We start from the raw sequence: 56,494 nt of genomic DNA on the forward strand, positions 1-56,494 counted from the left end.
GCGGTTGCCAGGTCGCGAACGGCCGCAGCGCCGTCAGCACGCCCTCGGCCCCGCCGCGCAGGAACTCCCGCGCGAGCCGGGCCTGCTCCGCCCGCACCGCCGCGTCGATCGAACTCTGGTACGGCGCGACGGTGCGGCGGTGATAGCTCCTCAGCGCCGTGCCGAGCCGCCGCAGCGCGGGTGGCCGCCCGCGACGGAGGTCGGCCAGGTCGGGTGTGGGACGGCCGGTCAGCTGCTCGATGTCGTCGCGCAGCAGCCGTGGCGGGGTGGCGAGCACCATCTCGACGGCGGCGTCGAAGTCGCCGGGCGCGCCGGGTGGTGTCAGGAAGTCCGCTGAATACCCCCATGGCGGAGCGAGCGCGAACAACAACCGCATCTCCGGAGAGAGCGCCTGCCGCGCCCGCCGGCGCCATCCGCCGAATATCGCGGCGCCTTCGCTTTTGCCCAGAAGGTGAACGCTGAGCAGCACCTCCCACAAAGGATCGGGCTCCGGAGCCACCCGGACTCGGGCCAGATCTTCCCCCGAAAGAACAATGCGTAAGGTCATCGACGCGCTACCCCCCGCGACACTGACGCCCCCTGCGCCGACCTCGGTGTTTCGGCGCCCCCCGAAACACGATGCCCTGCCGCCGCGGTCCCGTCCAGTCTGTTGACAGGCCCTCAACCAGAAATGGCCGATCGGCCTAGTGCGGAGTTTTTCCCGACGCGGTTGTTTCTGTCCCGGCCTTCGGCCGACCAACAAATCAGAAAGGATGAACATGCACCTGCGTAGATTATTGTTCGTCATTCTCGCGGCGATAAGCTGCCTGCTGGCCTCTGCCGCGAGCCCCGCCCTCGCCTCCGCCCTCGCCGAGCCGACCGGCCCCACTCAGTCGGACGAACGCGGCCCGGACCCGGAGGGTCGCACGCCTGTGACCCAGCCCCCGAAATCCAATCTGACCGAATCGGGCCTCGTACCGGCGGATATCGCACTGGCGGCACCGGCCCCCCTTCCGGGGGCGACCGCGGTCTCCGGCCCCTACTACTGGTACAGCGGCTGGGCTACGGCCGCGTACCAGATGTGCCTCGACGCGGACAAGTGGGTCACGGGCAACGGGGCCAAGGTCCAGGTGTGGGCATGCAACGGCTCTCCGCAGCAGACCTGGTGGATGCACTCGCTTGGCAACAGCGGCAAGTACCTCATCCAGAACGCATGGACCGGCATGATCCTCGACGGCCATCAGCCATGTGTCTTCAACGACGGCTGCCAGGTTCAGATGTGGCAGCACGTACCGGGGAATCTCAACCAAGTATGGTTCTGGTGGCACAACTCGAGCACTGGTCGTTTCTTCTTCCAGCTGGAAGCCGGTGGGAAATACCTGGACGCGGACAGCTGGACTCCCCGTGGTGTCAACGGAGCCAAGGTCCAGCTGTGGCGGGACATGCCGGGCGGCCCTGACAACCAGGAATGGTATTAGGGACAACGCCGGACCCTCCGTACCTTTGAATGTTTGAGATCACGACGGCGACGGCCGCCGCACATTCCCATCGTGCGGCGGCCGTTGCCGGCACCACTGGCCTTTGTCCCGGCTTCTGGCGACGATGCCGCGGTCCTGCGGCCGGGCGTGGATCTCCTCTTCGGCCCAGGGGCCGGTCAGTGGGCCGGCGGCAGCGTCGTGGGCAGGGCGAACACGGGGAACAGGTGAAGCTCGTGGAAGGCGGTGGCCTCCGTGATCCGGCCGTTCTCGATCCGCAGCAAGGAGATGGCGAAGGCGCGGTACGGCTCGCCGTCGGCAGTCTGTACGTAGGTGGCGACGGCCGGCTGCCGGTTGGCGGCGGTGGGGAGCATCCGGAACCGGCCCACGGCGTCGGGCGACGTGGTGTCCCAGCTCGCCGCCAGCGCCGCCACGACCGAGTCGCGTCCGCGGAACCACATCGGCCAGGGCGGCATCATGGTCCGCACGTCCTCGGCCAGCAGGTCGGCGACGGCGGCGAGGTCGGCGCGTCCCATCGCGTCCATGTACCGGCGCAGCACGGCCCGCTCCTGTTCGGTGGCCTCCGTCGTCGCCGCCCAGGCGAGGCGGCGGGCGGGCAGGTGTTTCCGCATCGTCGCCCTGGCCCGCTGGGAGGCGCTGTTGACCGACGCCACGCTGCACTCCAGCAGGTCCGCGGTGTCCTTGGCCGGCCAGTCGAGCACGTCGCGCAGGATCAGCACCGCGCGCTGGCGCGGCGGCAGGTGCTGGATGGCGGCCAGGAACGCCAGCTCGATGCTCTCCCTGGCGACGGCCGCCGCGCCGGGTTCGGTGTCGCCGGGCGCGACCGGCTCCAGCAGCCGGTCCGGGAACGGCTGCAGCCAGGGGATGTCGTCGCGGGGCGGCAACTCCACGTCCGGGTCGGACGGCTCGGCCAGGTGGCACGGCAGGATCCGGCGCTTGCGGCGGCGCAGGAAGTCCAGGCAGGCGTTGGTCGCGATCCGGTACAACCAGGCGCGCGCCGTGGAGCGTCCCTCGAAGCCGGCCAGGCCGTTCCAGGCGCGCAGGAACGTCTCCTGGACCAGGTCCTCCGCCTCGTCGAGCGAGCCCAGCATCCGGTAGCAGTGCACCCGCAACTCGGCCCGGTGCTCCGTGACGAGCGCGGCGAACGCGGCCTCGTCCCCGGTCGGCGTGCCGGCGATGACCCGCGCGTCGTCATCCGCGCCGAGGCGGCTCAAGCGCCGACCGGCTTCTGGACGTCGTAGGTGACCTGCACCATGCCGTTGCCGAACCGGCGCTCGCCCTTGAGGGACAGAGCGGTACGCAGCCCGTCCGGCAGGACCTTGGTGCCCGCGCCGACGATGACGGGACAGATCAGCAGTTCGATCACGTCGATGAGGCCGAGCCGGAGTGCGCCGCCGGCCAGGGTCGGGCCTTCGATCGTCAGGTCGCCGGTCGCCTCGGCCCGTGCCCGCTCGATCGCCTCGGCGGTCAGTTCCCGCTCAAGGCGGGTGTGCCGCGTCCACACCTCGGGCAGGCCGGCCGAGAAGACGACCTTCCGCGCGGCCTGCCAGGTGGTCGCGAACGCCGCGGACTCCGGCGACTGGGCGGCCACGGCCGGATCACTCTCCCATACGGCCATCGCCTCGTACATCCGCCGCCCGTAGAGGTAGGTGCTCACCGCGCCGGCGTCGGCGTTGAGCGCCGCGATGACCTCCTCGTCGGGGACGGCCCAGGAGTAGTCGCCCCGGTCGTCGGTGTGGTAGCCGTCCAGGGACGACGCGACCGAGTAGATCACACGTTGCACGAACTCTTCCTTTCCATCGTCTTCCTGGTTGAGACGACGACGGCACGGAAAACTCATCGCCTTGCGCCCGGGTCGCCGGACAACAGCGCGAATTCCCGGGTAGTGCCATCACTGGCTCTGGAGGTGGCCGAAACCCATGCGAGTACTGTCCGCGCCGCTGGCGCACCGCACGATCGACATCGACGGAATCGAGACGTTCTACCGGGAGGCCGGGCCGCCGGACGCGCCGGTGTTCCTGCTGCCGCACGGTTATCCCTGCTCCTCATATGAGTTCCGCAACCTGATGCCCGCCCTCGGTGACCGCTGGCGTCTGCTCGCCCCCGACCTGCCGGGCTTCGGCTACAGCGCCACCCCCGACGACTTCTCCTACACCTTCGACGGCTACGCCGCCTTCCTCGAACGCTTCACCCAGGTGATGGGCCTGTCGCGTTATGCCATCTACCTGCATGACTACGGCTCCCAGTTCGGCTTCCGCCTGGCCCTGCGCGCCCCCGGGAGAGTCGCCGCGCTCGTCATCCAGAACGGCGACATCTACGAGGACGAACTGGGCCCGAAGTACGACTGGCTCAAGGAGTTCTGGGCCAACCCGACGGACGAGGGCCGCGCCAAGATGGCGCAGAACGTCTCCGAGGACGGTTTCCGCGGCGAGTTCGTCGGCGAACTGCCCGCGCACCTCGCCGAACGGGTGAGCCCGGACCTGTGGACGCTGCACTGGGCCCTGATGAACACCCCTCAGCGCCGCCGGAACGTCGTGGGCCTGTTTGAAGACCAGGCGACGACCCTGGGCCGGTTCCCCGAGGAGCAGGCGTACCTGCGTGATCACCGGCCGCCGACCCTGATCGTCTGGGGGCCGCACGACGGCTACATGCCGGAAGGGTCGGCGCGGGCTTACCTGCGTGACCTGCCGGACGCCGAGTTGCACCTGCTCGACGCCGGCCACTGGGCGCTGGAGACCAGCCTGGAGGAGATCGTCCCCCTGGTCCGCGACTTCCTCGGCCGTACCCTGTCCTAGCCTCGTCCTTGCCGCGTCCTGACCTCGTCCTTGCCGCGGCTCGGCCGTCAGGGCTGGAGCCGGGCGGCCCGCCAGCCGTTCCCGGTCAGGTCGTAGCGGAGCCTGCGGTGCAGCCGGGACGAGGCCGCGGCCCAGAACTCCACCGAGGTGGGTTCGAGGCGGTAACCGGCGAACCGGTCCGGCCTCGGCAGTGTCCGCCGGAGTGCGGCCAGGCGTTCGGCCTCCTTCAGCAGGGCCTCCGGATCGTCCAGGCGGTCGCTCTGCCAGGAGGCGGTGGACATGGGGAGCAGCGGCTCGGGCCTGGCCGCCCAGAGCCGGTCGGCCTCGGCCGCGCCGACCCGTACGACCGGGCCCGAGAAGATCAGTTGCTGGGCCGTCTCCCGCCAGTAGAGCAGTCCGGAGGCCCAGCCGTTCTCGGCGATCTCCCGGCCCTTCCGGCTGGTGGCGTGGGTGATGAAGAGCAGGCCGCGCCGGTCGATCTCCAGCACGGTCACCGTACGGAGGGAAGGGCGGGCGCGGCTGTCGGCGGTGGCCAGGGCCAGCGCCCTGGGCTCGCGCACGCCGGCGTCCACGGCGGTCGCCAGCCATCGGGCCGCCGGCTCCAGCGGCTCGGGCGGCGGGCGGTCGTACTCCGGGAAGTCCAGGTCCACGGCGCCCGTGAGGCTTTCGAATCGGCTAGACAAGGATCACTCCTCTCGCCACGGGCACGGCCGCGCCGGAGACCAGGATCCGGCCGCCCTCTTCCACACAGGCCCGCATCAGGGAGGGGCGGCCCATCTCGACGCCCTGGTGGATCTCGATCCAGGTGCCGAACCCGGCGCGGCCGTGCCGTCCCAGGTGCAGGGCGAGCGGCCCGGCGGCGGATCCGGTGGCCGCGTCCTCGCGCACCCCGTACGCCGGCGAGAACATGCGGCTGCGCCAGCACGTGCCCGATCCGGCGAAACAGTTGGCCGCCAGGTCCTCGAAGGCCGCCAGCGCCCGGTGGTCGGGCCGGAGCCCGGCCAGCGCCTCGACGCTCGGCAGGCCGACGAAGACGTGGCGCGGCCCGTTGACGTACATCTCGACCGGCAGGGTGGAGCCCGCCAGCCCCAGCGCCGCCAGCAGTTCCTCCTCCCTCTCGAACCTGGAGAAGGAAGGGGCCGGCTGCTCCATGGTGGCCGCGACCACCGCGCCGCCCTCGCGTACCAGGTCGAAGGGGATGACGCCCATCTTGGTCTCCAGCCGCAGCCGGTCGCCGCCGAAGGACGGGCCGAGCGCGACCGCGGTGCCCAGCAGCGGGTGGCCCGCGAAGGGCAACTCGTTGACCGGGGTGAAGACGCGGACGCGGTGGTCGCCGTCCTCGCGGGCGGGCAGGACGAAGGTCGTCTCGGAGAGGTTCAGCTCCTTGGCGATGGCCTGCATGCGTTCGGCGCTCAGGTCGGCGGCGTCGAGGAGGACGGCGACCGGATTGCCGGACAGCGGAGTGTCGGTGAAGGCGTCAACCACCACATAGGAATGCGTCATTCTGTCATGGCCCTTCCGATCAGGGAGGCGAGGATGCGCGGGCCGTTGCGGGTGAGCACCGACTCGGCGTGGAACTGGATCGAGGCGAAGCGCGCGCCGCGCAGGGCGTGAATCTCGCCGTTGTCCCGATCGAGGCTGAACTCCACCTCTCCCCCGGCCGCGTCGCCGGGGTGGGCGGCGAAGGTGTTGTAGAAGCCGACGCGCTCGGTGGCTCCGAACAGGTCGATCGTGCGTGGCGCTCCCTGGTTCGGTACGGTACGGCGGCGCAGCGGGAAGCCGAGCACCCGGCAGAGCACCTGGTGGCTGAGGCACACGGCGAGGAAGGGGGTCCGGCCGCACAGCAGTTCGCGGACCACCCGGTCCAGGTAGGCGATCTTGGGATGGGTGAGGTCGCGGGGATCGCCCGGTCCCGGGCCGAGCACGATGAAGTCATGACCGCTCAGGCCGGGGTCGTCGTCGTAGCGGCGGACGGTGACCGCCATGCCCAGGGAACGGAGCTGGTGGTCGAGCATGGAGGTGAAGGTGTCCTCCGCGTCGATGATCAGCGTGCGTACCCCGGTGAGGTGCCGGGCCTCCGCGTTGCCGTACCCGAGCCAGAAGCCGGAGATGTCGTCGTTGCGGCGGGTCAGGGCCGCGCGGACGTCGGGGTGGTGGCCCAGCCGGGTGCCGGTGCCGGGGGCGAGGGCGGCCAGCAGCCCGGCCACCTTGGCGCGGGTCTCGGCGACCTCCGACACCGGGTCGGAGTGGCGGACGAGGGTGGCGCCCACGCCGATCCGCGTCTCCCCGCTTGCGTCGATCTCCGCGGTACGGATGAGGATCGCCGAGTCGAGCGTGCGTTCACCGGCGGCGTCGCGGCCGATCAGGGCCATGGCGCCGCTGTAGTAGCCCCGGCTGTGCGGCTCGTGACGCTCGATGACGCGGCAGGCGTTCTCCAGGGGGCTGCCGGTGACGGTCGGGGCGAACATGGATTCGCGCAGGATGTCGCGGACGTCCCAGTCGCTGGTGCCCTCGATGTAGTACTCGGTGTGCGCCAGGCGCGACATCTCCTTCAGCCGCGGGCCCGCCACCCGCACGCCGGGCGCGCAGAAGCGGGTCATCATCTTCAGCTCCTCGTCCAGCACCATGTAGAGCTCCTCCGACTCCTTGCGGTCGGCCAGGAAGCCCATGAGGTCGCCGAGCGCGGGGCCGGTGGGCGGGTAGCGGTAGGTGCCGCTGATCGGGTTCATCGTCGCCACGCCGTCGTTCAGCGTGAGGTGCCGCTCGGGGGTGGCGCCGACGAAGGTGCGTTCTCCGGCGCGGACGAGGAAGGTCCAGTACGCGCCCGACTCCATCGCCAGCAGCCTGCGGAAGAAGGCCAGGGCGTGGGCGGGCGTGTAGTCGTCGATGGTGGTGACGAACGAGCGCTTGATGACGAAGTTGGCCCCCTCGCCCTCGCCTATCGCCTCCTTGAGCACCCGGCGGACGATCTCGGCGTACCTCTCGTCCGAGATGTCGAAAGCGCCGCCCGAGGTGGAGATGGGCAGGTCGGGCAGGCGGGTGAGCGCCTCGGCGACCGGGACGGCCTCCTGGCCGGTCACCTTCATCGCCAGCAGGGGCGCGCCGTCGTCGGCGCAGGCGAAACCGCGCTCACGGATCTGCCGGAACGGGATGATCGCCAGCACCTCGTGCCGCGCCCGCTCACGGTCTGCCGCCCGGTCCTCCAGGGGCAGGTCGGCCAGGCGCGCCACCTCCGTCACCTCGCCCAGCAGCACGTCGAGCGTGCCGGGCGCGCCGGACTCCGGCCGGTGCAGCAGGGCGAAGGCGGGGGCGTCGCGCAGGCGGTCCAGCAGGAGCGTCACGGCCAGACCTCCTTCGCGGTGAGCACCACGGCGCAGCGCTCGGCGGCGTAGGTCAGGGCCAGCCGGTGGTAGCCGAGCGAGAAGTCGGCCATCGCGTCGGCGACCACGAAGGTCTCCAGGTCGTGGGTGAAGGAGTCGACCGCCGTCATGAGCACGCCGACGTGGGCGTACACACCGCAGACGATCAGCTGGTCACGCCCGGCCGCGCGCAGCCGCTCCAGCAGGGTGGTACGGGCGAAGGCGCTGTAGCGGTACTTGACGAACGCCCAGTCGCCCGGCTCCGGGGTGAGTTCGCCGGCCATGAGCCGGTCCTCCGGGGCGCGGCGCATGCCCGGTCCCCAGAAGTCCTTGAGCAGGCCGCGTTCCTTGTCGGTCATCGAGCCCGGCTGGGCGGTGTAGGCGACGGGCACGCCCAGCGCGGCGCTGCGCTCGCGGAGCCGGGCCACGGTCCCGACGAGTTCCGCACGCATCAACGGCGGTAATGGCTTGAGGAAATAACGCTGCATGTCGTGGATGAGCAGGACCGCGCGCGCGGGGTCGGGCTTCCAGCGGGCGGTGTTGCGGGGCAGGTCTCCCGCCGCGGGCAGCGGGTAGGGCGTGATCGGAGGAATCCCAGGCATGATCGTCCTTCTTCAGAGGCCCGGGGCGCCGGTCGCTCCGGGCGGAAAATGACGTGCACGGTCTGCCGGGGGGTGAGGTGGGGGCCGGGGCGCTCCCCCACCTGGTCGAAACGGCGCTCAGGTCGGCAGGCCCTCGCGCCTGACCTGCGGCACCGGGATGCCCAGCGCGCGCAGTTGCTCGAAGGGGTTCATGAACTCGCGCTGCCGCCTGATCAGGCCGTCGGCGAGCTCGAAGGAGTGCAGGAAATGGTTCTCGTAGCGCCCTTCCGGATAGCCGGGGAACCGGATCGCCCCCACCCCGTCGCACTCCGCCCAGAAGACGTTCGGATCCTGCGTCTCGAAGATCTGGATGTTGGTCCACACCCAGTCGGGAAAACATTCCAGCGACCAGACCGCGTGCGCCGCGAGCCGGTCTTTCCCGTGGATGGCGATGGGCTTTCCGGTGTCGTTCGTCCAGAGGCCGCCGACGCCGTCGTCGGTGAACAGCAGGTGGCGGCTGAGCCGGTCCTGACCGGTCGTGTGCATGTACTTCTCGACCGTTGCCCGGTTCTTCCGGCGGAGTTCGGTGTTCTCATCCCACATGGCTTTTCCCTTCTTCTGTTGCCGTGCCGGGTCAGTGCAGGCGGAGCCTGGGGCGGTAGACGTCCAGCCAGGTGCTCAGATCGAGCACCCGCTCGACGCCGTTGCGCACGTCGATGGGCATCGTGGCCGGGTCCTGCCGTACGACCTCCTGCATCCAGCCGGGGTCTACGAGCTCGAACACCCGGTCGTCGCCCGCGAGCAGTTCCTTGGCCTGCTGCAGCAGGACGCCGGTGTAGAGCGGATCGCGGGTGGCCGGATAGGGGGACTTCACCCGATCGAGCACCGACCGGGGCAGCAGGTCGGTGGTCGCGGCGCGGAGCAGGCTCTTCTCCCTGCCGTCGAAGGTCTTCAACGACCACGGGGTGTTGTAGACGTACTCCACGAGTCGGTGGTCGCAGAAGGGCACCCGGACCTCCAGCCCGACGGCCATGCTGATCCGGTCCTTGCGGTCCAGGAGCATCCGGACGAACCGGGTCAGATGCAGGTAGCAGATCACTCGCATGCGCCGCTCGTGGTCGCTCTCGCCGTCGGCCGGCTCGACCTCGGCGACCGCGCGGGCGTACTGGTCGCGGATGTAGCCGGGCAGGTCGAGGGCGGCGGTGATGTCCGCGTTGAACCGGTGGGAGAGCTGGGCCCGCGCGCCGGTGACGAAGAGGTCGATCCACGGGAAGGTGTCGGCGGCCTGCGCCGCCGGCTCGTGGAACCAGGGGTAGCCGCCGAAGACCTCGTCGGCGGACTCCCCGGACAGGGCGACCGTGGAGTGCTCACGGATGGCCTTGAACAGCAGGTACAACGACGCGTCCAGGTCACCGAGGCTGAACGGGCCGTCCCGCGCGATGATCACCGCGCGGCGCACGTCCGGATCGGCCATCGCGGAATGTTTGAGCATGATGTTCTGGTGCCGCGAGCCGACGTGCGCGGCCACCTCACGCGCGTAGGGGGCGTCCGGGGTGCCGCGCAGGTGGTCGCCGACGAAGTTCTCCGTCTGCCCGACGAAGTCCACCGCGAAGCTGCGTACCCGCTCGCCGTGCCCGGCGAGCTGGGCGGCGGACAGCGCGGTGATCACGCTGGAGTCCAGCCCGCCGGACAGCAGCGTGCAGCGGGGCACGTCGGCGACCAGCTGGCGGCGCACGATGTCCGCCAGCAACGAGCGCACGGTCTCGACAGTGGTCTGCCGGTCGTCGGCATGCGGGCGGGTCCGCAGGGTCCAGTAGCGGCGTTCGCGCAGGCCGGCGCGGTCAACGATGACCACGCCGCCCGGCGCCACCTCGCGCATGCCGTTCCACATCGCCTCACCTGGCGGCTGGGTGAAGCTGAACAACGCGCGCAGGCCGTCGAGGCCGACCGTGCGGTCCGCCAGCGGGTTGGCGAGGATCGCCTTCGGCTCGGAGCCGAACAGCACCCCGTCGGGGGTGGCGGAGTAGTAGAGCGGCTTGATGCCCAGCCGGTCGCGGATCATGACGAGCTTGTCGGCTCTGGCGTCCCAGACAGCGAAGGCGTACATGCCGTTGAGCCGCTCGGCGACCGCTTCGTCCCACTCCAGGTAGCCGTGCAGCACCACCTCGGTGTCGCTGCGGGTACGGAACCGGTGGCCGCGGCGGACCAGCTCGTCCCGCAGTTCGGCGAAGTTGTACGCCTCACCGCTGTAGGTGATCGTCACCACGCCGTCGTCGGTGCGCACCGACATGGGCTGGGTGCCGCCCTCGATGTCGATGACCGCCAGCCTGCGGTGGCCCAGCGCCGCGTGCCGTTCGAGCCGGCCGCCTTCGGCGTCCGGTCCCCGGCAGGCCATGGTCGCCGTCATCGCGTCGAGGTCGGCCTGGTGCCGGGTCAGGTCCCGATCGAAGGAGACCCAACCGGTGATTCCACACATCGATTTTCCCTCTTGTGTCTCGTACGCGGGGCACAGGTCATGTTGTGTCTCGTACGCGGGGCACAGGTCATGTTGTGTCTCGTACGCGGGGCACAGGTCATGGTCGGAGCCGATCGGCGCCGGCCGGAGCCGGGGCCGTCGGCTCGAAGGCCGGGCCGAGACCGTCCGGCCGACCGGAGCACGCACCTTCGACGATGGCTTCGACGTCGGTGGTCATCCGGTGGGTCGCCGGATAGCCGATGAGCTCGGCGGCCCGGTTCGGCGGCAGCGGCGCCGTCAGGTCGGCCGTGGACTCCCACAACATCACCGCGCCCCAGCGGTTGGCCGGCCGGTCGGAGATCCAGAACTTCAGCCGCAGCCCGGGAACCCGCGCCCACGGCTCCACGCCCTCTTGCCTCAGGTGGGCGCGCAGGGAGTCGATGGTCTGGCCGGACCCGGACAGGTCCCACCAGGAGATGGTGGCTTTCATGCGTTTCAGGACCTCCTTGGTCACATCAGTGGCTGGGCGGGCGCGTGGCCCGCGCGCTGGTTCCAGGCCGAGACCACGGAGACCGCCTGGCGTGGGTTGAGCCGCGGGTCGCAGAGCGTCGTGTACCTCTGACCGGTCCGGTCGGCGCCGTTCCCGGCGTCCACGCATTCGGTCACGTCGTCGGGGGTGGTCTCCAGGTGCACTCCGCCCGGTACGCCGCCGGCCGCGCGCACGGCGAGCTGGAACGCGGTGACCTCCCGGATGAGCGTCTCCACGACCCGGGTCTTGCGGCCCCCGGCGGTGGTCACCGTGTTGGCGTGCATGGGATCCACCAGCCAGATCACCGGGTGTCCCGCGGCGCGTACGGCCCAGACCAGCGGCGGCAGCAGGTCCGCGACCGCGTCGGCGCCCATCCGGGCGATCAGGGTGAGCCGGCCCGCCTCCCGGCCGGGGTCGAGCCGCGCGCACAGCGCGAGCAGTTCGCCGACCTCGGTCCGCGGCCCGACCTTGCACGCCAGCGGGTTGACCACATCGGCCAGCAGCGCGACATGGGCGCCCCCGGGCTGGCGGGTCCGTTCGCCGATCCACGGCCAGTGCGTGGAGGTCAGCGCGAGCCGGCCCGACCGGTCCCGGCGCAGCAGCGGGATCTCGTAGTCGAGCAGCAGGGCCTCGTGGCTGGTCCAGACGGCAGGATCGAGGCGCTGCTGCGGCGTCGGGCCGAGGTGGCTCATGGTCTGGCACGCCGCTCGGTAACCCGCCAGCAGGCGCCGGGGGTCGTGCCGCCGTGCCGCCGGGTCGGGCTCCGGGCCGTTCACCAGATGCCCCCGATAGACCGGCAGTTCGACGCCGCCGGCCCACTCGGTGTGCGCCGACCGGGGCTTGGCGTACTGGCCGCCGATCCGGCCCACCCGTAACACCGGCCGGCCGGTGATCCCGCTCATGACGCCGGCGAGCACGTCGAGCAGCGCCGTCTTGCGGGCCACGTCCGCCGCGGTGCACTCCGCGGGATCCTCCGCGCAGTCTCCCGCCTGCACCACGTGTGCCCGCCCGGCGGCGACTCCGGCGAGCATCAGCCGGAGCCGGCGCAACGATTCGGTCTCCACGAGCGGGGGAAAGGTCGCCAGCATTCCCTTGACTCGCTCGGCCAGGGCCGGGTCGTCCCATTCGGGTTGCTGCCGTGCGGCCGGGATTCGCGGAACTTCAAGCGAGTCGACGTTCACCTTTTCTCCAGACCTCAGATATGTCGGCAGCTCGCTATCTGTGCGTCAACCGATGGGCCCGCCACGCATATGACGTTCAGTGGTGCCGTGTCTGCGGGCCGCCGTGAGGTGGTTACGGGTTGTCCTGGACGTACAACCACGTGCCGTCCGGCTGTTCGCGGACGGTGTCGCAGAAATTGCCGGTGAAACTCTCGCGAGTGCCATCCGGCGCCGTCTGCTCCAGGGTGTAATCGCCCATTATCGCCGCCGTCCGGCCGCGTATCTTGCCGTCCCAGCCGCGTTCTCCTCCCGCAGCTCGGCAGGGGTTCCGGCGGTGGGCCGTGCCGTCCCGGCGGCGTCCTGGGCCGGTGGGTTGCGCACTCCGGCGGCACTCGAACTCAACGGGTGGGCCGGCCACCAAGAGAATCGCCGTTCCTGCGATCGATAATGTGCGGGTGGTTCTCTTCAAGGTAACTCCCTGAGCCATGGGAGGCGGCCAGGAGAAAAAGAGGCGTCCGGAAAGACGCCATATGACATGACTGGTCAGACGTCTTATGAGACGTCCTGCCGTGACACTTGGGCCCCCGTTTTGCCGCCCGAATCGACGCTAGGGACCACATAACACGCTGCGGGCGACGACTGTCAACGGGGAAACAGAGTGGTCCACAGCCGGTCCATTGATTTCACATTGATTTCTGGGCCTATCACATGGGCGGTAAGTGCACGACGTTAAAGGGGCGGCCACCCGCCATGCGTATCAAGAGGTTCTGCCGATAATCTCTCGCGAGGATGTCAAGTACACGGCCGATCTTGGCAGTTGGAGTGTCAGAGGCGTGCCGGAGTGCGGCCGGGAAGGGTTGACGCCTCACAACGGGCGCAGGTGTTCGATCGTGACGTGGTGCCGCTCGGTCAGCCGGTGGGCGATCAGCGAGCGGTGGCAGGCCTCGGGGTCGCGCTCGACGCAGAGCAGCGCCGCGGTCTCACCGTTCGACAGTGCCGACACAATCGGCGTGAGGTCGGCGTGGTCGAGGATCTCGATGGTGTAGCGGCGGGCGTACTCGGCGGCGAGCTCGCGGCGCGAACGTTTGCCGACGCCCCGGCGGTCGTCCTCGGCGTACTGGAGCCGGCGTAACTCGGTGGTCGGGGCGAGCGCACGGTGGTGCTCGTAGGCGATCCCGGCGTGGGCAAGGGCGTCCTGCAGCCGGCGCGAGTTCGCCCAGGCGTACTCGGGGCCGCGGACGCCGCGGCGCTGGCGCACGTCGAGCAGCAGGCCGACCTCCGCCTGCCGCAACCGTCGCAGGAAGGACTCGCCGTCGAAGCCGTAGACGCCGATCGTCGCCATTTTGAGCATCGCGGATCCCCCCTTACTACTCGTGATGGCTCGGAGCATGACGCGCGCCCGCAATTGGTACTCAAGGATCGGTTCGCGCGTTCGTCAAGCAATGGCCCATTCGCCGGGCCAAGCCGTTTCTGCCGCTTTAGTGGTCCTTTCGGCGTCAATACGTGATCGGTACTGTTGAACCTCTGCCGGAAAGGCCCGGGAGGTCGGGGATGACAGTCGACGTGCGTACGATCCGGCACGTGGTCGACCTGATCACCGGCGGGTGGCGGGCGCAGGCCCTCTACACCGCGGTCAAGCTCGGATTACCCGACCACATCGAGGCCGGCCGCACCACCTGCGGCGAGCTCGCCGAATCGACCGGGGCCGCGCGCGAGGGCGTTCACCGCCTGATGCGCCTCCTGGTGGCCATGGGCGTGTTCGAGGGCGACGAGCGGACCGGTTACCGCAACACCGCCGTGAGCGCGGCGCTGCTCGACGTTCCCCAGTCATTACGCGACATGTGCCTGCTCCACGGCGAGGAGTACTACACCGCCTGGGGTCACGCCCACCACGCCATCAGCACGGTCAGCTCCGGTTTCGAGGTGGCCTACGGCCAGCGGTTCTACGACTATCTCGGCAAGGACAAGGACACCGCCAAACGTTTCCAGCACACCATGAACGCCGGAAACATGTTCTTCGACCACGTACCGGAGATCTTCGACTTCTCCGGCAGGAACGTCGTGGACGTGGGCGGCGGAGGCGGGCACCTGCTCGGCACGATCCTGGCCGCCGCACCGGACGCCAGGGGCACGCTCTTCGACCGCGAGCACATGATGCCCGAGGCGCGTGCGCACCTGGCCGCCACGGTCGGACTTGACCGCGTGCGGCTGGCCGGGGGCGACATGTTCAGCGCCGTCCCCTCGGGCGCGGACGTCTACATTCTCTGCCGGGTGCTGGCGGGCTGGGCGGACGACGCGGTCGTCGGGGTCTTCGAGAACTGCCGGCGTGCCATGGCGGACTCCTCATCACGGCTGCTGGTCATCGACCGTCTCGTCGTGGACGAGGGCTCCACCGTGCTGCCCGCCATGTGGGACCTGCAGCTCCTGATGATCACCGGTGGCCGGCACCGTACCCTTGGCAACTTCACGGCGATGCTGGACCGGGCCGGTCTGGACCTCGAACGGGTCGCCGAGCTACCCATGGAGACGACCGCCATGATCGCGGCGCCACGTCCCTCGGCGTAGCCGTCGGCTCCTGCGCACGTCACCCTCGCCGCCTCCGGCAGCCCTGCCGGAGGCGGCGAGGTCGCGATCACGCGACGGCGGTTCCCTCAAGCTCGACCATCAGGTCGGGGATCGCCAGCCGGGTCACCCCGAGCAGCGTGCTGGACGGTGTCACCCCGGCGGCGCCCAGCCGCGACGTCAGCACGCCGTAGTGCTGGAAGATCAGGTCGACGTCGGTGGTGTAGATGTTGAGCCGGACGAGGTTCGCGAGGGTCATGCCGCCCTCGCGGAGCACGGCCTCCAGGTTGTCCAGGCTCAGCGTCAGTTGCGCCGCCATGTCACCCGCGTGCTGGGGCTTGCCGTCGGCGCTCATCGCGGTCTGCCCCGCGCAGTAAAGGGTCCGGGTGTGCCCGGAGACGATCTCGCCCTGGTTGTATCCCAGCTCCATCGACCACGGCCACGGGTTGACCGCGGTTCGCTCCATTGCCACGTTAGCTCCATTCGATGTGTCGGCATTCGCGCCCTGTCGATCGGCGCGATCGCCGTCTTCTTGTCGCGTTGAAGAGCCTCCCAACTAATCACGACATCTGGTGTCGTGTATCTGGACAGAACTTTCTCGGATGAATACCCGGTCACGGCGGGGTCAACGGCCGATCGGCCGGCTCAGCGCAGTTCGCCCGTGATGATCCACAGGTGGCCGAACGGGTCACGGATGCGGCCCGAGCGCTTGCCGTACGGCCGGTTCTCGATCGGCACGACCACCTCGGCGCCGTGGGCGATCATGCGTTCGCCGACCGCGTCCGGGTCGCCGACCTGGACCTCGAGAAGGACCGCGGATCCGCCGAGATCGCCGGGTGACAACCATCCCCACGCTGAGACGGCCGGCGAGACCCGGAAGAACGACCCGCCGACTCGGTGATCAACGACGCTGGGCCGGCCGTCGTCGCCCTTGGGGGCGCTGAACACCCGCTCGGCGCCCAGGGCGGCCTGGTAGAACGCCGACGCGCGGTCCGGGTCGGGCACGATGAGACGGGGAGAAAGCTGAATATCGGACGTCATGAACCCATCGTCGGGCCGGACGGAGCCAGGGTCTTGAAGATTTGGGAACACCCACGCGTCCACCGTCACGGACCCTCATGCCGCGGGTGGCCGGTCACCGGGCCGATGGGCCCGCCGATGGCCGGTCACGGGACCGATGGGCCCGCCGATTGCCGGTCGCGGGGCCGATGGGCCCGCCGGAGGCCGGTCGCGGGCTGACGAGCCCGCCGATGGCCGGTCGCGGGCTCATCAGCCCGGCGCGGCCGGGCCTTCGGTGCGCAGCCACTCGGTCGGCGTGCACCCGGCCATGGCCCGCCACTCCCGGGTCAGGTGCGCCTGGTCGGCGAATCCCGACATGGCGGCCACCGCCGCCAGGCTGACCGTCCCCGTGCGGGCGCCGGCCACCAGCTCGCCACGCGCGGCCTCGAACCGAAGGAGCCGCTGGTACTCCTTCGGCGTCACCCCCAGCGCGGTGCGAACCGTACCGCTCAGGTGACGCCGGGAGCACCCGAGCAGCCGAGCCGCCTCCTGCACCCGGCCGGTCCCGGACAGCGCCGCCAGCGTGGCCCGCAGTTCCCGGCCGCCGGTGGCGTCCTCGTGCCGGGCCCGTCCGGCGAGCAGAGCGCCTTCGACCAGGGCTCGACGTTGCGGCCACGACCGGCAGGCCGCCAGCCGCTCCGGCAGGTACGCCAGTGCCGGAGCCACCTCGGCGAGATCGGCGACCTGCCCGGCCAGCGCCGACGCCGGGATCCCCAGCAGCGCGCGGGCGCCCGGCGGGCTGAGCGTCAGCCACACGCCGCGCGTACCGCCCTGCTGCCTCAACTCGGCCGCGTCCAGGTGCAGCCCGGCGACGACCGCCCGCAGCCGCTCCCGCGAGCCGGGCCGCCCGAGCCACGCGATCTCCATCGAGTCCGCCTCCGGGATCGTGATCGAGATCGTGGAGGAGGGCAGCCCGCGATGCACGCCGACCGGCCCAGGACCGAGCCGGTAGGCGCTCAGGGTCGCCACGAACGGCGTCAGGGCCGCGGACCTCTGATGAGCAGGCATGTGACCAGACTACGCAGCCGGCCCAAACGCGTGTCGTGGGCAGCCATTGGGGAGGCACGCGACCCAAAGCGCGGCGCTTCCGGACGGGCCCGGCATCAGCGAGCCGGGGCGTGGCGGCCGATCACTGGCGAAGCCGGGAACGGTACTCCCCCGGGGCCATGCCCCGGGCCCGCCGGAAGGCACGGCTGAAGGCGTGCGGAGAGGCGTAGCCGACCGCGCCGGAGATCGACTCGACCGGCTCGTCGGTATCGCGGAGCCGGACGGACGCCAGGTCGATGCGCCACTGCGTCACGTACGCGCCCGGCGTCTGCCCGAGAGCGGACCGGAAACGCCTGGACAGCGTCGCCCGGGAGACGCTCGTCGCGGCGGCCAGGGTCTGCGTGGTCCAGGGGTGTTCCGGCCGGGCGTGGACACATGCCAAGGCGTCGCGCACGACCGGATCACGCATCGCGCCCAGCCATGAGCCGGACCGCTCCTCGGGGTGGCGGGCCAGCCAGGCGCGTACGAACTGGACGAGCAGAAGGTCGACGATGCTGTTGATGGCGGCGGTGGTGCCGAGCTGCGGCTGTGCGAGCTCCGCGGCGAGAAGTTCGGCGGTCCTGCTGAGCTGCGCGTTCTGGCGGGCTGTGACGTGCAGCGGCCGGGCGAGGGAGGTGAGCACCGGTGTGCTCACCTCCGTGTCCTGCTCGTAGCGCAGGACGATCACTTCCGTCCGCACCGGCGCCGAACCCAGCCGCAGGGCCCGGCCATCGGCCAAAGCCCGGGCCGCCGCCTCACGGTCGCAGGAACCCAACGTCGCGGCGGCGCCGCCGGACATCCCGTGCGCGGTGCCCGGCGGCACCAGTACGGCGTCTCCGGCCTGCACCTCGATCGATTTCTCGCCCGGAAAGCGGAGCCACATCGTGCCGCGGGCCACCACGTGCAGTGCCGCCCCCAGAGAGGAGTCCAGCCGCACGCCCCAGGTTCCTCCGGCCTTCAGCATGACCCCGAGCGCCCCACGGGCACCGGAAACCCGCAAGACCTCCGCCAGCACATCCATGGGTCCATTCTCGTCCACCGCCGCCGGCGGCCCACTGGCGGGCGACGGCGCAGGTGCCCTCGTGCACAGCATCAGGCCACGTCAAGAACGACCTTTCCGTGCACCTTCCGCGCGAACAGCGCCCGGACGGCGTCGTCCACCTCCTGCCAGTCGCCTCGCAGTCCGACCGGTGCCGAGAGCCTCCCGGCGGCCATGAGGCCCAGCAGGTCCGTCAGGTCCCCGCTGGTCGGCGTCATGTCGCCGAAGGTGACGATGCTGCGGGGCTCGCCGAAGCCGAACAAGGTTCCCGGCGGGAACGTGGTCTCCTGCCCCGAGGAGTAACCGACCAGGTGGATGGTGCCGCCCTCGGCGAGGGAACGCCACGCCTGGGCCACCAACGGCCCGCCGACCGTGTCCAGGACGAGGTCGAACCGGTTCCCGGTCTCGGCCAGGTCGGTCAGGACCTCGTACGCGCCGAGTTCCCGGAGTCCGGCGGCCCGGTCCGGCGAACCGACGAGTGCCGTCACCCGGGCGCCCGCCAGCGCGGCCAGCTGGACGGCGAAGTGCCCCACGCCCCCGCTGGCGCCGGTGACCAGGACATTGCGCGCCAGCAGGGAACGTTTGCGCAGCACGCGGAGTGCGGTGACGCCGGCGATCCCCAGCGCGGCGGCGTCGGCCAGGTCCACGCCCTCGGGGACGGTGCCGAGCGAGGCGGGGCTGACCGCCGCCCGCTCCGCCCACGCGTGGGGAGCCATGCCCACTGCGACGCGCGTACCTTCGGGCGGCCCCGAGCCGTCGGATGCGGCGCGCACCACGACGCCGGCCGCGTCGTGCCCGTGCACGGCGCCGGCCGGCCACTGGTGCACGTAGTTCAGCTCTCCGAAGTTGAGACCGATGTGCCGGATCTCCACCAACGCCTCACCGGCGGACGGTACGGGCTCATCGACCTCGGCGAACCGGATGGGCCCGGCGTCGCCGTGAGCGACCACAAGGGCGCGCATATGGGGTGCTTCCTTCTCTCGTGAATACGCCGGAACACTCGGCGCGGCGGCGGATGAAGTGCCGCCTTCCTGGGACCCTACGCAGGACCGGAACGGCGACCCAGTCCCGCGAGAATCAACAAGTTGACCATCTGTGTCAGCGCGGCTCGGCGAGCTGGGCGAGCAGCTGCCGCTGGACGGCGAATTCGCGCCCCAGGCCCCAGGCTGCGGGCCCGGGGAAGACCCGTACCTCGGGCATCGCGGCCTCTTCCCGGTAGCGGGTCAGCACCGAGATGCGCCGCGTGCCCCACCAGTCCACCGCGATCGCGTCCCCGTATGCCTCGAAGAGGTGGTCGCCCAGCAGGGCGTGCGCTTCGTCCAGTGCCCTCCCGGTTTGCCCGAACGAGGTCGTGCACCGCAGGCCGCCGAGGGTGGGGATGGCCCTCGTCGTGAACCGCCCGCCCTGCTGACCTCCGCTCCGGGTCAGGTCGGAGTACTCCACGATGCCGGTGACGGGGGTGGTGTCGTCGAAGGTCCTGCCGGCGGTGCGGTGGTCGGCGATCGCCGAGCGATAGGCCGCCGCCAGAGCGGAGGCGATGTCCGCGGGAACGGGCACCACGACGGCCTCGTCGATCGACGACGGCGCGGGGGCGTCCTCGACGCGCGCGGGCCGGGGCCGCGTGGGCGCGCTCACCCGCACGTACCGGTACCAGAGCCGGGCCAGCAGGAACCCCTGCTCGAAGTCCACCGACGTGGTACGCACCAGCCGCCCGGCCTCATCCAGGGTCAACCGCGTCGTGGCGGCACAGTCATAGCCGTTGCCGTAGTGGTACCCGTTGGGCGCCACCTCGCCGTTCTGGTCCGCGTCCGGCACGTAGTACGACGCGCCGTCCCGGTGGACGATCTCGCCGTCGAAGGGCTCGCAATAGTTGTCGAGCGCCACCTCACTGCCCCACCACGGCATCTCCACCGGGTGGGTGGTGTACTCGGTGGCCGTGCCGTCCCCGGGCGATGTGCAGGACGAAACCGCTGATCGCCCGAAAGTCCTCCGGTACGGGCGGCGCCGGATCTTCGAGCCAGCCCGCCACGTACGGCCGGGTGTCCGCTCCCCTGTCCTCGCAGAGCTCAGGGGCTTCGGCGTATGCCTCCAACTCCCAGTAGCCGGTCAGATCCTCCATGGCCCAGCTGTCACCTTAACCCGTTCGTGTCCGCTACCGATGATGACAGTAGCGGGCCCGGCCGGGGCCCGGAGTCGCGCGGCGGTCACGTCTGAACCGCCGTGCGCGACCATTGCTGGTTGGTGCCGGTGTTGCACGGATACTGCTTGAGGATCACGCCGTCCGCGGTCGATGCTGCGGGTACGTCCACGCATTTGCCGCTGTGTCGTGCCCGGAGCTGGAAGTAACCGCCGTTGGCGACCATCTGGAATTGCTGGTTGTTGCCGGAGCCGCAGGTGTACTGGATGAGTTCGGCGCCGTCGGCGGTCGAAGCGCTCACCACATCAAGGCACTTTCCGCTGTGGCGGCTGATGATGCGCCAGTAACCGCTGCCGGCGTCCTGGAACTGCCACTGCTGCCACGCGTTCCCGCCGTAGGTGTACTGACCGACGCGCGCACCGTTGTCGGTGTTCGGTTGCTGAACGTCCATGGCCTTGCCGCTGTGCCGCGCGGTTATCGTGTAGGCCGTCGGCGGAGCAGTGGTGTCGCCCCAGGCGTATCGGATGCGATCGGCGCCGGAGGGGTTGCGGACGGCCAGGTTGAGATTGCTGCCGCTGCCGCTCAGGGCGTACATCGAGTAATAGTCGTAACCGAGGTTTTCGGTCGGCTTGCCGCCGAGAGCGGGCCAGTAGGTGCCGCCCATCTGGTTGTCACGCATGACCTGGGCCATGGCGCGGATGTGGCGCACGAAATTGTCGGTGCTGTTCGTGTCGCCGTAGTTGAGGCCGGTGGACATCGGTGCGCCGAACTCGGTCGCGACCGCGCGGGAGGCGCAGTTGCCCAGACGCGTCTGAATGTGGCTTCGGAAGGCGTCATAGGTCATCGCGCCGTAGAAGAAGGCGTAATGGTGGAAGGACAGCAGCGTCGCGTTGAAACGGCTGTCGTTGCAGACGTCCCTCAGGTCCTGGCTGTAGCCGGTGCCGCCGATGAGCACCCGGCCGGGCACCGCGGAGGTGTGATAGCTCAGCCAGTTCGCCGCGACGTCGCGCCACTCCGCCGAGGTGTAGCCGTGCGGCTCGTTCATCGGCTCGAAGTAGACGTTGTTGTTCGAGCCGTACGTGTTGGTGACGCTGGACCACATCGTGTTCCATGCGGCGAGGTTCGTGATCCTTCCGCCGGAGGCGGCGCCGTCCTCCCAATAGGCGAGAATGACCTTGAAGCCACGGGCGGTGGCGGCGTCGATGGCGCCGCGGTAGGCGTTCCACCAATTCGTGTTGGCCACCGTGTGCGTGTTGATGGGCAGCCGGACGGTGTTGACGCCCATGGTGGCTGCCATGTCGTCGTAGAGGGCGTTGGCCTTGGCCCGGACGGTCGCGTTGTTGTCGGACTGGCTCAGGCCCTGCACGACGAGCGTGCCGGTGCTGAAGTTGTCACCCAGCACCGCCCAGTTCATGCCCCGGAACTGGCTGGTGGCGGCATTGGCCGGCGGCGCGGCGACGACGAGGCTCGCCGTCGCGGCGAGCGCCGCCACGATCAGGAGGATCAGCGACGGTCCCGATGAGCGACCGTCAGACGCCTTGTTCGGTGTCATGACATTCCCATCACTGGATCTGGAACGCTTGTTAGCGCTAACAAAGATCTGCCGTGAGCCGCGCGCGCGACGCTTGAGGTGCCTTGCCGCAGAGTGTTTACGTAACCATGGACCTTGTCAAGAGCTGGCCGAGAGGAGGGGGAATGCGCTTTCCGTGAGCTTGAGCAGGGGCCCGATCGGTGGTCGTGCCGGTCGTCGGAAGACGTCCAGTACAGTGGAGACGCCCGTACACGGAGCAGGCAGGGTTTATGCACACAACAGAACGACCGGTTGCCCGTATCGAGAGTGCGAGCAACTTCTTGATAGCGTCGTCGCCCTTACCGGATGATGGCCTGATCAGGGACTTCTGCGGGTCCGTGATAACTCTGGATGACTTTGTCTCCGGCTCGCCCGACCTGGAGCGGAAAACCGTTTACCTGTGTGGCGACATATCGAGGTTCGGCGGCCACCGGTTCGATACGGCGGCGCGGGTGTTCGTTGTCCGGGAACTTTCGCACGGTTACGGCGAATCCTGGAGGGTCGTCGACCTCGGGCAGGTGCCCACCCGCGTACATGGCGTCGGCGTGTACTACCGGCGCTTTTTCGGCCTCGACTCGGATCACTTCAGCCGGATCTGTTCGGAGCACGCCTTCCAGTCCCTCACGGAGTCCACCAAGACCGGCACAGCCCATCGAACGGGAATCTATCTGACCCCCGTTACCCGGGACGGCGACGAACTGCACTTCCGCCTGCTCCGGTGCTCCACTAACCTCTCGGGGCCGACCGACAACTTCTCCGCGACCGACTCGCGGATCGTCGAGGCCCTGAACCGCGAGGCCACCTTTGTATTCCGGGACCAGGCTCCGCTGAATCATGTACTCGCGCAGGTCTACCGCAACACCCCGGCCACCGCTGAGCGCAAGCAGTCCAAGGCCAAGATTTCGGCCCACGCCGACAAGACCAAGGACATGCCCGTCAACGGCATCATGGCCTTCTGCACCTTCTATGACCGCCTCGACAAACTGCGTCCCCTGGCCGAGGACGCCTTCGACCACGCTCTGAACGGTGTCAGCGGGCTGACGAAGCTCCATTTCCGCCTCAAGGAGCCGTCCCAAGGACACGCCGAGAACGCGCTCCCCCAGCAGTTCACCATCACCCTGTATCCCGGCTCCGTGTTCTTCATGCCGCTGTCCACCAACCGGCTGTACACGCACGAAATCCGGCCGTCGACGCTTGACTCCGGACTGCTCCCGATCAGGCTGGGCTACGTGGTCCGCTGTTCGAGCGCCGAAGCCGTTCACAAGGACGGCCAGACGTTCCTCAAGACGGCCGGAAGTCTGGCGAAGCTGGAACCGCCCACGCCCGAGGGCATGAACGAGCTGCGCAAGTTGTACGCCGAGGAAAACAGGAGCCGGGCTTTCATCGATTACGGTGACGAGTTCCTCTTCAGCATGAACTCGGGAGACTATCTTGCTCCCCGGGCCTAGGATGCTGGACGAGATACGCTCCTACGCCTTGCCCGGCGAACGGAATCTCTTCGAGGAGCTGTTCGCATCGGTCCGGTTCGAGGACATGGGAAAGGGCAGGGCGGGGACCGTCCTGGTCAAGGTTGACGAGACGGGTGGCATACCTCTCGTACGCACAACCACCCGATACGGCGCTCCTGCGCAACGTTTCCAGGCGGTGCACGAGCGACTGGCACAGCAGATCCAAGAACGCGCGGCGCTCACCGTCGGCTTCAACAACGCTCTTGTCGAGGCGTACACGAACGCCTACGCGACCATGGGCAGCCATTCCGACCAGGCTCTCGATCTGGCGGAACAGTCGTTCATCGCCGTGTACTCCTGCTACGAGAATCCCGATGTGAACCCAACGAGGAAGCTGATCGTCGAATCGAAGGAGCCCGGCGGCGGGAAGGTCGACATCCCCTTGACGCACAACAGCGCCGTCGTGTTCTCCGTTGACACGAACCGGCGGCACAAGCACAAGATCGTGCTGGACAGAAGCTCCCAGCCGGCTGAGAACCGCTGGTTGGGCGTGACCTTCCGAACGTCGAAGACCTTCGTGCGGTTTCGCGACGAGCAGACCTACTTCCCGGGCGGCGCACGGCTTACCTCGGCCGACGACGAGCAGCGGCGAGAGTTCTACCAGCTGCGCCGCCGCGAGAACAAGGAAACAGACTTCACCTATCCCGTGCTCACGTACACCATCAGCGACAGCGACCTGATGCCGCCCGTCTGATGCGTCAGGAGATGGAACGGAGCCGGCCGTGGGACTGGCGCTGAAGCTGGTCGACGACCTCGGCCGTCTGGTCGTCGGCCGGGAGGAAGACGACGAGTTGCTGAGCCTCCGCCGGTAGTTCGAGCGTCTCGCGGCGCAGCCGCAGCTGGTGCCCGGCCGGGTGGTTGAGCCGCAGGATGCCGCGCCGCGGCACCACATGACGCTTCAGGCGGTGGGTGAACTCGGACCCGGCGATGGGCGAGAGTTCGCCGGTCAGCCACTCCAGATTCTCCAGCGACGGCGCCTGCCACAGGTCGAACGTCTGCTCGTCGGCGACGTCGTCCCAGTCGACGAAGAACGCACGCGCGCGGGGGTCGGTGAAGACGTAGCGGTTGAGGTTGGGGTGGGCGGGGTCGAGCAGCCCGGTCCCGCCGGTGACCAGCCGGAAGCTGCTGGTGTGGGCGAGGACGTCGCCCAGCCGGTTGGCCACGATGGCGATGCCGGGCTCAAGCAGGCGCAGGGTGTCCAGGACGGTCGGCCGTACCCGCCGCGACGGCGGCACGGGGCGGATGTGCACGGCGCACTCGTCGCCGGTGATCTTCGCGAGGTAGCGCAGGTGGTTGCGCTCGGAGTGGTCGAGGCGCAGCGCGTCGGCGAGGGCGTTGACGACCGTCGGCGAGGGATTGCGGTCGCGGCCCTGCTCGATCCTGGTCAGGTATTCGACGCTGATGTCGGCCCACGAGGCGAGGTCCTGCCGGCGCAGGCCCGGTGAGCGGCGGCGGCCACGGTCCGGCAGCCCGAGAGACTGCGGCTGGATGCTGTCGCGCTTGGCGCGGATGAAGTCCCCCAGTGGTGTCCCCACGCCGCCAGAATACCGGCCCACCGCGACGCGGACCGAGGGCACCACCGCCGTTATTGGCCCGCCGACCGTCCGCCGCAATACCAGCCGAGGACACCACCACCGACCATCCGCCGTAATGCAGGACGAGGGCACCACCGCCAACCGTCCGCCGTAGTTCAGGACGAGGACGCCGCCGCCGAAATGCCGGCGGTTCGCTGTGGCTTGGCGCGGAGGGTGGCCCTGTGGGGGCTAGCCTGGGGTACGGCCTGGCTGCCGGGCGCTGTACGCCTTGATCGTGGTACCCATGGACAACACTTTGACGCGTCGTTCGGGTCAGGCATTGCTCATCTGGGGACTGCTGGTGGTGGCGGCGAACCTGCGGGCGAGCCTGACCGGCGTCGGGCCGTTGCTGGATCGTGTACAGGCCGATCTGGGGCTGGCCCCGGCCGTGGCGGGACTGCTGAACACCCTGCCCCTGCTGGCGTTCGCCGCGGTGTCCCCGCTGGTGCCCCGGCTGGCCGCGCGATGGGGGGCCGACCAGCTCCTCGGCGGCGCGCTCGTGGTGCTGACGCTGGGCATCGCGCTGCGGTGGGTGCCGACGGCGGCCGGCCTGTTCGCGGGAACGGTGCTGATCGGTGCGGGCATCGCCGTGGGCAACGTGCTGCTCCCGAGCCTCATCAAGCGTGACTTCCCCACCAAGGTCGGGCTGCTGACCAGCGCGTACGCCACGGTGATGGGCGGAGTCGCCGCGGTGGCGTCCGGGGTGGCGGTGCCGATCAGCGAGATCGCCCCCGGCGGCTGGTACACCGCCCTGGGCTGCTGGGTGCTGGCCGCGCTGGTGGCGCTGCTGCTGTGGCTTCCCCAGATGCGGGCGCCGCGGCAGGCCGCGCAGGCGATGCGCCGGCACGGGCTGCCGTGGGGGTCGGGGCTGGCGTGGGCGGTCACCGCGTTCATGGGGCTGCAGTCGCTGGGCTTCTACGTCGTCGTGACGTGGCTGCCCCAGGTCTTCCAGGACAACGGCATGAGCCCGGCCGCGGCGGGATGGCTGCTGTTCCTGTTCCAGGCGGTGGCGGTGGTGACCAGCCTGGCGGTGCCCGGTGCGATGCGGTGGGCGCGTGACCAGCGCGCGCTGGCGACGATCTGTTCGGCGGTCATGCTCGCGGGTTACCTCGGGCTCTTCGTGGCGCCGGGCCTGGCGCTGGTGTGGAGCATCGTTCTCGGGCTGGGCGGCGGAGCCTGCCTCGTGCTCGCGCTGGCCTTCATGAGCCTGCGCGCCCAGGACCCGAGCGTGGCGGGCTCGTTGTCGGCGATGGCGCAGTCGGTCGGTTACCTGCTGGCCGCCGTGGGGCCGGTGGTCTTCGGGCTGCTGCACACGATGAGCTCCGGCTGGCAGGTGCCGATCTTGCTGATGTGCGTGGCGGCGGCCGGGCAGACGATCGTCGCGATGGTGGCCGGGGCGGGCACGGTGCGCTCCGGCGACAGCCAGACGCCCGATCGCGTGCCCGCTCCCGGGCACTGATCCCATCCGTTCGCCCAGACGGGTGCCCGTCCCCGCACTCCCCCTGCCGTGCCGGGCGATTGCCCCGGTACGGCCGCCGCCGCTGTTGTCCCGCGTCGAACGTTCCGGCCGCCAATGGCGCCGGCCCTGTGCGTTTGAGCCCGTCGGCGGCGGCGGCCATCGCGAAGGCAGAAGCCCACCGGAAAAGTCAGAGCGCAAGAAGCGAGCGCCACGGGGATGCCGGCGCACAAGGGAATCCCGGACGCCACGGGGACGCCGGCGCGGAAGAGAATTCCGGACGCCGCGGGGAGACAAGCGCTGAACGAAAAGTCAGCGTCGGGGGAGAACAATGATACCGATCGCCATCGACCGGAAGTCGCGGCTGCCCATGACCGCGCAGATCCAGAAGGCCATCCGCGGCCGGATCCTGGACGGCACCCTGCACCCGGGCGTCCGGTTACCGTCGAGCCGCGACCTCGCCGGAGACCTCGGGGTCTCGCGCAGCGTCGTGGTCCAGGCCTACGCACAGCTGATCGCCGAAGGCTACCTTCGCGCCGCCCAGGGGTCGGGCACCAGGGTGGCGACCCATCTGCCTCGCCAGGGGCGGGCGGCGGCCGAGCCGGCCAGAAGCGCGCAGGCCCGTTTCGACCTGCGGGTGGACGCGACGAGCACGGTGTTCTTCCCCTCGCGCGAATGGCTGCAGGCCTATGAGCACGTGGGCCGCTCCATCGGCGAGCCCGGCCCGCGGCGGCACCCCCTCGGCGTCCCGGAGTTGCGCCGCGAGCTCGCCGCCTACCTGGGCCGTTCGCGGGGCGTACGGGCGAGCGCCGCGGAGGTGGCCGTCACCGCGGACTTCGACCACACCGTCGGCGTGGTGTGCCGCGTCCTGCGCGAACTGGGGGACGACCACATCGCCGTGGAGAACCCGGGCGCGCCCTGGCAGGCCGCGCTCGCCAGGCACGCCGGCCTGACGGTGACCGGCGTGCCGGTGAACGCCGAGGGCATCGACGTGGACGCGCTCGAACGGTCCGGGGCGCGCGCCGTGCTGGTCACACCGGTCTCGCAGCTGCCGACCGGGGTCGTGCTGTCGCCGAGGCGGCGGGAGGCGCTGCTGCGCTGGGCCGCCGACGTGGACGGCTGGGTGATCGAGTACGACCGGGACGGTCATCTGTGGCTGGGCGCCGGCAGCGGCCCGCTCGCCCTGCAACGGCACCGCAAGGACCGGGTGATCTACGTCGGGGCGACCGGGGCCCTGCTCGGCCCGTGCGTGCAGGTCGGCTGGGCGGTGGCGCCGGAGCAGGTGACGGAACGGCTCGGCCGGATGCAGTTGGGCGCCCCGGACCCGCTCACCCAGCTGACGTTCGCCCGTTTCATCTCCTCGGGCGTGCTGGACCAGCACGTACGGCACGTCCGGCACGTCTTCAGAGCCCGGCGCTCCGCGTTGCGCGAGGCCGTCGAGCGGCACCTGCCGGGCGCCAGGATGACCGGCGCACCCGCCGGCACCCACGCTTACGTACAGGTGCCGAACGGGGTGGACGACGTGCGGCTGACCGCGGTCGCGCGGGCGCGGTCGGTGCTCGTGCATCCGGGCACCCATTTCCGGCTCGGCCGCCGCCCGTCCGCGCCCGGAGTGGTGATCGGCTACGGTGCGGTACGCAGCGGCCTGCTCCCCGAGGCCGTCGGCGTCCTCGCCGACGCCATGCGCCAGATCACCGGCCTGCTCGCGTCCTGACGGTCGTCCGGCGGCCTGTACGGCGTCCGGCCCGGACTCGCCCGCCGACCGGCCAGCCAGCCGACGCGGAACGGGCCGCGCCGCCCACCGGCCGACCGTAATGGAACGGGCCGCGCCGCCCGTCTCCGCGACCGAAGCGGAACGGGGCCGCGCTGTCCCGTTGGCGCGCGCCCGTTCCGCGTCCATATTGCGTTCCGCTTCCCGCAACTTCACGTTGCCGCTATATTCCCCATAGCGGCGTGACTCATTTCACATTCATCCAGTAACGCCGGGCACTTTTCGCCTCGTCAAGTGCAGTCAGGAACAATTCGGCGTTAGTCAGCCATACCAGTTGATGGCTGAATGGCCGGACCACTCGGGCAATTCATTGCGTCCCGGCGTGACCCCATGGTGATCTGCTATGCGTGACGAATTCCGAATTACTCCTCTCCTGGCGTGACGCGCCCGCGACCCACCAGCCGGAGTGGCCGGACCGGAGGCGGCAGTGAGAACCGTAGGGATCGTGGGTACCGGCGTCATCGGCGCCTGCGTGGCTTTCGCCCTGGCGCGACGCGGTGTGCGGGTGCACTGTGTGGAGCGTGCGCGGCCCGGCGGCCTGACCACGGACGTCAGCTTCTCCCGGTTGAGCGCCTACCAGCAGCCGACCTACCCACGGTTCGAGCTGAGCCACACCGGAATGATCGAGCACGTACGTTTCGCCCGGCAGTTCGACAACGCCCCCTGGTGGTTCCCCACCGGAAGCCTGGCGTGGAGCGACGCCGGCGGCGCGGGCGGCGCCGGCACCGATGAGTCGTTCGCGCAGGTCGTCGATCGGCTCACGTCCTGGGGTTATCGTGCGCTCTGGTGCGACGCGGCCCGGGTGAACAGGGAGTGGGAGCCGCGCATCGCCTTCCCGCACGATCAGGGGCCGATCGTGCGCTTCCCCGACGAGGGCTGGATCGACGGGCCGAAACTGGTCTCCGCGCTGATCGCGAACGCGCAGCGGTCCGGCGCCCTGACGTTGTGGAACAGCGCGGTCGAGGACATCGAGGTGGACGGCGACCGGGTCGTGGCGCTCCGGCTGGCAAGCCGGGACCGCATCGAGGTGGACGCCGTCGTCAACGCCGCCGGCCCGGAGGCCGTCACGGTGGCCGCCAAGCTCGGGGCTCCCATGCTCGGCGCGGTCGCCTCGCGCAGCAGCCTCGTGATCGACCTCGCGGCCGACGGCGATCCGGTACGACACGTGCTGCGCGGTGCGGAGGCGCACGTCAGGTCGGCGGGCCGGGGCCGCGTACGGGTGCGCTCCGACCAGGTTGACGCGGTCCTCCCGGCCGATCACCGGCCGGAGCCCGGCGACGAGATCGTCAAGGACCTGCTGGAACGGGCCCACCGCACGGTCCCGGCGCTGGCCTCGGCCGTCGTCGAGCGGATCCGGCTGGGCACCGCGGTGTTCCCGGCGGACGGCTTTCCCAGCGTCGGCGCGCTGCCCGGCGTCTCCGGCTACTACGAGGCCTTCGCCAACAGCGGCATCACCCTGGCCCCGTTCATCGGACGGACCCTGGCCACACAGATCGTCACAGGGGAGGTCCATCCCCTGCTGACCCGCTGCTCGCCCGATCGTCTACGGGCGACGTCGTAAGGATTCCCACACAACCAGACACACCATCGTGTACGTCAATTGGGGGACAGGTGTCGGCATACCCAGAACTCAGAGAACTCATCACGACGTTCATCTCCGAGGAGCCCTCGGAAATCCGGCAAATGCGCACCGGGACGCTGCCCGACCTGCCCGGGTCATACGATCAGTACTTCACCGCGTGGGATTTCGCGAACAGCATCGTCCGCGACTATTCCATGAATGTCTACCAACTGCTGAGAATGGCGACGGACGAGAGCCTGACCGTCGAGAACGTGCTCACCGTCTTCCGCACGCTGGATCCCATTTACAGCACCTTTCTCGGCTACAACGGCTTCCCGATGCTGGCGGACTACGCGGCCCGCGTCGCCGAGCCCACCGACGACCGCCGGGAGCTGGTGGACAGGCTGGCCACGTTCACCGAGTACGTGAACCGGCTGACGGCCTGGTCGCACCACTATTTCCCGTGGCACATCGGCGACCGCTACCGCTACACCCCCGCCGACGTCACGACGCGGCCGGAGTACCGGCCCGAGCCGGTCGCCGTCGAGGAGGACCCGCTGCGCCGCATCCCCATCAGGCTCACGTGGCAACCACTGGGCGTGGAGGTCGAGGCCGAGCTGGCCTACGACCTCAACGAGCAGCTCTGCGTGGACTTCGCCAAGTCGTTGCCGTTCACGGTGCTGCAGGACCACGCGGTCGTCAGCGGTGAGTCCATGTACGCCTGGGCGCCGCTGGTGAGCGTGGCGCCCACGCCGGTGCGCGAGCGCATCTGCGACGCGCCGGTCGGCAGGCTCCGGTTCAGCCAGGCGACGGGCAACAAGCTCATCGTCCAGTACGGGCCGACCTCGGAGACGCTCAGCAGCCCGCTCCTGGGCAAGGTGATCGACGCGCACACCGACCGGCTTCCCGGGGTCGGAAGGGCCGTGTGGGAGAGCACGTACCGCACGAAGGAACACATCTGGCTCACGGCGGAACTGCTCTGATGACCTCCACGTACCAGGAAGAAAAGACGAGGACATGACCACCACATCGAGCAAGCCGACCAGGGAGCTGCTCTTTCCCGAGCTGAGCGACTCGATCGAGGCGCGGATCGCCTGGTTCCAGCGGATGCAGCGCGAGGAGCCGTTACGCTTCCGCCCCGACCACAACCTGTGGGAGGTCTTCCGGTACGCCGACGTCCAGCAGGTGCTCAAGGATCCCGACACCTTCTCGGTGACCAACAAGACCCACATGGGCCTGCCGTTCTCCTTCGGCCGGGCGGACATTCCCGAGCATCGTTTCCTGCGCGGCTTCGTCGCGCGGACCTTCGTGCCGGGCAGGATCGAGAGCCGCGCGCCGGAATTCACCGCGATGGTCGACTCGCTGCTCTCGGACGCCCGGTCCTCCGGCAGGATGGAGATCCTCGGGGACCTGTGCTATCCGCTCATGGAACGCGTCGTCGCGGACATGTTCGGACTGCGCATCACCGGCCCCGGCCGGTTCCGTGAATGGTCCGACCAGATGTTCGGCCAGCTGATCGGGGTCCGCTCGCCGGACCACGCCGACGTGGTCGCCCTGTTCACCGAGCAGCTGAACGCGCGCAAGCGCGACCCGGGCGACGATCTGATGAGCACGCTGCTGGCGGAGCGCGGCAAGGACGGGCGGCTGGCGGAGGAGAAGATCGTCCACATGTGCCTGGATCTGGCGACCGCGGGCAACGCGCCGCTCTCGCTGATGCTGGCCTACGCCTTCGCGCGTTTCTGCCTGGATCCGGAGCTCCACCAGACGTTGCGGCGCGATCCCTCGCTGATCCCGGGGGCCATCGAGGAGATCCTGCGCTTCGACTTCTCGTGGTTCAACCTGTGGCGCACGGCCCGGCACGACACCGTGCTCGGCGGGCGCGAGATCAAGGCGGGCCAGTACGTGGTGGTGTGGGACTCCTCGGCCAACTTCGACGAGGAGCATTTCCCTGACGCGGCACGTTTCGACATCAGGCGCTCCCCGAACCCGCATCTGACCTTCGGGCAGGGCATGTACATCTGCCTCGGCCTGCCCCTGGTGCGGACGCTGGGTCGCATCGTGCTGGAGCGGCTGGTCGCCTCCTTCGCCGACATCCGTTTCGACGCGGACCGGCCGATGCGGTCCCTGGACCAGATGAAGGACTACATCGTGTCCCTGGACGTGCTCCTGACGCCGTCGCACGCGACCGTCCCCTGACCTCCTCCGCGGGGCCGCCGCGGAGGAGGTGACCACCGTTCACCTCCTCCGCGGCCGATCACCGGGCCGGAGGCGTCCGCGGCGGCTCGGACACAAGAACTCCTCATGAACAACGCGACTTTACGGCTTAACCTTCGCTATTTACCGTCGCTGGCATGAGGATCGCTCGCTTATCCGCGCTGCTCGTCCTGCTCGCGGGGATCGCTCTCCCACTCCCCGCCCACGCCGCCGCCGCTTCCGGCTCCTTCTCTGCGCTGGCCTACAACATCGCCGGCCTGCCGGAACCGCTCTCCGGAAGCAACCCGGCCGTCAACACGCCGCTCATCGGCGCGCGGCTGGGGCCGTACGACATCGTGCAGGTCCAGGAGGACTTCAACTACCACGCCGCGCTGTACGCCGCCGACGGCCACCCGCACAGGACGCCGACCAGCGGCGGCGTGCCGTTCGGCAGCGGGCTCAACACGCTGTCCGACCTGCCGTACGACGCGGACGACTTCGAGCGGGTCACCTGGGACGACTGCTTCATCGGCTCGGGCGACTGCCTGACCCCCAAGGGGTTCACGTTCATGCGCGTACGGCTGGCCACGGGCGTCTACGCGCACCTGTACAACCTGCACGCCGACGCCGGGACCGGGAGCGGCGACCTGGCCGCGCGGCGCGCCAACCTGCTGCAGTTGTCGTCGTTCATCCAGACGCACTCGGCCGGGCACCCGGTGATCGTCTACGGCGACACCAACACCCGCTACACCCGTGCCGGCGACAACATCCGCGACCTGCTCGCGCAGAACGGCCTCACCGACGTGTGGGTCCAGCGGGTCCGCGGCGGCACCCCGCCGGCGGCCGGCTCACCCGATCTGGCCTGCGACGACGCGACGGTCAGCAACGCGTGCGAAGTGGTCGACAAGATCCTCTACCGGGGCGGCTCCTACGTGACGCTGACCGCCACCGGCTACGCCAACGACCACGCCGCCTTCCGGGACACGGCCGGCGAGCCGCTGTCCGACCACTACCCGATCTCCGCCTCGCTCTCCTGGACGCTCAACCCGTCGTTCCAGCTCAGCGAGCAGTTCGGCGGCCCGCACGGGACGTACTTCACCGACGTCGTGCCCACGCGCGCCCAGGCGGCCACGCTGTCGCTCAACGCCGGCTCCCGCGTCGACCGCATCGGCCTCACCCTGCGCAACGGCACCATCCTGGCGCACGGCGGCACCGGAGGCACGGCCGGGACGCTGGCGCTGGGCGCCGACGAGTACGCCACGTCCCTGCACCTGTGCCGGGGCGCCAGGAACGGTCAGACGCGGATCTTCTACGCGCGTTTCACCACCAACCTCGGCCGTACGCTCGCGGGCGGCACCACCACCTCCGACTGCACCACCTTCAGCGCCCCGGCCGGCCGGCAGATCGCGGGCTTCCACGGCCGCTCAGGGACGGAACTGGACAAGGTGGGCGTGGTCTACACCGAGCGCTGACCCTGCCGACGGTCACCGCCGCCGGCCATCGCGAACGCCGTCTTCCACGCCACCGGCCGCCGCGTCCGTACCCTGCCGATCACCGTCGAGGCCCTGCTGTGAAGGCAGCTTCCGTCGGGGGCGGCCGCTGATCCTTTACACCTCTTTTCGCGCCGCTGTGATGGATTGATGTCCGTACGGCATGATCCGCCGCTGATCGGAAGATGGAGACGAATGCGCGCGACGACACTGTGGACCCGCTCGGTAGTGGCGCTCATGCTGGGCACAGGTGTCGCCGCGTGCGCCGGCAACGACGATGCCACCACCACCGGCGCGACACCCGCTCCCCCGGTGACCAGCACCGCGACCGACTCCCCCGCCGGCTCTCCCGCTGGCTCCCCCACCGCGACCGCCTCCGGGCTGGGCGCTGTGGAGGAACTGGCCCGCGGCATCGACGTGCCGTGGGGGCTGACCTTCCTGCCCGGCGGCGACGCGCTGATCGCCGAACGCGACTCCGGCCGGATCCTGCGGCTGACGCCGGGCGGCCAGCCCCGCCAGGTCGCCGACGTACCCGGCGTCGCCGCGGGTGGCGAAGGCGGGCTGCTCGGCCTCGCCGCCTCTCCCGGCTTCGCCAACGACAACCTCGTCTACGCCTACCTCACCGCCGCCGACGACAACCGCATCATCCGGTTCCGGCTCGACGGCGGCGACCCGGAGGTGGTCTTCGACGGCATCGCCAAGGCGGGCTTCCACAACGGCGGCCGCATCGCCTTCGGCCCTGACGGCATGCTCTACGCCGGCACCGGCGACGCCGGCGACACCACCAGCTCACAGGACCCGGACAGCCCCAACGGCAAGATCCTGCGGCTGACCCCCGACGGCGAGCCGGCGCCCGGCAACCCCACGCCGGGCTCCGCGGTCTACAGCCTCGGCCACCGCAACGTCCAGGGCCTGGCCTGGGACGACGAAGATCGCCTGTTCGCCACCGAGTTCGGCCAGAACGACCTCGACGAGGTCAACCTCATCCGGCCGGGACGCAACTACGGCTGGCCCGACGTCGAAGGCGAAGGCGACACCTCCGGCGGGCGCTACACCAACCCCCTCGTCACCTGGCCCGTCCGTGAGGCGTCCCCGTCCGGGATCGCGATCGCGGGCACCACCGCCTACGTCGCGGCGCTGCGCGGCGAACGGCTCTGGAGTCTGCCCCTCGACGGGGACACGGTGGGCGAACCGGCCGCACTACTCGCCGGGCGATACGGCCGGCTGCGCACCGTGCAGGTCGCACCGGATGGCGCCCTGTGGGTCACCACCTCCAACACCGACGGCCGCGGCGACCTCCGCGACGGCGACGACCGCATCCTGCGCTTCCAGCCCCGCTGACCCCCACCGCGGCTCCGCAGCCCACGGTGTAAGTTGCCCCCGTGACAATGAGCCCCGGCGGACAGGCGCCCGACAGCAGGGCCGGCTCCGCATTACGCTTCCTGGCCGAACTGGTCGCCTGGGTGGCGACGCCCTGGGCGCTGGCACCGTACTCGGTGCCGCTGGCGGTCCTGGCGGTGATCGTCCTGATCGGCCTGCCGACGGTGTTCTCCACCCCCGGAGACAAGGCCCGGACGATCGTCGCGGTGCCGGGGCCGGTCACGATCGCGCTCGTCCTGTTGCAACTGGTGGCCGCCGTCGCCGCCGCGTGGGTCGCCTGGCCCGTGCCCGCTACCGTGGCCGTCACGGCGCTCGCCCTCGTGGTCGTCGGCTTCGAGCTGCCCCGCTGGCGCTGGCTCCTGACGGCCCCCGCCTGAGTCCGGGTGCCGGGGTGGCAGAGTGTCCCCGGCCCCTTGGTTAAGCTTGCGTGCATGCCGGACACGCAGTACGAAGACCTGCTCCACCACGTACTCGACAATGGCGCCCGTAAGGAGGACCGCACCGGCACGGGGACTCGTTCGATTTTCGGTCACCAGCTGCGCTACCGGCTGTCCGACGGCTTCCCGCTGATCACGACGAAGAAGGTGCACTTCCGCTCGATCGCCTACGAACTGCTGTGGTTCCTGCGCGGCGACTCGAACGTCACGTGGCTCCGGGATCACGGCGTCACGATCTGGGACGAGTGGGCGGCGCCGGACGGCGACCTCGGCCCGGTCTACGGCGTGCAGTGGCGGTCGTGGCCGACCCCGGACGGCGGTCATGTCGACCAGATCAGCGAGGTGCTGCGCACGCTGCGGGAGAATCCCGACTCCCGGCGGATCATTGTGTCCGCGTGGAACGTCGCCGACATCCCGAGGATGGCGCTGCCGCCCTGCCACGCGTTCTTCCAGTTCTACGTCGCCGACGGCAGGCTGTCGTGCCAGCTGTACCAGCGAAGCGCGGACCTGTTCCTCGGCGTGCCGTTCAACATCGCGAGCTACGCCCTGCTGACGCACATGATCGCCCAGCAGGTGGGTCTCGGCGTCGGCGACTTCGTCTGGACCGGAGGCGACTGTCACATCTACGCCAACCACGAGGACCAGGTCCGCACGCAGCTCGCCCGCGAGGCGCGGCCGTTCCCCCAGCTGACCCTGAAGCCGGCGGACAGCCTGTTCGACTACGCCTACGAGCACATCGAACTCGACGGCTACGACCCGCACCCCGGCATCAAGGCGCCGGTGGCGGTGTGATCGGGCTGGTCTGGGCGCAGTCGGCGAACGGCGTCATCGGCCGCGACGGCACGCTGCCGTGGCACCTGCCGGAGGATCTCAAGCACTTCCGCTCCCTGACCGCGGGCGCGACCGTGCTCATGGGCCGCCGCACGTGGGAGTCGCTGCCGCCGCGCTTCCGGCCGCTGCCGGGCAGACACAATCTGGTGTTGTCGCGTACGCCGCAGGAGGGCGTGACAACGTTCCCCGACCTGCCGCGGGCACTCGCCGCGGCGTCCACGGACGTGTGGGTGATCGGCGGCGCGGCCGTGTACCGGGCGGCACTGCCCCTCGCCGACCGGATCGTGGTCACCGAGCTCCGGGAATCCTTCGACGGTGACACGCACGCGCCGGACGTGGGACGCCCGCCGGACTCCGTCGGGGAGTGGCAGGAGTCCTCGACCGGGCTGCACTACCGGTTCCTGACCTGGGACCGGGTGCCGTCCGGCGCCTGAACGGCATCCGGTCCCGCGCGGCACCGTGACCCGCCGGTCGTGTCGCGTCAGGACCGGCGCAGGAGCAGGAATCAGTGTCGCATCTCCCCGCGAAAGCGCTGATCAGGGACTCGCGACAATGTCAAAAGGGCTTCACGTGGGCGGCGGATCCAGCATCCTGGGCATGGCCGGCAACTGGCCCAAGCATGGCCCTCACCCACCGCCATCAACACCGGCTCCCGCGCCCGGCACGTGGTCATGCCCCTCATCCGCGACGCGCTGAACGTCGCCGACGGCTACCTGCGCGGCATCCTCGAAGTCCAGCACCGCATCACCGCCGCGCAGCAGCTCATCGGCGGGGCCGGGGCCGACCACCCGGAGCTCGACCTCGGCCCCGCCACCGTCCACCTGCCGCAACACCCTCAACGAGTTCGCCGCCAGGGAGCACCGGCGGGCGGGCCGGAGCGCAACGCCCGCGTATGGATCACGTATCGTCCCGTCACCGGGTCGGCTCTCAGAGCCCCGGGACCGCGATGACCGCACTGATCGCGGCGCTCAGCAGCAGGGTCGCTCCCATGATCGGCCCTGCTGTCCGGCTGCTCGGTGCACGGGTGCCGCGCAGACGCGGCACCACCAGCGCGAGCACGACCAGCTGGACGACGCCGACGACCGCCACTCCGAGGTCGTTCAGCAGCAGCGCCAGCGGCAGGAAGTGCGCCGCCACGACCACCGCCACCCACCACGCCATCCACCCGGACGCGCCGCGCCTGGCCAGCACCAGGCATCCGGCCCCCGCGACGACGACCTCGGCCGCGACCAGGACCCCGAACCAGGCGTACCTGCCCTCCAGCGCGGTCGGCTGGTCCCAGTTCATGGCGGTCAGCACCCCGAAGGCCACGGCCAGCACGACGCCCAGCCCCGACCCCGCGCCCAGCCAGATCCGCCAGTGCCGGGGCGGGTCCTCCTGCGCCCAGCCGAACCACACGAAGGCCATCAACCCGAACCATGCCGTCGTGAAGAGCTGATCACGCACAAACTCGGTCAGCATCGGCGCTCATTCCATAAGTTTGCGATCTAGGGGTAAAGCGCAACATTTATACCGCAAAGGTCTTGGAGTGCCACCGCGCGGCCGGCCAGGTGACCGGCAGCGGCCACCACATGGCCGAGGAACGCTCGCTGCCGGCATTCCTTCGACCGTCGCCGCCCCGGCGAGGCGCTAAGATCGCGTCCCGTGCTTCCGGATGGTTTATGGCGCTTTATCAGGCTTGGAGCAGTAGGTCTGCTGCTTGCGGGGGTGGTCGCGGGCCTGGTGCTCGGCGACAACTGGCTCTGGGTGGCCGTCGAATGGTCGCCGCCGGGGGCGTCGAAGAGGAGGCTTGAGCTGTCCTATCGTTGATCGACCGTGGAAACTCCTGCGTCGTGGAGGGCAGATGCCCGCTGAAGGTTCCCGGCCGAAGGGCGCCGGGCGGCGGACCCGCCTGTCCCTGGAGGCGATCATCGCCGCCGCGGAGCGCATTCTGCGGTCGGAGGGTTCGGAGAAGCTCTCGATGCGGCGGCTGGCGAGCGAGCTGGACAGCGCGCCCATGGCGCTGTACTACCACGTGCGCGACAAGGACGAGTTGCTGCTGCTCCTGATGGAGGAGCAGGCCCGGCGCATACCCCGCCCCGAGTTCCCGGAAGATCCGCGCGAGCGGCTGATCGCGGTGGCGATCATGTTGTACGAGCTGCTGGCCGAGCGGCTGTGGATCATCGAGGTGCTGACCAGTGACGACCTCATCGCCCCTTCGGCCCTGTGGTTCGTCGAGGAGATGGTCGACGCCGCCGTGGAGTACGGCCATCCGCCCGAGCACGCCTTCTACATCTACCGCACGATCTGGTACTACATCGTCGGCGACCTGATCATCCGCGTGAACGGCGGGCGCCGCCGCAGCCGCGGCTCCGCGCCGATCCACCAGGACGAGGTGGTGGCCGGCCTGCGGAGCGGGACGCACCCCCGGCTCACGGCGCTCGCCGGCGACTGGGCCGAGATCAACGCCCGCGACACGCACCGGCAGGCACTGACGGCGATCATCGACGGGCTGCTGCGCCCGGCGCCCGCGTGACGGCGGACGGCCGGGCGGGGTAGCCGTTCATCCGCAGGAGATGTTCCAGAACTCGGCGTAGCGGCCGCGCCGGCTCAGCAACTCCTCGTGGCCGCCCTCCTCGACGATCCGGCCGCCGTCCAGGAAGACGACGCGGTCGGCCCGCTGGACGGTCCGCATCCGGTGCGCCACCATCACCACGGTACGGCCCGCCATCAGCCGCTCGATGCCCTCGTGGACGGCCGCCTCGTTCACCGGGTCCAGCGCGGAGGTGACCTCGTCGAGCAGCACGACGGGCGCGTCCTTCAGCAGGGCACGGGCGATCGAGACCCGCTGACGCTCGCCGCCCGACAGCAGCGCGCCGCCCTCGCCGACGCCGGCCGACCAGCCGCCGGGCAGGCGTTCGACGACCTCGTCCAGCCGCGCGGCGGTGGCCGCCGCCCGTACTTCGGCGTCGCCGGCGTCGGGGCGGCCGAGCCGTACGTTCTCCTCGATCGTGCCGTCGAAGAGGTAGACGTCCTGGAAGACGATGGCGATCCGCGACATCAGCACCTCGGTGTCGACGTCGCGCACGTCCGTCCCGCCCATGCGCACCACGCCCGCGTCCACGTCGTAGAAGCGCGCGAGCAGGTGCAGCAGGGTGCTCTTGCCCGCGCCCGACGGCCCGACGACGGCGAGCCGCCGCCCCTCGGGCACCGACAGCGACACCTCGTCGAACACCGTACGGCCGCCGTGCCGGAAGGTGACGGACGCGAGCTCCAGGTCGTGGCGTACCGGCCGGACCGGGTGGGCGGGCTCCGGCAGCGGCTCGGTGCGCAGCACCCGGTCGAGCCGGTCCAGCTCGGAGCGCGCGCCGCGGAGCTTGCCTCTCAGGTCCGACAACGACAGCAGCGGGTCGGCGCAGCGGGCGGCGAGCACCAGGATGGCCAGGACCTCCGCCGCGCCGATGTCCCCGCCGAGGGCGAGGTGGGCGGCGAGGACCAGGACCCCGGTGAAGGTCGCCTGGACGGTGAGCGTCAGGCCCACCGCGCCGGGCAACATCGCCAGCACCGTACGGCGGGAGCCGCGCTCGACCTCCCGCAGCGAGTCGTCCAGCAGCGTGAAGCGCTCCCCCGTCCGCCCGCCGGCCCGCAGCACCGGCTGGGCCTGCAGGAACTCGATGACCCGCCCGGTGGCCTCCTTGTCGCGCTCGTGCCGTCCGGCGTCGGTGGCGGCCATCGAGCGGGCCGTCCTGGACTGGATCAGCGCCACGACGGGCGCGGCGATCAGCGCGGCCAGCCCGAGCCGCCAGTCGAACAGCAGCATCACGGCGACGATCGTCAGCGGGGTCACCAGGGCGGAGACGAACGGCGCCAGCAGGTGCGCCATGATGCTCATCGCCTCCAGCAGGCCGCGGCCGGCCAGCACGGACACCTCACCGACCCGGCCGGCGCCGTACCAGCCGATGGGCAGCCTGGCCAGATGTTCGCCGAGCCGGTGGTACATGCCGCGCAACATCGTGGTCCCGATGCGCATGCCGGACAGGTCGCTGAGGTAGCGCAGCCCGGCGTAGACCGCGACCGCGGCGCCGAAGCCGGCCAGCCAGGGCACGGCCTCGGAGGGCGTGTCCCCGAGCAGGCCCCGCAGCACCGGGACCAGCAGCGCGTAGGACAGGCCCTCGACGATCGCGGTGACGGTCATGAGGGTGACGGTGCGGCGCAGGGCGGGGGCGTACTCGTGGCCGAGCACGCGCAGCAACATGCGGATCATCGGGACTCTTCTCCTCGCAGCGCGCCGGCGTGGGTCCTGATCTCGTGGGAGCGCCAGAAGGCGGCGAATTCGCCGTCCCGCTCCAGCAGTTCGGCCGGCCTGCCGCGCTCGACGATCTCGCCGTTCTCCAGCACCACGACGGTGTCGGCGTCGGCGATCGTCTCCAGGCGGTGCGCGATGACCAGGATGGTGCGCTCGCCGCCCAGCGTCGCCAGTGCCCGGCGTACCGCCTGCTCGCTCTGGGGGTCGGCGAAGGCGGTCGCCTCGTCGAGCACCAGCACGGGCGCGTCGGCCAGCAGGGCGCGGGCGATCGAGATCCGCTGCGCCTCGCCGCCCGACAGCCGGACCTCCTCGCCGAGCACGGTCTCGTACCCGTTCGGAAGTTCGAGGATGCGGTCGTGGATGCCGGCCAGTCCGGCGGCGCGGGCCACGGCCGCGCGGTCGGCGCTCGGCACCGCCAGCGCGATGTTCTCCGTGACCGACGCGCGCAGCAGGCGGACGTCCTGGAAGACGAAGGAGACCGTACGGCAGAGCTCGCGGCTCCCGAGGTCGCGCAGGTCGACGCCGCCGAGGAGCACCGACCCCGAGTCCGGGTCGAAGAACCGTGGCAGGAGCTGGACCAGCGTGGACTTCCCGCTGCCCGACGGGCCGACGATCGCGGTGACCGTCCCCGGTTCGAGCACCAGGTCGATGCCGCGCAGGATCTCGCGGCCGTCCTCGTACCCGAAGCGCACGTTCCGCAGCTCCACCCGGTGCCCCCGCGGCGCGACCGGCCGCGCGGGCTCGGGCAGCGGCGGTGCGGCGAGCACCTCCTTGATCCGGCCGACCGCGCGGCCGGCGGCCTGAAGGTCGTCGAAGCCGTGGCCGAGTGCCGCCACGGGGGCGGTCAGGCCCAGCCCGAGCAGTAGGAAGGGCAGCAGGTCGGCGGGCGCCAGGCCGCCGGAGGTGATCAGGGCCGTGCCGCCGATCAGCACGACCAGCAGCACGAACGGCGGCGACAGCGCCAGTTGCATCCCGGCGGCGACCGGCGACATGCCGCGCACCCACCGGTTGAAGGTGGCGACGAAGTCGTCCGCGGCCCGCAGGAATCTGCGGTGGGCGCGCTCGTGCCCGCCGAACGCCTTGACCACCGCGATGCCCTGCACGAACTCGACGACGGAGCCGGCGATCCGTCCCATGGCGGCGTCGAACTCCTCCTGCTCGCGCGACCTGGCGGGCAACATCAGCAGCGGGACCAGCGCGATGGCCAGCACCACCGGGATCAGCGTGATCAGCGTGAGCCGCCAATCGATGGTGAACAGGTAGACCAGCGACACCAGCGGCACCACGAACGCGGAGACGAGCTCGCCGGGGGCGTGGGCGATGAACGGGTGAACGGCGCTCACGTCCTGTCCCACCACCTTGGCCAGCTCGCCGGTCCTGCGCCCGGAGAGCCAGCCGATCGGCACGCGCCCGAGCTGCGCCGCCAGTTGCCGGCGGAACGTGAGCTGCACCTGTCCGTCCACGACGTGCCCGATGCCGGCGGACGCGGCCGTGAACACCAGCCGGACCAGCAGGCCGGCCGCGCCCGCGGCGACGACCGTCCACACGTGGCCTTGGTCGGGCGGGCCGGGCGACAACAGGGCGCGGCCCAGCTCGACGACCGCCAGCAGCGGCGCCAGGCCCGCGACCGCGCCGATGACCTGGAGGATCATGACGCCCGCGAAAGACCCCGCGTGTGGGCGCAGCAGCGTGGCTGCAGCAGATTTCATCGCATTCACACCCTCGTTTCGTACGCGTACGTTTCTAATCGTACGCGTACGAAACAGAGGTGCGCCGCTTATGAGGAGCCGAGCGTGCTTTCCCGGACGATCAGCTGGGCGTCGGCCGTGACCCGGCGCGCCGGCCGGTCGGTGCCCGCGATCCGCTCGGCGAGCATTTCGACCGCGATCCTGGCGATCCCCGCCTTGTCGGGCGCGACGGTGGTGAGGGACGGCGTCGTGAGCCGGGCCGCTTCGATGTCGTCGATGCCCGCCACCGCGACGTCCGACGGCACCCGCACGCCCCGGGTGATCAAGGCCCGGATGGCGCCGAGCGCCACCCGGTCGTTGAGGCAGAAGATCGCGTCGATGTCCGGAGACTTGGCGAGCAGCTCGTCCACACCCGTGGCGACGTCCTCCGGGCCGTGCGCGCCCGGCGGGGCGACGACCAGCGCGGGATCGAACGGGATGCCGTAGGCGTCGAGCGCCTCGGCGTACCCCTCGTGCCGCCGCCCGGCCGCCTGCGGCTGACCGGGCCGCCGCCGGCCGCCCCGCGCGCCCAGCACGCCGATCCGGCGGCGGCCGAGGTCGAGCAGGTGCGTGACCGCGGTCCTGGCCGCCTGCCGGCTGTCGATCGCCACGTTGTCGGCGGATCGCACCGGACCCTCGCCCAGCAGCACGAGCGGCGGCTTGTCCGGGCGGCTGCGCAGGTAGCGCTCGGACAACGACCAGTGCTGGAGGATCACTCCGTCGATGAGGTTGTTGCGAAAGCCCTCCGCCACCAGCTTCTCGCGTTCGAGGTCGCCCGCCGTACAGTCGATCAGGACCGTGAGGTCACGCTTCTCGGCCTCCCTGACGATGCGTTCCGCGAGTTCGGCGAAGTACGGGGTGCTCATGTTCGGCAGCGCGAGCGCGATGATCCCGGTACGCCCGCGCCGGAGGTTGCGCGCGGCGATGTTCGGCCGGTAGTCCAGCTCGGCGACGGCTTCCTGCACCTTGGCCTTGGTCGCGGGCGTCAGGTAGGGATAGCCGTTGAGCACGTTGGACACCGTCTTGATGGAGACGCCGGCCAGCTTCGCGACATCCTTGATCGTCGCACCCATCTCGCCAACTCCTCGTCACGGGGCGGGCGCCTCGATCAGCGTGATCGAGTGCGCCGGGAACGTGTGCTCGACGCCGGTGCCGGTCCTCGGCGCGGTCGTGGTCGTCGTCTTCACGGCGTCGGGGTCGTCCTTGGTGTTGAAGCTGGCGATCCCGGCGCCGTTCAAAGTGTGCACCTCGACCTCGCCGCTTCCCGGCAGCGCGACGTTCGCCGTCACCGGGGTGTCGCGGTCCCGGTTGAGCACGAGCAGCCGTACGGCGCCGTCGGAGCCCCGGGTGGTGAGCACGCGCAGCGCCTTGAAGTCGCCGTCGCCGGCGGGGTTGTTCACGACCTCGTTGCGCACCGGCCTGGTCCCGACGAGCTCGCCGGCCAGCTTCAGCATCCGGGCCCGCGCGGTGTCGACGAAGTCCGGCGCGCCGCCGAACAGCTCACCCGGCGTGGTGGACCCGGCGTTCAGGTTGGAGGAGATGCCGAGCGGCGTGCCGTGCTCGATCATTCCGGCCAGCAGGTCCGCGTGGATCAGCGTCGTGGAGACCGACCCCGCCCAGCCCTGCGGAGCCGGGCCGCTGTCGGGCTTCTTGATCTGGCCGTACTCGCTGACCTCCAGGTAGGGCCGGTCCTGGCCCGGCCGGAAGCGGTCGATGGCGGCCGTCAGCTCGTCGAGCTCGTCGCGGACCACCTTCTCGGCGAGCGGCATCTGGCCGTCGTGGACCTGCTCGGGCGCGCCCGTGACGTCCGGCCGGGCGTACAGGTGCACCCCCACGCAGTCGTACGGCTTGTCCGCGCCCATCAGCTCGACGAACTTCGTGGTCTCCCAGGCCGAGCAGATGTCGATCGACGGGTCGGCCTTCTTCATCGCCTTGTAGTAGTCGACGAAGCCCGGATGCGGTCCCGAACCGTAGTCGGCCGTGATCTTCTGGCCCTTCGCGGGGATCCGGCCGTGCTTGCCGTCGCCGAAGCGGATCTCGCCGGTCTTGGCGTTGATGCTGTAGACGGCGTCGCCGGGACCCGCCTTGCCCAGGTCGGCGACCGCGCGCCAATCCGCGCCGCCCACCCGTACCTTCTGACTGCCGGGGACGACCGGCGGATACCAGACCTGGAACCTCTGGCCCGCCGCGCCGCTGCTGACCGATGCCGAGTCGCGGTGGTCGCACGCCTTGCCGACCGGCTGGGCGAGCTGCCGTTGCGTGCCGCCCAGGACGTACTGCCGCAGCCGGGTGTCGAGGTTCTCCGCGCGCCAGTAGCGCTGGTTGCCGAGGTAGAGCTCGTTGCCGAGCTCCCAGACCTTGATGCCGTACGGCTCCGCGTGCCCGTTGGCGGCGCGTACCTTCGCCCAGTCCTTGCCGCCGTTGGGGTTCGACCCGACCGGGGCGTTGAGATACTCCACGAAGTCCGCCGCGTCCGCGACCGTCTGGGTGGTCGCGTTCGTCATGATCATGGTTTCGGCGCCGATCCGGTCGACGAAACGCTCGTTCTCGTCGGGGCCGTAGACGCTGTCCATCGGCTCGGCTCCGCCGACGAAGCCGCCGCCGACCTGGCAACCACGGCCGGCCTGCGGGCCGATGGACTTCTTCCAGTCGAAGAGGTTGGCGACCGTCCCGCCCGGATAGCGGATGAGGCCGACCCCGGTCTGCTTGGCGAGATCGACCATGCGGGGCACCGGCTCGCCGGTGGCGTCGTCCCACATCCCGAAGCCCTTGTCCGGCCAGCGGTGGTTCGCCCCGATGATCTCACGCGGCACCTCGCCGGCGATCGGCGTGTCGCTCACCTCGATGACGGTCTCCGCCCGTCCCGAGCCGGCGCCGGACGCCTGTGCCGGTGTCTGTGTCGCTGCCAAGGTCAGCAGGGTGATGGAGGCCGCGACGTAGGGGATGGACCGTCTCATGGGAAATCCTCCGCGGTGGTATAACGATGTCTACAACGTTATAGAAGCAATCCGAGGCCAGCAACAGCAGGAGGTCAAGTGCCCGCGATCCTGTTCATCACGGCGGACCAGCTGCGCAAGGACGCGCTCGGCTGCTACGGCGGCCGGGCGGTGGCGACGCCGCATCTCGATCGGATCGCCCGGCAGGGCACGGTCTTCGACCGCGCCTACACGGCGAGCCCCCTGTGCCTGCCCAGCCGGAGCTCGCTGGTGACGGGGCGCTATCCGCGCAACCACGGCGCCTACAGCAACTTCCGCGACCAGCCGCTGTCGGCGGACGTGCCGAACCTCTACCAGGCGCTGGGGGCCGAGGGTTACTCCGTCGGGCACATCGGCAAGTGCCACTACGCGCCGGTGCCGTACTCGGAACCCAGCCCCGACCGGACCCTGCCGTACGACTCGTTCAGGGACTACTACCTGAGCCTCGGCATCGAGCACCTGGCGTTGCAGGACGACAAGCAGGTGTCGGTCTGGTACTACGACGACTACACGCGGGAGCTGGAGGCGGCCGGCCTGCTGAAGGGCTACCGGGACGCCGTCTGGGACAAGGCGGCCCGCGCGGTGTTCCCCTTCCCCGGTCCCGCGCGGTGGCATCCCGACGCCTGGGTCGGCCGCAAGGCCCGCGAATGGATCGACACCTGCGACCAGGACCGCCCGATGTTCGCCTGGGCCTCCTTCAGCGGTCCGCACTTCCCGTTCGACCCTCCCGAGGAGTATCTCTCCCGGGTCGACGAATCACTGATCGGCGAGCCCGACGTGGACCCGTCCGAATGGGCGGAGCCCGGCCGGCTGCATTACCAGAGCTTCCACGGGCCCGCCAAGGGACGCATGGAGGGCGGCGGGTTCCACGACCGCGATCCGGAGTACTGGCGGCGGCTGCGCCACCACTACCTGGCCAACGTCGCGCTGATCGACGACGAGGTGGGACGCCTGATCGCCGCCGCCGAGGCGCGGTTCGGCGACGACCTGGTCGTGGTGTTCACCTGCGACCACGGCGAGATGCTGGGCAACCACGGGTTCTGGGGCAAGCGGCGCGGCTTCTACGAGGACGTGCTCAACGTGCCGCTGCTGCTGCGCAGGCCGGGAGGCGCGGGCGGGGGCACCAGGAGCGACCGCCTCACCAGCCTGGTCGATGTCTTCCCCACGCTGCTCGCCCACGCCGGCGCCGCGGCCGTCCCCGGGATCGACGGCCGGCACCTCGACTCCGACGGTCATCGGCACGTCTTCGCCGAGGCCGAGCAGTTCCAGGTCGTCACCGACGGCCGGCTCAAACTGGTGCACGCCCAGGTCGATGAGGTGGAGCACACGGAGCTGTACGACCTCACGCCGGACCCGCGAGAGATGCGCGACGTGGCCGGCTCCCCGCAATACGCCGAGGCACAACGCGACCTCCAGGCGGCCGCCCTCCGTGGACTGATGAACACTGCGCTGCGCTGATCATCACGTGCCGAGGGCGCCCAGTTCATGGCGCCGGCGGGGCCCGCCGTGGCGTAGGCGTGCGGGGCGAGCGCGATGCCCGCGGCCGCTTCCAGGAAGCCGGGGCGGTCAAGCGGGCGCGGGTCCGCGTCCAGGAAGGCGGGGCGGTCAAGCGGGCGCGGGGCCGGCGGGGTCGAGATGGCGGAGGTCACCGAGCCCGACGACCGAGCGGTTGTGGTAGAAGTCGTCCTCGCGCAGCGTGGTGATGCTGCCGGACGGCGCCCGGAACTGGGCGTGGCCGGCCGCCTCGATCGGCATCCTGATCCAGGCGGTCACGACGAAGGTCAGGGTGCCGCCGTGCGTCACGATGATCTGGTGCTCGCAGGGGCGCCGCACGATCTCGTCCATGGCGGCGTAGACGCGTCGCGCCGACTCCGCCTTGGTCTCGGCGCCCTCCACGCCCTCGTCATGCTCCATCCGCTCCCCGTCGGCGGGCGGCGGGATGAACCGTTCGTCCAGCCAGGACTGCGGCCGTCCCCCCGCCACCCCGTAGGACTTCTCCCGCAGCCGGCGGTCCAGCACGGGCTGCACACCGAACAACTCGGCGACCTGCTCGGCCGTTTCCCTGGTGCGGCGCAGATCCGAGGAGAACAGCTCCACCTCGGCATCGTCCGGGATCCGCGCCCGCAGTGCCTGGGCGATGGCGGCCGCCGCCCTGAGTCCGGCCGGCGTCAGCGCCGAATCATGCCAGCCGCCGACGACCTTCTCGACGTGGTGTGTCGCCTCCGGATGTGTGACGACGTAAAGGGTGCGCATGAGGGGATCTTTCTGTTAGGGGAGCGTCTGAACATACCCTTCCGTTCCGTGTACGCGGATCCGCTGCCCGTCGCGGATGAGGCGGGTGGCCTGGTCCACGCCGACGACGGCCGGCAGGCCGTACTCCCGGGCGATGACCGCCCCGTGTGTCATGAGGCCGCCCACCTCCGTCACCAGGCCGGCGACGGTGACGAACAGCGGGGTCCAGCTCGGGTCGGTGTAGGCGGTGACCAGGATGTCGCCCGCCTCCAGGTCGGCCTGGGCCATGTCCGTGACGACCCTGGCCCGGCCCTCGATGGTTCCGGCCGAGACGGGCAGGCCGGTCAGCGCGCCGGGCGGGGCGTCCTCGATCCGGTAGCGGCCGGTGATGGCCTCGCCGTCCGAGGTGAGGACCCGGGGCGGTACGAGCGTCTCGTACGTGTGGAACGCCTCCCGCCTCTCCAGGATGAGGCCGGGGTCCGCCTCGCCGGTGCGCACGACTGCCTGAAGCTCCTGGAAGCGCAGGTAGAAGATGTCGTCCTGCTCGCGGAGGGTTCCGGAGCGGACGAGACGGTCGGCTTCGCGCAGCAGTGCCTGCTTGTAGGCGAGATAGCGGCTGACCATGCCGTACTTGGGGTACTCCCGGTATCCGGCGAAGGTGCGGACGCGGTCGATCATCCGCTTGACCTCCTCGGCCCGCCGCTCCCCGTCGGGCAGGGCGCGCAGCCGGGTCAGCACGTCCTGTTCCTTCCGTCGTGACTCCTGGAGTCCCTGGTCGAAGTGTCGCTTGCCGGCGCCCGGCTCGAAGTTCCTGATGTTGCCGAGGATGGCGGGCACGAGCGTGGCGGGCCGTTCGCTCCAGCGCGTTCTGGTGATGTCGATCTCGCCCGCGCAGCGCATGCCGTACTCGTCGAGGTAGTCCTGGATGGCGTCGCGTGCCTCCTGTCCGCCGGGCAGCCCGGCCAGTTCGTCCAGGAAGCCGTCCCGGCCTTCGTGCGCGACGCGCTGCAGGAACGTCACGACGTCCGCGTGCGGGCGGATGGTGTCGGCGACGTCGAGGAGCGCCAGGCCCATCTCCGAGGTCACGTTGTGGGGTACGGACTGCGTGAGCGCGTCGGCCGCGTTCTTCTCGCCCAGCCACTGTTCAAGGTGGTCGTTGAGCCACCAGTTCGCCTCCATCCCCGCCATGACCACCCGGGAGCTCTCCGGATCGAACAGCAGGCGCTTGAGCTCGGCCATGTCGGCCTGGATGAAGTCGAGCAGCGCCGGACCGGACAGGCTCCGGATCTCGCGCCGCAGGGTGGCGACGGACGCCTGGTTGTGCTGGATCAGGCGGGTGACGACGGCGGGGTCGGTCTCGATCGGGTCGGGCGAACCGTCGGCGAGGGCGGGGTGCGCGGCACCGGCGGCAGGGGCGGGGCCGCCATCCTCTTCCGCGGGCGTGCGGATGAAGTCGCCACGATCGAGGACGGTCTGCAGCGCGTCCCGGGTCAGCGGGTCGGCCTTGCCCGCGGTCTCCAGGAAGGCCGCGCGGCCGGCGGGCGTCGCCAGGACGGGCACCACGTCGACCCACAACCTGCCGCCCGCCTCGTGCATCGGCCGTGGGGTCGTCATCTGCCAGAAAGAGAGTCCCAGCGGCTTCATCGCGTCGGTCATCATCTGCTGGTGACCAACGGAGAGGTAGACGTGGTTGTCCTGGTCATCGGTCTCGGGGATGGGAAACAGGGTGGTGATGGCCCGGCTCTGGACGATGTGGAAGTCGTCGCCGGTCAGGCACCATTCAATGTCCTGCGGGCGGCCGAAGTGCGCTTCGAGGCGGCGGCCCAGCCGTACCAGGCGCACGACCTGCGCGTCCGTCAGGGCCGGCCGCGTCTGCCGCTCCAATTCGACGGGTGTGTCCTGGGTGCCGCCTCCCGGCAGCGCCCGGACGTACCGCTGCTTGGTGGCGACCGCCGTGGTGACGACCTGGTCGTCGCGTACCGTGTAGACGTCCCCGGGGACCAGGCCGGAGACGAGCGCCTCGCCGAGCCCCCAACCGGCCTCCACGGTGGCGACCTTCCTGTTCGAGGTCACGGGGTCGGCGGTGAACAGGATTCCGGCCGCGTCGGGGAACACCATTCGCTGTACGACCACGGCCATCCGTACCTTCCGGTGGTCGAAGCCGTTGTGGCTCCGGTAGGTCACCGCCCGTTCGGTGAACAGCGAGGCCCAGCACCTGCGCAGGTGGTGGAGGATCTCCGGCAGGCCGACGATGTTCAGGTAGGAGTCCTGCTGGCCGGCGAAGGAGGCGTTCGGCAGGTCTTCGGCGGTCGCGCTGGAACGTACCGCGAAGGGGGTCCGCTCCCCCAGCCGGGCGAGCGATTCGCTGATCGCCGCCACGAGGTCGCCGGGGATCTCGATGCCTTCTACGGTGTGGCGGAGGTCGGCGCTCAGCGTGCGGATCGCCGCGCGGTCGTCCGGTTCCACCCGCGAAAGCAGGTCGAGTTGAGCGCCGATCGACGGCGCCTCGGCCACGACGCGCCGGAAGACCTCCGTCGTGACGCAGAAGCCGTCCGGCACGTTGATGCCGTCGATCCGCGAGAGCTCGCCCAGGTGCGCTCCCTTGCCGCCGACGTCCGCGATTTTCGTCGAGTCGATCTGGTCGAAGCCCAGCACGTAGCCTGATTCCATTGCTCCACCGTTTCGTCGGATCGGTTCGCAACGGGCAGTATGAAGCACTTTTCCGCGCCTCATGAGGCTCGCGGATCTGCTATAACCTGAAAATGCAGGGGTAAGTGGTGCACGGCCTGAGCCGACCCTCCTGCGGCGCCGTGATCGAGTCACCGGCCTCAACCGCTCCGGGCAAGTTCCCCCTGACCATGCGCTTGGTTTTACCGCACCCGTTGATCGTTTTGCGGTTGTCGCACTCATGCAATGTCGTGAACCCGCCAGTGATCGGCCTGGCGTCGGCGATCACCTCCCCGGTAGGACGGATCGGGGACGTCTCCCCGCTTGTCATGGAGGCTGTTGTGAAGAAGATGATCATTCCGTTGGTCGCGGCCACGTTAGCGCTCGTGTCGACCGCGACACCCGCCGTCGCGTCCGAGGAGATTTCCGGCCTGTGGCGGCAACCGCGCTGCGAGACGGTCACCGGCGACGGGTCGGTGACCTTCACCAGGGACGAGGGCAAGACGATCACGCCGACCAGCCAAGCGCTGCAGCCGGTCGTCTACACCCGCGGGCTCGTCGCCCTCGACCGTCCGGGCCGGCTGCTCGCCCTGTCCAACAACAGGGTGCTGGCCTCGAAGGACGCCGGTTGCACCTGGACGGAGGCGGGCGAGGTGACCGGCTCGTTCCCCACGCTGACCGCGGCCCGCGGCGGCCGGGCCTACGCCTGGTCGCAGGACGGCAGCCTCTCGCTGGTCACCCCGGACGGCGTCACGCCGCTCACCTCGCCGGCGGCCGAGGTGGCCGGGCTGGGCACGGACCTGCTGCGCGGCGACCGGCTGCGGGTGCTGGACGGCGACGGGCAACTGCACGACTCGCGCGACGGCGGCCGCACCTGGCGGCCCGCGGGGGTGCCCGCGTTCCCGGAGGACGAGCTGCTGATGATCTACACGGCGGCGTTCGACCCGTACAACCTGAACCACGTGGTGACGGGCGCGGCGGGCGACGGCGCCCGGGTCACCTATGACGGCGGGCGGACCTGGAGCCCCGCCGGCGGACTGAGCGAGAACGGCGCGCGGGTCAACGTGTTCAGCGCGACGATCTCCCCCGCCGCGCCGAACGTCGTGTACGCGATGGGCCTCGTGCCCTCCGAAAGCGGCACGCCGTCCGACGGCCGGCACCTCTACCGCTCGCTCGACGGAGGCCTGCACTTCGCCCCGATCGTGGACCAGGGCGGCGACGTCACCCTGCCCAACGGGCCGCTGCTCGCCGCCCACCCGAGGGACCCGGGAGTGCTGTACTTCGTGTGGGGCACCAGCTGGTCCGGCCTCGGCACGAACATCTACCGGTACGACTCGCGCCGTGACCGGGTCACCACCAACCACAACGCCTACGACAGGGTCACCTCGATCGCCTTCCACCCGCTGAACCCGAAGGTGATGTACCTGGGCGTGGCCGAGGAGGCGTAGAGACCGCCGCCCCGAGGAAGGCGACGGTCCACGGGGCGGCGGGCCGCTCGCGTCAGGCGCGCGGTAGCCCGGCTACCGCTCGCGCATCAGGCGCGCGGCAGTCGGGCGGGGCGAACCACGAGCGCGGGGCCCGTACCGCGTGCCTGAGAAGATGCTCAGCCCGCGATCATGGCGTTGGCCTCGGCGATGAGCTTCTGGGCGGCGACGTCGGGGGTCATCCGGTTGAAGATGACCTCCTCGGAGTAGCGCCGGATGACGTTCTCCATGTCGCTGGAGCCCTTCGGCGGCGCGGCGGGCGGGTTGGCGAGCTCGTCGCGGATCTTCTCCACGAACGCCACGGTCTTCTGATCGGCCTCGGACAGCTTGCCCTCGACCGAGGTCAGCACCTTGGAGCTGGCCGGCAGGCCGCGGTCGCTCAGGATGATCGCGCCCGCCTCCGGGTCGTTGACCAGGAAGTCGATGAACTTGGCGGCCTCGGCCGGATGCTCGGTCTTGGAGGAGGCGGTGTAGAACATGGCCGGCTGCAGGAACATGCCCCCGGTGGCGGCCCCTTCGACCTTCGGCATCCGCAGCAGGTCCAGTTTCTGACCTGATGCCTTGGAGGCCGCGCCGAGGACGTTGGTCCACATCATCATGCTCGCGCCGGTGTTGGAGCCGATCAGGGTCTGCTCGATGCCGCTGTCGTAGATCTCGGAGCTCTTGGCGGCGTCCGGCGAGCCCTTGGTCTTGATCAGGTTCTGGGTGATGGCCCACCAGTCCTTCAGGGTCTGCGGCGAGACGCCGAGCTTGTTGCCCACGTAGAGGTGCTCGCCCTTCTGCGCGGCGTAGGTCTGCAGGTAGGCGGGGTTCCAGCTGAGCTGCGTGCCGGTGATCTTGCCGTCGCTGCCGGAGGTCACCTTGGCGGCCAGCTCGACGAAGTCCTCCCAGGTCCAGGTGCTGTCGTCGGGGAGCTTGAGCCCGGCCTGAGCGACCAGGCCCGGGTTGGCGACCATGGCGTAGGCGTTGACGCCGGAGGGGATGGCGACCTGCTTGCCGTCGATCGCGCCGATGGCCAGCACCTTGGCGTCGATGTCGGCGGTGCTGACCTTGCCGGCCAGGTCGGTGAGCGAGCCGCGGTCGGCGTACTCGCGCAGGGCGCGGATCTCCAGCGTGATGACGTCCGGCGCGTCGCCGCCCGCGACCTTGGTGGACAGCGTCTCGTAGTAGCTCGGGAAGTCGGTGATCTCGCCCTCGACGTCGATGGTCGGGTTCTTCGCCTCGAACCTCTTGATCGCCTCGTCGGTCATCTTCTGCCGCGCGTCACTGCCCCAGTAGGAGTAACGCAGTTTGATCGTGCCGTCGGCGGAGTCGCCGCCGCCGCAGGCCGCGGTGACCGCCAGCAAGGCGGTGGCGAGCAGGGCCGCCGCCCACGTTCTATTGCCAGAGCGCATGGCTCTTACCTCCTGGGGGGTGTCCTCTGTCGGGGGCGAGGTAACTCGTGATCACGCCACGTGTTGCTGACCGAACAGAATAAACCCGGTCAAGGTCGAGCGTAACCCTCCCGACAGCGCGCTGAACGATCTTTCTGTCAGTGGCAAAAAACGGCGCGTCCGGCAGCGGCAGGAGCACGTCGGCAGGACCGCTCAAGGGTCGGTCACGTCTTCCCTATCGTGGCCGCGTCGCGTGGGTCACACTCGGATCGACGTAGCCGTCTCAAGCCGGTGGAAGGATGGTTCGCGTCGTGACCGAACTGTACTGGGATCCGTTCGACGAGACGATGGCGCTCGACCCGTACCCGCTGTGGCGCAGGATGCGGGACGAGCGGCCGGTCTACCGCAACGACAAGCTGGGCTTCTACGCCCTGTCCCGCTACGCGGACGTCGAGGCCGCCTACCGGGATCCGCGGACCTACAGCTCCGCGTACGGCACCGTGCTGGAGATCATGACGGCCGAGCCGATGAGCAGCGGCATGATGCTCTTCATGGACCCGCCGGCCCACACGACGCTGCGCACGCTCGTGTCGCGCGCCTTCACCCCCCGGCGGATCGCCCAGCTGGAGGAGTACGTCCGCACGCTCTGCGCCGAGTTGCTCGACCCCCAGGTCGGCGGGGACGGGTTCGACTACGTGCGGGACTTCGCCGTCCAGCTGCCGTCGAGGGTCATCTCCGAGCTGATCGGCGTCGATCCGGCCGACCGGGAGGAGGTACGCGGGCAGATCGACCGGGCCTTCCACGTCGAGGAGGGCAAGGGGATCATCAATGAGGTCTCCTTCGACGCCACGCTCAAGCTGCACGCGTACTTCTCCGAGCAGGTCGAGGCCCGGCGCAGGGCCCCGCGCGACGACATGATGACCGCGCTGGTGGAGGCGGAGGTGTCCACCGGGGAGGGCACCCGCAGGCTCACCACCTCCGAGGCGGCGGACTTCGCCGGCCTGCTGGTCAGCGGCGGCACCGAGACCGTGGCCAGGCTGCTCGGGTGGGCGTGCGTGCTGCTGGACGGGCATCCCGGCCAGCGGGCCGCGCTGGCCGCCGACGCCTCGCTGCTGAGGAACGCCGTCGAGGAGATCCTGCGGCACGAGTCCCCCGCCCCGGTGCAGGGGCGTACGCTCACCCGCGACGTCCGCCTGCACGGCACGACGATCCCGGCCGGCGCCAAGGTCGTGCTGCTCACCGGGGCCGCCAACCGGGACGAACGTGTGTACGCCGACCCCGATCGGTTCGACATCCGCCGCCGGTTCGACGGGCATGTCGCGTTCGGCCTGGGCATCCACTTCTGTCTCGGCGCGGCCCTGGCCCGCCTCGAAGGGCGCGTCGGCCTAAAGGAGACCCTGCGCCGCTTCCCCGTCTGGGAGGTGGATCACCAGCGCGCGGCGCGGCTGCACAGCAGCACCGTACGCGGCTACGACAGGCTGCCGATCACCCTGTGACGGCCGGTCGAGTGGGTGCGGCGGTGGGTCACCCGGGTCTGCCGTCCGGTTCAGCGCCGCCGGGCTCCGCCGCCCGCTCCCACATCGACTTCATCTCGGCGAAACCCTGTTCCATGATGCCCACCATGGCCCGCCTGGCCCGCTCGCCGTCGCGCCGCTGGATCGCGTGCGCCACGTCGGTGTGCAACTGCAGCGCCTGCTCATCGGGGTAGTGGGGCATCAGGTGGTAGTGGTGGCGGCCGGCGAGCACCTCGGCGACGATCAGCTGGAGATTCTCGAACATCTCGTTGCCGGAGGCGGCCAGCACCCGCCGGTGGAAGTCGATGTCCAGGTCGAGGAAGCGCGCCTCGTCACCCGCCTTGCCCGCGGCCCACATCCTGGCCGCGAGCCCCACCAGCTCGCTCGCCTCGTCGTCGCCGATGCGCTCGGCGGCCAGCCAGGCGGCGTGCGGCTCGATCGCCGTACGCAGCTCGCTGATCGAGCGCATCTGCGCCATCCGCCCGTCGGAGGCCAGCCGCCACCGGATCACCTGCGGATCGAAGACCTTCCACGCCCCGGCGGGCCGGATCATGATCCCGACCCGGCGCCTGGTCTCGACGAGCCCCATGGAGGCGAGCACCCGCAGCACCTCGCGGATCACCGAGCGGGAGACCTGGTAGCCCTCGACCAGGTCTTCGATGTTGAGCACGGAGCCGGCGGCCAGGTCGCCGCTGCAGATGACGGTGCCGAGATGGTCCAGGACGCGAGCGTGCAGCCCAGCTCCGGCAGGGGCGGGTGGGGTGGATGCGGCCCCGGGGGGAGACTGGGTCACGAATAAAGCATATCAATTGAAAGACGATACTTGAATAAGTCAGCTTTTTTGTCCTAGCATCCCGGCATTAAACAGCTGTTACGGGCATGTGACGCTCCACCTGGGGCGGCGACCATGACAGAAAGGCGAGATGACATGCGGCATCGACCGGTAATCGGTACCTCTCTGGCCGTGGTTGCGGCCATGAGCCTGTCCGCCTGCGGCGGTGGCGACGGCGGCGAAGGCGCGTCCACCACGGTCAGGGTCACGCTGGCCAACCACGTGTGGACCGACAACGTCAAGAAAGCGCTGCCCGAGTTCGAGAAGCAGAGCGGGCTCAAGGTCGAGGTCACCCAGCTCGGCGAGGACCAGCTCTCCGATCAGTACAACGTGAAGCTGAACGCCGGCTCCTCCGACATCGACGTGATGATGTACCGCCCCCTGCAAGAGGGCAAGCTCTTCGCCAAGAACAAGTACCTGGCCGACCTGTCCACGCAGGTGAAGGCCAACGCGAACTGGAACTTCGGCGACTTCCAGGCCGGCCCTGTGGAGACCACCACGTACGAGGGCAAGCCGGTCGGCATCCCGATCATCACCGAGCAGGAGGTCCTCTACTACCGCAAGGACCTGCTGGAGAAGGCCGGCCTGGACGCCGCGCCGAAGACCCTCGACGAGCTGAAGGCCGCCGCCGCCAAGATCAAGTCGGCCGAGCCGGACGTCGCCGGGTTCGTCGCCCGCACCGGCAAGTCCGCGGCGGTCACCCAGTTCTCCAGTTTCCTGTACAGCTTCGGCGGAGACTTCGTCGACGGCAGCGGGAAGTCGGCGGTCGGCAGCGAGGCGGCCAAGCAGGCGTACGCCTTCTACGGCGGGCTGATCAAGGACTCGGGACCGGCGAACGTCAGCACCGACATGGGCTGGCCCGAGGCGATGGCCATCTTCACCCAGGGCAAGGCCGCCTTCTACACCGAGGCGAACTCCCTGTACAAGAACGCCACAGACCCGGCCAAGTCGAAGGTCTCGGACAAGGTCGGCTTCGCGCCGTTCCCGGCCGGGCCCGCCGGTTCCAAGCCGTACAACATCCCGTCGTGGGCGCTGGGCATCAACGAGAGCTCCGAGAACGCCGCCAACGCCTGGAAGTTCATCGAGTGGGCCACCGGCAAGGAGCAGACGCTCGCCCAGCAGAAGTCCGGCGTGCCGGGCGCCCGCACCTCCGTCTGGGAGGACCCCGAGGGCATCTCCTCCTTCCCCAAGGATCTGGCGGACGCCATCGCGGCCAGCACCAAGAGCGGGGTGGGGCATGACCGGCCGCTGGTCGTGAAGGTCGCCGAGTCCCGCGAGATCGTCGGCCAGCCGATCGTGGACGCGATCACCGGCAAGGACGCCGCGACGGCGGCCGGCACCGCCAACGCCGCCTTCCAGAAGTTCCTGGACGACGAGGCCCGATAGGGCCGCCCGTATCCCTGGAGAATCCGTGGCAACGACCACCACCAAGGCGCCGCGCAGCGCCCCCGCCGCCG

The 56,494-nt window shown here is 70.1% G+C and carries 53 protein-coding genes (2 of these 53 only partly in view); 22 read left to right on the plus strand and 31 right to left on the minus strand.

What is annotated here, in order from left to right; translation table 11 throughout:
- Nucleotides 1-469 carry the 5' portion of a winged helix-turn-helix domain-containing protein gene (locus tag AB0I81_RS33350; RefSeq protein WP_360664724.1) on the minus strand. It extends 440 nt beyond the left edge of the window, so 469 of the gene's 909 nt are visible here — the first part of the coding sequence; the start codon lies at nucleotides 467-469; its stop codon lies beyond the left edge, outside the window.
- 289 nt (nucleotides 470-758) lie between these two features.
- On the opposite strand from AB0I81_RS33350, the gene AB0I81_RS33355 reads away from it, so the two are divergent.
- A complete protein-coding gene (locus tag AB0I81_RS33355) occupies nucleotides 759-1,457 on the plus strand; it encodes an RICIN domain-containing protein (RefSeq protein ID WP_360664726.1) in 699 nt (232 codons plus the stop codon).
- 176 nt (nucleotides 1,458-1,633) lie between these two features.
- Here AB0I81_RS33355 and AB0I81_RS33360 read toward each other — a convergent pair whose 3' ends face one another.
- On the minus strand, nucleotides 1,634-2,689 hold the full coding sequence (locus AB0I81_RS33360) for a sigma-70 family RNA polymerase sigma factor (protein WP_360664729.1): 1,056 nt from the start codon (nucleotides 2,687-2,689) through the stop codon (nucleotides 1,634-1,636).
- Nucleotides 2,686-3,258, minus strand: coding sequence for a dihydrofolate reductase family protein (locus tag AB0I81_RS33365; protein ID WP_360664732.1), 573 nt, complete (start codon nucleotides 3,256-3,258; stop codon nucleotides 2,686-2,688). The genes AB0I81_RS33360 and AB0I81_RS33365 overlap by 4 nt, the downstream gene beginning before the upstream one ends.
- A gap of 136 nt (nucleotides 3,259-3,394) precedes the next feature.
- Between AB0I81_RS33365 and AB0I81_RS33370 the strand changes: the two genes are divergently transcribed.
- Entirely contained in the window at nucleotides 3,395-4,270 is an 876-nt protein-coding gene (locus AB0I81_RS33370) for an alpha/beta hydrolase (RefSeq protein ID WP_360664734.1), read from the plus strand.
- A 47-nt stretch (nucleotides 4,271-4,317) separates the two neighbouring features.
- On the opposite strand, the gene phzG is transcribed toward AB0I81_RS33370, so the two are convergent.
- The 10 genes from phzG to AB0I81_RS33420 form a co-directional block, all read right to left on the minus strand.
- A complete protein-coding gene (gene phzG, locus AB0I81_RS33375) occupies nucleotides 4,318-4,953 on the minus strand; it encodes a phenazine biosynthesis FMN-dependent oxidase PhzG (RefSeq protein ID WP_360664737.1) in 636 nt (211 codons plus the stop codon).
- Nucleotides 4,946-5,773 carry a PhzF family phenazine biosynthesis isomerase gene (locus tag AB0I81_RS33380; RefSeq protein WP_360664740.1) on the minus strand — a complete coding sequence of 276 codons (828 nt, stop codon included), beginning with the start codon at nucleotides 5,771-5,773 and terminating at the stop codon, nucleotides 4,946-4,948. Before AB0I81_RS33380 ends, phzG begins: the two co-directional genes overlap by 8 nt.
- Complete coding sequence (locus AB0I81_RS33385) at nucleotides 5,770-7,611, minus strand: anthranilate synthase family protein (protein ID WP_360664743.1); 1,842 nt, start codon at nucleotides 7,609-7,611, stop codon at nucleotides 5,770-5,772. Before AB0I81_RS33385 ends, AB0I81_RS33380 begins: the two co-directional genes overlap by 4 nt.
- Nucleotides 7,608-8,231: an isochorismatase family protein gene (locus AB0I81_RS33390; protein ID WP_360664746.1), complete on the minus strand. Its 624-nt coding sequence runs from the start codon at nucleotides 8,229-8,231 to the stop codon at nucleotides 7,608-7,610. The genes AB0I81_RS33385 and AB0I81_RS33390 overlap by 4 nt, the downstream gene beginning before the upstream one ends.
- Nucleotides 8,232-8,348: 117 nt before the next feature.
- Nucleotides 8,349-8,813: a PhzA/PhzB family protein gene (locus AB0I81_RS33395; protein WP_360664749.1), complete on the minus strand. Its 465-nt coding sequence runs from the start codon at nucleotides 8,811-8,813 to the stop codon at nucleotides 8,349-8,351.
- Between the two features lie 31 nt (nucleotides 8,814-8,844).
- Nucleotides 8,845-10,686 carry an asparagine synthase (glutamine-hydrolyzing) gene (gene asnB, locus AB0I81_RS33400; protein WP_360664752.1) on the minus strand — a complete coding sequence of 614 codons (1,842 nt, stop codon included), beginning with the start codon at nucleotides 10,684-10,686 and terminating at the stop codon, nucleotides 8,845-8,847.
- Between the two features lie 97 nt (nucleotides 10,687-10,783).
- Nucleotides 10,784-11,155, minus strand: a complete 372-nt coding sequence (locus tag AB0I81_RS33405) for a hypothetical protein (RefSeq protein WP_360664755.1) — start codon at nucleotides 11,153-11,155, stop codon at nucleotides 10,784-10,786.
- A gap of 20 nt (nucleotides 11,156-11,175) precedes the next feature.
- Nucleotides 11,176-12,375, minus strand: a complete 1,200-nt coding sequence (locus AB0I81_RS33410; RefSeq protein WP_360664758.1) for a 3-deoxy-7-phosphoheptulonate synthase — start codon at nucleotides 12,373-12,375, stop codon at nucleotides 11,176-11,178.
- Nucleotides 12,376-12,487: 112 nt separating this feature from the next.
- Nucleotides 12,488-12,613 (minus strand): hypothetical protein, encoded by a 126-nt coding sequence (locus AB0I81_RS33415; RefSeq protein WP_360664761.1) that lies wholly within the window; start codon nucleotides 12,611-12,613, stop codon nucleotides 12,488-12,490.
- Nucleotides 12,614-13,219: 606 nt separating this feature from the next.
- A complete protein-coding gene (locus tag AB0I81_RS33420) occupies nucleotides 13,220-13,705 on the minus strand; it encodes a DUF488 domain-containing protein (RefSeq protein WP_360664764.1) in 486 nt (161 codons plus the stop codon).
- A gap of 200 nt (nucleotides 13,706-13,905) precedes the next feature.
- Between AB0I81_RS33420 and AB0I81_RS33425 the strand changes: the two genes are divergently transcribed.
- On the plus strand, nucleotides 13,906-14,919 hold the full coding sequence (locus AB0I81_RS33425; protein WP_360664767.1) for a methyltransferase: 1,014 nt from the start codon (nucleotides 13,906-13,908) through the stop codon (nucleotides 14,917-14,919).
- 67 nt (nucleotides 14,920-14,986) lie between these two features.
- Here AB0I81_RS33425 and AB0I81_RS33430 read toward each other — a convergent pair whose 3' ends face one another.
- From AB0I81_RS33430 to AB0I81_RS33465, 8 genes are all read right to left on the minus strand, one after another.
- Nucleotides 14,987-15,382: a RidA family protein gene (locus tag AB0I81_RS33430; protein ID WP_360665401.1), complete on the minus strand. Its 396-nt coding sequence runs from the start codon at nucleotides 15,380-15,382 to the stop codon at nucleotides 14,987-14,989.
- Nucleotides 15,383-15,561: 179 nt separating this feature from the next.
- Nucleotides 15,562-15,957 (minus strand): VOC family protein, encoded by a 396-nt coding sequence (locus AB0I81_RS33435; RefSeq protein WP_360664770.1) that lies wholly within the window; start codon nucleotides 15,955-15,957, stop codon nucleotides 15,562-15,564.
- Between the two features lie 228 nt (nucleotides 15,958-16,185).
- The gene (locus tag AB0I81_RS33440) at nucleotides 16,186-16,983 is read right to left on the minus strand and encodes a helix-turn-helix domain-containing protein (RefSeq protein ID WP_360664773.1); all 798 of its coding nucleotides are present in this window, start codon (nucleotides 16,981-16,983) and stop codon (nucleotides 16,186-16,188) included.
- A 121-nt stretch (nucleotides 16,984-17,104) separates the two neighbouring features.
- A complete protein-coding gene (locus tag AB0I81_RS33445) occupies nucleotides 17,105-18,022 on the minus strand; it encodes an AraC family transcriptional regulator (protein WP_360664776.1) in 918 nt (305 codons plus the stop codon).
- Between the two features lie 71 nt (nucleotides 18,023-18,093).
- Nucleotides 18,094-19,002 (minus strand): zinc-binding dehydrogenase, encoded by a 909-nt coding sequence (locus AB0I81_RS33450; RefSeq protein WP_360664779.1) that lies wholly within the window; start codon nucleotides 19,000-19,002, stop codon nucleotides 18,094-18,096.
- A gap of 136 nt (nucleotides 19,003-19,138) precedes the next feature.
- On the minus strand, nucleotides 19,139-19,951 hold the full coding sequence (locus AB0I81_RS33455) for a hypothetical protein (protein WP_360664782.1): 813 nt from the start codon (nucleotides 19,949-19,951) through the stop codon (nucleotides 19,139-19,141).
- Nucleotides 19,926-20,159 carry a hypothetical protein gene (locus AB0I81_RS33460; RefSeq protein WP_360664784.1) on the minus strand — a complete coding sequence of 78 codons (234 nt, stop codon included), beginning with the start codon at nucleotides 20,157-20,159 and terminating at the stop codon, nucleotides 19,926-19,928. The genes AB0I81_RS33455 and AB0I81_RS33460 overlap by 26 nt, the downstream gene beginning before the upstream one ends.
- An 85-nt stretch (nucleotides 20,160-20,244) precedes the next feature.
- Nucleotides 20,245-21,669, minus strand: a complete 1,425-nt coding sequence (locus AB0I81_RS33465) for an RICIN domain-containing protein (protein WP_360664787.1) — start codon at nucleotides 21,667-21,669, stop codon at nucleotides 20,245-20,247.
- A gap of 416 nt (nucleotides 21,670-22,085) precedes the next feature.
- On the opposite strand from AB0I81_RS33465, the gene AB0I81_RS33470 reads away from it, so the two are divergent.
- Nucleotides 22,086-23,195, plus strand: coding sequence for a hypothetical protein (locus AB0I81_RS33470; protein ID WP_360664790.1), 1,110 nt, complete (start codon nucleotides 22,086-22,088; stop codon nucleotides 23,193-23,195).
- A 28-nt stretch (nucleotides 23,196-23,223) separates the two neighbouring features.
- A complete protein-coding gene (locus tag AB0I81_RS33475; RefSeq protein WP_360664793.1) occupies nucleotides 23,224-23,949 on the plus strand; it encodes an alpha-ketoglutarate-dependent dioxygenase AlkB in 726 nt (241 codons plus the stop codon).
- A 4-nt stretch (nucleotides 23,950-23,953) separates the two neighbouring features.
- On the opposite strand, the gene AB0I81_RS33480 is transcribed toward AB0I81_RS33475, so the two are convergent.
- On the minus strand, nucleotides 23,954-24,790 hold the full coding sequence (locus AB0I81_RS33480; protein ID WP_360664796.1) for a helix-turn-helix transcriptional regulator: 837 nt from the start codon (nucleotides 24,788-24,790) through the stop codon (nucleotides 23,954-23,956).
- A gap of 283 nt (nucleotides 24,791-25,073) precedes the next feature.
- Here AB0I81_RS33480 and AB0I81_RS33485 point away from each other — a divergent pair, with 283 nt between their 5' ends.
- The 11 genes from AB0I81_RS33485 to AB0I81_RS33535 all read left to right on the plus strand — a co-directional run bounded on the left by AB0I81_RS33485 (nucleotide 25,074) and on the right by AB0I81_RS33535 (nucleotide 36,898).
- Nucleotides 25,074-26,288: an MFS transporter gene (locus tag AB0I81_RS33485; protein ID WP_360664799.1), complete on the plus strand. Its 1,215-nt coding sequence runs from the start codon at nucleotides 25,074-25,076 to the stop codon at nucleotides 26,286-26,288.
- Between the two features lie 328 nt (nucleotides 26,289-26,616).
- Nucleotides 26,617-27,999 (plus strand): PLP-dependent aminotransferase family protein, encoded by a 1,383-nt coding sequence (locus AB0I81_RS33490; protein ID WP_360664802.1) that lies wholly within the window; start codon nucleotides 26,617-26,619, stop codon nucleotides 27,997-27,999.
- A gap of 484 nt (nucleotides 28,000-28,483) precedes the next feature.
- Nucleotides 28,484-29,617 (plus strand): FAD-binding oxidoreductase, encoded by a 1,134-nt coding sequence (locus AB0I81_RS33495; protein ID WP_360664805.1) that lies wholly within the window; start codon nucleotides 28,484-28,486, stop codon nucleotides 29,615-29,617.
- Nucleotides 29,618-29,667: 50 nt separating this feature from the next.
- A complete protein-coding gene (locus AB0I81_RS33500) occupies nucleotides 29,668-30,600 on the plus strand; it encodes a hypothetical protein (RefSeq protein WP_360664808.1) in 933 nt (310 codons plus the stop codon).
- Between the two features lie 34 nt (nucleotides 30,601-30,634).
- Nucleotides 30,635-31,813, plus strand: a complete 1,179-nt coding sequence (locus AB0I81_RS33505; RefSeq protein WP_360664810.1) for a cytochrome P450 — start codon at nucleotides 30,635-30,637, stop codon at nucleotides 31,811-31,813.
- Between the two features lie 155 nt (nucleotides 31,814-31,968).
- Nucleotides 31,969-33,282, plus strand: coding sequence for a jacalin-like lectin (locus AB0I81_RS33510; protein WP_360664813.1), 1,314 nt, complete (start codon nucleotides 31,969-31,971; stop codon nucleotides 33,280-33,282).
- Between the two features lie 213 nt (nucleotides 33,283-33,495).
- A complete protein-coding gene (locus AB0I81_RS33515; RefSeq protein ID WP_360664816.1) occupies nucleotides 33,496-34,641 on the plus strand; it encodes a PQQ-dependent sugar dehydrogenase in 1,146 nt (381 codons plus the stop codon).
- 47 nt (nucleotides 34,642-34,688) lie between these two features.
- Nucleotides 34,689-35,057 (plus strand): hypothetical protein, encoded by a 369-nt coding sequence (locus tag AB0I81_RS33520; RefSeq protein ID WP_360665404.1) that lies wholly within the window; start codon nucleotides 34,689-34,691, stop codon nucleotides 35,055-35,057.
- A gap of 54 nt (nucleotides 35,058-35,111) precedes the next feature.
- Nucleotides 35,112-35,909, plus strand: coding sequence for a thymidylate synthase (locus AB0I81_RS33525; protein ID WP_360664819.1), 798 nt, complete (start codon nucleotides 35,112-35,114; stop codon nucleotides 35,907-35,909).
- On the plus strand, nucleotides 35,906-36,382 hold the full coding sequence (locus AB0I81_RS33530; protein ID WP_360664822.1) for a dihydrofolate reductase: 477 nt from the start codon (nucleotides 35,906-35,908) through the stop codon (nucleotides 36,380-36,382). The genes AB0I81_RS33525 and AB0I81_RS33530 overlap by 4 nt, the downstream gene beginning before the upstream one ends.
- Nucleotides 36,383-36,619: 237 nt before the next feature.
- Entirely contained in the window at nucleotides 36,620-36,898 is a 279-nt protein-coding gene (locus AB0I81_RS33535) for a hypothetical protein (RefSeq protein WP_360664825.1), read from the plus strand.
- Here AB0I81_RS33535 and AB0I81_RS33540 read toward each other — a convergent pair.
- On the minus strand, nucleotides 36,876-37,409 hold the full coding sequence (locus AB0I81_RS33540) for a hypothetical protein (RefSeq protein ID WP_360664828.1): 534 nt from the start codon (nucleotides 37,407-37,409) through the stop codon (nucleotides 36,876-36,878). The two genes, AB0I81_RS33535 and AB0I81_RS33540, sit on opposite strands and share 23 nt — an antisense overlap.
- 382 nt (nucleotides 37,410-37,791) lie before the next feature.
- Here AB0I81_RS33540 and AB0I81_RS33545 point away from each other — a divergent pair, with 382 nt between their 5' ends.
- Nucleotides 37,792-38,463: a TetR family transcriptional regulator gene (locus AB0I81_RS33545; protein ID WP_360664831.1), complete on the plus strand. Its 672-nt coding sequence runs from the start codon at nucleotides 37,792-37,794 to the stop codon at nucleotides 38,461-38,463.
- A gap of 27 nt (nucleotides 38,464-38,490) precedes the next feature.
- Here AB0I81_RS33545 and AB0I81_RS33550 read toward each other — a convergent pair whose 3' ends face one another.
- The 4 genes from AB0I81_RS33550 to AB0I81_RS33565 form a co-directional block, all read right to left on the minus strand.
- Nucleotides 38,491-40,191 carry an ABC transporter ATP-binding protein gene (locus AB0I81_RS33550; protein WP_360664834.1) on the minus strand — a complete coding sequence of 567 codons (1,701 nt, stop codon included), beginning with the start codon at nucleotides 40,189-40,191 and terminating at the stop codon, nucleotides 38,491-38,493.
- Nucleotides 40,188-41,942, minus strand: coding sequence for an ABC transporter ATP-binding protein (locus tag AB0I81_RS33555; protein WP_360664837.1), 1,755 nt, complete (start codon nucleotides 41,940-41,942; stop codon nucleotides 40,188-40,190). Before AB0I81_RS33555 ends, AB0I81_RS33550 begins: the two co-directional genes overlap by 4 nt.
- Nucleotides 41,943-42,010: 68 nt before the next feature.
- Nucleotides 42,011-43,033, minus strand: a complete 1,023-nt coding sequence (locus tag AB0I81_RS33560) for a LacI family DNA-binding transcriptional regulator (RefSeq protein WP_360664840.1) — start codon at nucleotides 43,031-43,033, stop codon at nucleotides 42,011-42,013.
- Between the two features lie 15 nt (nucleotides 43,034-43,048).
- The gene (locus AB0I81_RS33565) at nucleotides 43,049-44,917 is read right to left on the minus strand and encodes a hypothetical protein (RefSeq protein ID WP_360664843.1); all 1,869 of its coding nucleotides are present in this window, start codon (nucleotides 44,915-44,917) and stop codon (nucleotides 43,049-43,051) included.
- Between the two features lie 78 nt (nucleotides 44,918-44,995).
- Between AB0I81_RS33565 and AB0I81_RS33570 the strand changes: the two genes are divergently transcribed.
- Nucleotides 44,996-46,393, plus strand: coding sequence for a sulfatase-like hydrolase/transferase (locus tag AB0I81_RS33570; protein WP_360664846.1), 1,398 nt, complete (start codon nucleotides 44,996-44,998; stop codon nucleotides 46,391-46,393).
- 147 nt (nucleotides 46,394-46,540) lie between these two features.
- On the opposite strand, the gene AB0I81_RS33575 is transcribed toward AB0I81_RS33570, so the two are convergent.
- Nucleotides 46,541-47,188, minus strand: a complete 648-nt coding sequence (locus tag AB0I81_RS33575; protein WP_360664848.1) for a histidine phosphatase family protein — start codon at nucleotides 47,186-47,188, stop codon at nucleotides 46,541-46,543.
- A 15-nt stretch (nucleotides 47,189-47,203) separates the two neighbouring features.
- Nucleotides 47,204-49,837, minus strand: a complete 2,634-nt coding sequence (gene rph / locus AB0I81_RS33580) for a rifamycin-inactivating phosphotransferase (protein WP_360664850.1) — start codon at nucleotides 49,835-49,837, stop codon at nucleotides 47,204-47,206.
- Between the two features lie 383 nt (nucleotides 49,838-50,220).
- On the opposite strand from rph, the gene AB0I81_RS33585 reads away from it, so the two are divergent.
- Nucleotides 50,221-51,282 (plus strand): hypothetical protein, encoded by a 1,062-nt coding sequence (locus tag AB0I81_RS33585; RefSeq protein ID WP_360664853.1) that lies wholly within the window; start codon nucleotides 50,221-50,223, stop codon nucleotides 51,280-51,282.
- Between the two features lie 155 nt (nucleotides 51,283-51,437).
- Here AB0I81_RS33585 and AB0I81_RS33590 read toward each other — a convergent pair whose 3' ends face one another.
- A complete protein-coding gene (locus AB0I81_RS33590; protein WP_360664856.1) occupies nucleotides 51,438-52,712 on the minus strand; it encodes an ABC transporter substrate-binding protein in 1,275 nt (424 codons plus the stop codon).
- A gap of 290 nt (nucleotides 52,713-53,002) precedes the next feature.
- On the opposite strand from AB0I81_RS33590, the gene AB0I81_RS33595 reads away from it, so the two are divergent.
- Nucleotides 53,003-54,187, plus strand: coding sequence for a cytochrome P450 (locus tag AB0I81_RS33595; protein ID WP_360664859.1), 1,185 nt, complete (start codon nucleotides 53,003-53,005; stop codon nucleotides 54,185-54,187).
- Nucleotides 54,188-54,215: 28 nt separating this feature from the next.
- Here AB0I81_RS33595 and AB0I81_RS33600 read toward each other — a convergent pair whose 3' ends face one another.
- A complete protein-coding gene (locus AB0I81_RS33600; protein ID WP_360664862.1) occupies nucleotides 54,216-54,998 on the minus strand; it encodes a FadR/GntR family transcriptional regulator in 783 nt (260 codons plus the stop codon).
- A 183-nt stretch (nucleotides 54,999-55,181) separates the two neighbouring features.
- Between AB0I81_RS33600 and AB0I81_RS33605 the strand changes: the two genes are divergently transcribed.
- On the plus strand, nucleotides 55,182-56,423 hold the full coding sequence (locus AB0I81_RS33605) for a sugar ABC transporter substrate-binding protein (protein WP_360664865.1): 1,242 nt from the start codon (nucleotides 55,182-55,184) through the stop codon (nucleotides 56,421-56,423).
- A 25-nt stretch (nucleotides 56,424-56,448) separates the two neighbouring features.
- Nucleotides 56,449-56,494, plus strand: the start of a protein-coding gene (locus tag AB0I81_RS33610; RefSeq protein WP_360664868.1) for a sugar ABC transporter permease. Its footprint extends 899 nt past the window's final position; 46 of the gene's 945 nt are visible here — the first part of the coding sequence; it begins with the start codon at nucleotides 56,449-56,451; the stop codon falls past the right edge of the window.

This window comes from Nonomuraea sp. NPDC050404, assembly GCF_040655495.1.
GTDB lineage: Bacteria > Actinomycetota > Actinomycetes > Streptosporangiales > Streptosporangiaceae > Nonomuraea.

What these genes read in the sequence shown, in the direction of transcription:
- AB0I81_RS33395 (WP_360664749.1), bottom strand. Translation starts at nt 8,813, where the DNA reads ATGTGGGATGAGAACACCGAACTCCGCCGGAAGAACCGGGCAACGGTC.
- AB0I81_RS33520 (WP_360665404.1), top strand. Translation starts at nt 34,689, where the DNA reads ATGAGCCCCGGCGGACAGGCGCCCGACAGCAGGGCCGGCTCCGCATTA.
- AB0I81_RS33390 (WP_360664746.1), bottom strand. Translation starts at nt 8,231, where the DNA reads ATGCCTGGGATTCCTCCGATCACGCCCTACCCGCTGCCCGCGGCGGGA.
- AB0I81_RS33535 (WP_360664825.1), top strand. Translation starts at nt 36,620, where the DNA reads ATGCCCCTCATCCGCGACGCGCTGAACGTCGCCGACGGCTACCTGCGC.
- AB0I81_RS33560 (WP_360664840.1), bottom strand. Translation starts at nt 43,033, where the DNA reads ATGGGTGCGACGATCAAGGATGTCGCGAAGCTGGCCGGCGTCTCCATC.
- rph (WP_360664850.1), bottom strand. Translation starts at nt 49,837, where the DNA reads ATGGAATCAGGCTACGTGCTGGGCTTCGACCAGATCGACTCGACGAAA.
- AB0I81_RS33450 (WP_360664779.1), bottom strand. Translation starts at nt 19,002, where the DNA reads ATGCGCGCCCTTGTGGTCGCTCACGGCGACGCCGGGCCCATCCGGTTC.
- AB0I81_RS33490 (WP_360664802.1), top strand. Translation starts at nt 26,617, where the DNA reads ATGATACCGATCGCCATCGACCGGAAGTCGCGGCTGCCCATGACCGCG.
- AB0I81_RS33420 (WP_360664764.1), bottom strand. Translation starts at nt 13,705, where the DNA reads ATGCTCAAAATGGCGACGATCGGCGTCTACGGCTTCGACGGCGAGTCC.
- AB0I81_RS33590 (WP_360664856.1), bottom strand. Translation starts at nt 52,712, where the DNA reads ATGCGCTCTGGCAATAGAACGTGGGCGGCGGCCCTGCTCGCCACCGCC.
- AB0I81_RS33460 (WP_360664784.1), bottom strand. Translation starts at nt 20,159, where the DNA reads ATGGAGGATCTGACCGGCTACTGGGAGTTGGAGGCATACGCCGAAGCC.
- AB0I81_RS33510 (WP_360664813.1), top strand. Translation starts at nt 31,969, where the DNA reads ATGAGGATCGCTCGCTTATCCGCGCTGCTCGTCCTGCTCGCGGGGATC.
- AB0I81_RS33485 (WP_360664799.1), top strand. Translation starts at nt 25,074, where the DNA reads ATGGACAACACTTTGACGCGTCGTTCGGGTCAGGCATTGCTCATCTGG.
- AB0I81_RS33545 (WP_360664831.1), top strand. Translation starts at nt 37,792, where the DNA reads ATGCCCGCTGAAGGTTCCCGGCCGAAGGGCGCCGGGCGGCGGACCCGC.
- AB0I81_RS33405 (WP_360664755.1), bottom strand. Translation starts at nt 11,155, where the DNA reads ATGAAAGCCACCATCTCCTGGTGGGACCTGTCCGGGTCCGGCCAGACC.
- AB0I81_RS33550 (WP_360664834.1), bottom strand. Translation starts at nt 40,191, where the DNA reads ATGATCCGCATGTTGCTGCGCGTGCTCGGCCACGAGTACGCCCCCGCC.
- AB0I81_RS33565 (WP_360664843.1), bottom strand. Translation starts at nt 44,917, where the DNA reads ATGAGACGGTCCATCCCCTACGTCGCGGCCTCCATCACCCTGCTGACC.
- AB0I81_RS33505 (WP_360664810.1), top strand. Translation starts at nt 30,635, where the DNA reads ATGACCACCACATCGAGCAAGCCGACCAGGGAGCTGCTCTTTCCCGAG.
- AB0I81_RS33440 (WP_360664773.1), bottom strand. Translation starts at nt 16,983, where the DNA reads ATGCCTGCTCATCAGAGGTCCGCGGCCCTGACGCCGTTCGTGGCGACC.
- AB0I81_RS33370 (WP_360664734.1), top strand. Translation starts at nt 3,395, where the DNA reads ATGCGAGTACTGTCCGCGCCGCTGGCGCACCGCACGATCGACATCGAC.
- asnB (WP_360664752.1), bottom strand. Translation starts at nt 10,686, where the DNA reads ATGTGTGGAATCACCGGTTGGGTCTCCTTCGATCGGGACCTGACCCGG.
- AB0I81_RS33605 (WP_360664865.1), top strand. Translation starts at nt 55,182, where the DNA reads ATGAGCCTGTCCGCCTGCGGCGGTGGCGACGGCGGCGAAGGCGCGTCC.
- AB0I81_RS33515 (WP_360664816.1), top strand. Translation starts at nt 33,496, where the DNA reads ATGCGCGCGACGACACTGTGGACCCGCTCGGTAGTGGCGCTCATGCTG.
- AB0I81_RS33525 (WP_360664819.1), top strand. Translation starts at nt 35,112, where the DNA reads ATGCCGGACACGCAGTACGAAGACCTGCTCCACCACGTACTCGACAAT.
- AB0I81_RS33575 (WP_360664848.1), bottom strand. Translation starts at nt 47,188, where the DNA reads ATGCGCACCCTTTACGTCGTCACACATCCGGAGGCGACACACCACGTC.
- AB0I81_RS33430 (WP_360665401.1), bottom strand. Translation starts at nt 15,382, where the DNA reads ATGGAGCGAACCGCGGTCAACCCGTGGCCGTGGTCGATGGAGCTGGGA.
- AB0I81_RS33555 (WP_360664837.1), bottom strand. Translation starts at nt 41,942, where the DNA reads ATGAAATCTGCTGCAGCCACGCTGCTGCGCCCACACGCGGGGTCTTTC.
- AB0I81_RS33540 (WP_360664828.1), bottom strand. Translation starts at nt 37,409, where the DNA reads ATGCTGACCGAGTTTGTGCGTGATCAGCTCTTCACGACGGCATGGTTC.
- AB0I81_RS33355 (WP_360664726.1), top strand. Translation starts at nt 759, where the DNA reads ATGCACCTGCGTAGATTATTGTTCGTCATTCTCGCGGCGATAAGCTGC.
- AB0I81_RS33380 (WP_360664740.1), bottom strand. Translation starts at nt 5,773, where the DNA reads ATGACGCATTCCTATGTGGTGGTTGACGCCTTCACCGACACTCCGCTG.
- AB0I81_RS33445 (WP_360664776.1), bottom strand. Translation starts at nt 18,022, where the DNA reads ATGGATGTGCTGGCGGAGGTCTTGCGGGTTTCCGGTGCCCGTGGGGCG.
- AB0I81_RS33415 (WP_360664761.1), bottom strand. Translation starts at nt 12,613, where the DNA reads ATGGGCGATTACACCCTGGAGCAGACGGCGCCGGATGGCACTCGCGAG.
- AB0I81_RS33435 (WP_360664770.1), bottom strand. Translation starts at nt 15,957, where the DNA reads ATGACGTCCGATATTCAGCTTTCTCCCCGTCTCATCGTGCCCGACCCG.
- AB0I81_RS33425 (WP_360664767.1), top strand. Translation starts at nt 13,906, where the DNA reads ATGACAGTCGACGTGCGTACGATCCGGCACGTGGTCGACCTGATCACC.